Annotated in this window: 52 protein-coding genes and 1 tRNA gene (1 of these 53 only partly in view); 33 read left to right on the top strand and 20 right to left on the bottom strand. The window is 62.8% G+C overall.

Going from position 1 to position 56764, the window contains the following annotated elements:
* Nucleotides 1-323 precede the first annotated feature (323 nt).
* Nucleotides 324-782, bottom strand: coding sequence for a protein YgfX (locus CRP40_RS10715; RefSeq protein WP_027914572.1), 459 nt, complete (start codon nt 780-782; stop codon nt 324-326).
* Entirely contained in the window at nt 766-1020 is a 255-nt protein-coding gene (locus tag CRP40_RS10720; RefSeq protein WP_023534507.1) for a succinate dehydrogenase assembly factor 2, read from the bottom strand. Before CRP40_RS10720 ends, CRP40_RS10715 begins: the two co-directional genes overlap by 17 nt.
* A 135-nt stretch (nt 1021-1155) precedes the next feature.
* Between CRP40_RS10720 and CRP40_RS10725 the strand changes: the two genes are divergently transcribed.
* Together CRP40_RS10725 and CRP40_RS10730 are read left to right on the top strand one after the other, a co-directional pair.
* Nucleotides 1156-2097: a folate-binding protein YgfZ gene (locus tag CRP40_RS10725; protein ID WP_027914571.1), complete on the top strand. Its 942-nt coding sequence runs from the start codon at nt 1156-1158 to the stop codon at nt 2095-2097.
* A 56-nt stretch (nt 2098-2153) separates the two neighbouring features.
* Nucleotides 2154-2960, top strand: coding sequence for an HDOD domain-containing protein (locus tag CRP40_RS10730; RefSeq protein ID WP_023534337.1), 807 nt, complete (start codon nt 2154-2156; stop codon nt 2958-2960).
* A gap of 45 nt (nt 2961-3005) precedes the next feature.
* On the opposite strand, the gene CRP40_RS10735 is transcribed toward CRP40_RS10730, so the two are convergent.
* Together CRP40_RS10735 and CRP40_RS10740 are read right to left on the bottom strand one after the other, a co-directional pair.
* Nucleotides 3006-4385: a sensor histidine kinase gene (locus CRP40_RS10735; RefSeq protein WP_027914570.1), complete on the bottom strand. Its 1380-nt coding sequence runs from the start codon at nt 4383-4385 to the stop codon at nt 3006-3008.
* Complete coding sequence (locus tag CRP40_RS10740) at nt 4378-5049, bottom strand: response regulator (protein ID WP_027914569.1); 672 nt, start codon at nt 5047-5049, stop codon at nt 4378-4380. Before CRP40_RS10740 ends, CRP40_RS10735 begins: the two co-directional genes overlap by 8 nt.
* A 198-nt stretch (nt 5050-5247) precedes the next feature.
* Here CRP40_RS10740 and CRP40_RS10745 point away from each other — a divergent pair, with 198 nt between their 5' ends.
* The 5 genes from CRP40_RS10745 (at nt 5248) to CRP40_RS10765 (ending at nt 10669) form a co-directional block, all read left to right on the top strand.
* The gene (locus tag CRP40_RS10745; protein WP_027914568.1) at nt 5248-6537 is read left to right on the top strand and encodes an OprD family porin; all 1290 of its coding nucleotides are present in this window, start codon (nt 5248-5250) and stop codon (nt 6535-6537) included.
* 32 nt (nt 6538-6569) lie between these two features.
* Nucleotides 6570-7550 carry a tripartite tricarboxylate transporter substrate binding protein gene (locus CRP40_RS10750; RefSeq protein WP_027914567.1) on the top strand — a complete coding sequence of 327 codons (981 nt, stop codon included), beginning with the start codon at nt 6570-6572 and terminating at the stop codon, nt 7548-7550.
* A gap of 115 nt (nt 7551-7665) precedes the next feature.
* On the top strand, nt 7666-8124 hold the full coding sequence (locus CRP40_RS10755) for a tripartite tricarboxylate transporter TctB family protein (protein WP_027914566.1): 459 nt from the start codon (nt 7666-7668) through the stop codon (nt 8122-8124).
* Nucleotides 8125-8127: 3 nt separating this feature from the next.
* A complete protein-coding gene (locus CRP40_RS10760) occupies nt 8128-9642 on the top strand; it encodes a tripartite tricarboxylate transporter permease (RefSeq protein WP_023534356.1) in 1515 nt (504 codons plus the stop codon).
* Nucleotides 9635-10669 (top strand): AbrB family transcriptional regulator, encoded by a 1035-nt coding sequence (locus CRP40_RS10765; RefSeq protein ID WP_027914565.1) that lies wholly within the window; start codon nt 9635-9637, stop codon nt 10667-10669. Before CRP40_RS10760 ends, CRP40_RS10765 begins: the two co-directional genes overlap by 8 nt.
* Before the next feature lie 28 nt (nt 10670-10697).
* Here the strand turns inward: CRP40_RS10765 and ung are convergent, their stop codons facing one another.
* Nucleotides 10698-11390, bottom strand: a complete 693-nt coding sequence (gene ung, locus CRP40_RS10770; RefSeq protein WP_027914564.1) for a uracil-DNA glycosylase — start codon at nt 11388-11390, stop codon at nt 10698-10700.
* Nucleotides 11391-11516: 126 nt separating this feature from the next.
* Between ung and CRP40_RS10775 the strand changes: the two genes are divergently transcribed.
* Nucleotides 11517-12623, top strand: a complete 1107-nt coding sequence (locus tag CRP40_RS10775; RefSeq protein ID WP_027914563.1) for an enoyl-CoA hydratase/isomerase family protein — start codon at nt 11517-11519, stop codon at nt 12621-12623.
* Nucleotides 12624-12656: 33 nt separating this feature from the next.
* Here the strand turns inward: CRP40_RS10775 and CRP40_RS10780 are convergent, their stop codons facing one another.
* Nucleotides 12657-13067: a hypothetical protein gene (locus CRP40_RS10780; protein WP_027914562.1), complete on the bottom strand. Its 411-nt coding sequence runs from the start codon at nt 13065-13067 to the stop codon at nt 12657-12659.
* Nucleotides 13068-13282: 215 nt separating this feature from the next.
* Here CRP40_RS10780 and CRP40_RS10785 point away from each other — a divergent pair, with 215 nt between their 5' ends.
* The 4 genes from CRP40_RS10785 (at nt 13283) to CRP40_RS10800 (ending at nt 15848) form a co-directional block, all read left to right on the top strand.
* Nucleotides 13283-14755, top strand: a complete 1473-nt coding sequence (locus CRP40_RS10785; protein WP_027914561.1) for a diguanylate cyclase — start codon at nt 13283-13285, stop codon at nt 14753-14755.
* Nucleotide 14756: 1 nt separating this feature from the next.
* Nucleotides 14757-14981, top strand: a complete 225-nt coding sequence (locus CRP40_RS10790; protein ID WP_027914560.1) for a cysteine-rich CWC family protein — start codon at nt 14757-14759, stop codon at nt 14979-14981.
* Complete coding sequence (locus tag CRP40_RS10795; RefSeq protein ID WP_027914559.1) at nt 14971-15663, top strand: pseudouridine synthase; 693 nt, start codon at nt 14971-14973, stop codon at nt 15661-15663. Before CRP40_RS10790 ends, CRP40_RS10795 begins: the two co-directional genes overlap by 11 nt.
* 111 nt (nt 15664-15774) lie before the next feature.
* Nucleotides 15775-15848, top strand: a tRNA-Gly gene (locus CRP40_RS10800).
* 48 nt (nt 15849-15896) lie between these two features.
* Here CRP40_RS10800 and CRP40_RS10805 read toward each other — a convergent pair.
* Together CRP40_RS10805 and CRP40_RS10810 are read right to left on the bottom strand one after the other, a co-directional pair.
* Entirely contained in the window at nt 15897-16331 is a 435-nt protein-coding gene (locus CRP40_RS10805; RefSeq protein ID WP_173645883.1) for a DNA methylase, read from the bottom strand.
* Nucleotides 16328-16552, bottom strand: coding sequence for a DUF2188 domain-containing protein (locus CRP40_RS10810; RefSeq protein WP_027914557.1), 225 nt, complete (start codon nt 16550-16552; stop codon nt 16328-16330). The genes CRP40_RS10805 and CRP40_RS10810 overlap by 4 nt, the downstream gene beginning before the upstream one ends.
* Nucleotides 16553-16803: 251 nt before the next feature.
* Here CRP40_RS10810 and CRP40_RS10815 point away from each other — a divergent pair, with 251 nt between their 5' ends.
* On the top strand, nt 16804-17814 hold the full coding sequence (locus tag CRP40_RS10815; protein WP_027914556.1) for a DUF4917 family protein: 1011 nt from the start codon (nt 16804-16806) through the stop codon (nt 17812-17814).
* An 81-nt stretch (nt 17815-17895) separates the two neighbouring features.
* Here the strand turns inward: CRP40_RS10815 and CRP40_RS10820 are convergent, their stop codons facing one another.
* Entirely contained in the window at nt 17896-19101 is a 1206-nt protein-coding gene (locus CRP40_RS10820) for an SAM-dependent methyltransferase (protein WP_027914555.1), read from the bottom strand.
* Between the two features lie 66 nt (nt 19102-19167).
* Entirely contained in the window at nt 19168-19785 is a 618-nt protein-coding gene (locus CRP40_RS10825) for a membrane protein (RefSeq protein ID WP_027914554.1), read from the bottom strand.
* A 185-nt stretch (nt 19786-19970) separates the two neighbouring features.
* On the opposite strand from CRP40_RS10825, the gene bglX reads away from it, so the two are divergent.
* The 6 genes from bglX (at nt 19971) to CRP40_RS10860 (ending at nt 28487) form a co-directional block, all read left to right on the top strand.
* Nucleotides 19971-22262 (top strand): beta-glucosidase BglX, encoded by a 2292-nt coding sequence (bglX, locus tag CRP40_RS10830; protein ID WP_027914553.1) that lies wholly within the window; start codon nt 19971-19973, stop codon nt 22260-22262.
* 103 nt (nt 22263-22365) lie between these two features.
* Nucleotides 22366-24123 (top strand): ATP-binding protein, encoded by a 1758-nt coding sequence (locus tag CRP40_RS10835; protein WP_027914552.1) that lies wholly within the window; start codon nt 22366-22368, stop codon nt 24121-24123.
* A complete protein-coding gene (locus CRP40_RS10840) occupies nt 24117-25451 on the top strand; it encodes a sigma-54 dependent transcriptional regulator (RefSeq protein ID WP_027914551.1) in 1335 nt (444 codons plus the stop codon). Before CRP40_RS10835 ends, CRP40_RS10840 begins: the two co-directional genes overlap by 7 nt.
* A 242-nt stretch (nt 25452-25693) precedes the next feature.
* Entirely contained in the window at nt 25694-27013 is a 1320-nt protein-coding gene (locus CRP40_RS10850; RefSeq protein WP_023534430.1) for an MFS transporter, read from the top strand.
* Between the two features lie 385 nt (nt 27014-27398).
* The gene (locus CRP40_RS10855) at nt 27399-27764 is read left to right on the top strand and encodes a hypothetical protein (protein WP_027914550.1); all 366 of its coding nucleotides are present in this window, start codon (nt 27399-27401) and stop codon (nt 27762-27764) included.
* Between the two features lie 117 nt (nt 27765-27881).
* Nucleotides 27882-28487, top strand: a complete 606-nt coding sequence (locus tag CRP40_RS10860; RefSeq protein WP_027914549.1) for a flavin reductase family protein — start codon at nt 27882-27884, stop codon at nt 28485-28487.
* Here the strand turns inward: CRP40_RS10860 and CRP40_RS10865 are convergent, their stop codons facing one another.
* Together CRP40_RS10865 and CRP40_RS10870 are read right to left on the bottom strand one after the other, a co-directional pair.
* Nucleotides 28488-28721: a hypothetical protein gene (locus CRP40_RS10865; RefSeq protein ID WP_023534288.1), complete on the bottom strand. Its 234-nt coding sequence runs from the start codon at nt 28719-28721 to the stop codon at nt 28488-28490. It abuts the gene before it with no gap.
* Between the two features lie 90 nt (nt 28722-28811).
* Nucleotides 28812-29105, bottom strand: a complete 294-nt coding sequence (locus tag CRP40_RS10870; protein ID WP_027914548.1) for an antibiotic biosynthesis monooxygenase family protein — start codon at nt 29103-29105, stop codon at nt 28812-28814.
* A gap of 198 nt (nt 29106-29303) precedes the next feature.
* Here CRP40_RS10870 and CRP40_RS10875 point away from each other — a divergent pair, with 198 nt between their 5' ends.
* Nucleotides 29304-30224: an AraC family transcriptional regulator gene (locus tag CRP40_RS10875; protein ID WP_027914547.1), complete on the top strand. Its 921-nt coding sequence runs from the start codon at nt 29304-29306 to the stop codon at nt 30222-30224.
* Nucleotides 30225-30269: 45 nt separating this feature from the next.
* Here CRP40_RS10875 and CRP40_RS10880 read toward each other — a convergent pair whose 3' ends face one another.
* Nucleotides 30270-31154 carry an MBL fold metallo-hydrolase gene (locus CRP40_RS10880; RefSeq protein WP_027914546.1) on the bottom strand — a complete coding sequence of 295 codons (885 nt, stop codon included), beginning with the start codon at nt 31152-31154 and terminating at the stop codon, nt 30270-30272.
* A 102-nt stretch (nt 31155-31256) separates the two neighbouring features.
* Here CRP40_RS10880 and CRP40_RS10885 point away from each other — a divergent pair, with 102 nt between their 5' ends.
* Nucleotides 31257-32162: a LysR family transcriptional regulator gene (locus CRP40_RS10885; RefSeq protein ID WP_027914545.1), complete on the top strand. Its 906-nt coding sequence runs from the start codon at nt 31257-31259 to the stop codon at nt 32160-32162.
* Nucleotides 32163-32170: 8 nt separating this feature from the next.
* Here the strand turns inward: CRP40_RS10885 and CRP40_RS10890 are convergent, their stop codons facing one another.
* On the bottom strand, nt 32171-33040 hold the full coding sequence (locus CRP40_RS10890) for an oxaloacetate decarboxylase (protein ID WP_027914544.1): 870 nt from the start codon (nt 33038-33040) through the stop codon (nt 32171-32173).
* A gap of 417 nt (nt 33041-33457) precedes the next feature.
* On the opposite strand from CRP40_RS10890, the gene CRP40_RS10895 reads away from it, so the two are divergent.
* A complete protein-coding gene (locus CRP40_RS10895; protein ID WP_027914543.1) occupies nt 33458-34909 on the top strand; it encodes an MDR family MFS transporter in 1452 nt (483 codons plus the stop codon).
* Nucleotides 34910-34986: 77 nt separating this feature from the next.
* Here the strand turns inward: CRP40_RS10895 and ttgR are convergent, their stop codons facing one another.
* A complete protein-coding gene (gene ttgR, locus CRP40_RS10900) occupies nt 34987-35619 on the bottom strand; it encodes an efflux transport transcriptional regulator TtgR (protein ID WP_023534320.1) in 633 nt (210 codons plus the stop codon).
* Nucleotides 35620-35874: 255 nt separating this feature from the next.
* On the opposite strand from ttgR, the gene CRP40_RS10905 reads away from it, so the two are divergent.
* The 4 genes from CRP40_RS10905 to CRP40_RS10920 all read left to right on the top strand — a co-directional run bounded on the left by CRP40_RS10905 (nt 35875) and on the right by CRP40_RS10920 (nt 42328).
* Nucleotides 35875-37041 carry an efflux RND transporter periplasmic adaptor subunit gene (locus CRP40_RS10905; RefSeq protein WP_027914542.1) on the top strand — a complete coding sequence of 389 codons (1167 nt, stop codon included), beginning with the start codon at nt 35875-35877 and terminating at the stop codon, nt 37039-37041.
* A gap of 3 nt (nt 37042-37044) precedes the next feature.
* Nucleotides 37045-40197: a multidrug efflux RND transporter permease subunit TtgB gene (gene ttgB, locus CRP40_RS10910; RefSeq protein WP_027914541.1), complete on the top strand. Its 3153-nt coding sequence runs from the start codon at nt 37045-37047 to the stop codon at nt 40195-40197.
* Nucleotides 40194-41648 carry an AdeC/AdeK/OprM family multidrug efflux complex outer membrane factor gene (locus CRP40_RS10915; RefSeq protein ID WP_027914540.1) on the top strand — a complete coding sequence of 485 codons (1455 nt, stop codon included), beginning with the start codon at nt 40194-40196 and terminating at the stop codon, nt 41646-41648. Before ttgB ends, CRP40_RS10915 begins: the two co-directional genes overlap by 4 nt.
* A gap of 158 nt (nt 41649-41806) precedes the next feature.
* Nucleotides 41807-42328: an Mpo1-like protein gene (locus CRP40_RS10920; RefSeq protein WP_027914539.1), complete on the top strand. Its 522-nt coding sequence runs from the start codon at nt 41807-41809 to the stop codon at nt 42326-42328.
* A gap of 66 nt (nt 42329-42394) precedes the next feature.
* On the opposite strand, the gene CRP40_RS10925 is transcribed toward CRP40_RS10920, so the two are convergent.
* From CRP40_RS10925 to pcaR, 3 genes are all read right to left on the bottom strand, one after another.
* The gene (locus CRP40_RS10925; RefSeq protein ID WP_023534482.1) at nt 42395-43684 is read right to left on the bottom strand and encodes an MFS family transporter; all 1290 of its coding nucleotides are present in this window, start codon (nt 43682-43684) and stop codon (nt 42395-42397) included.
* 137 nt (nt 43685-43821) lie between these two features.
* Entirely contained in the window at nt 43822-45024 is a 1203-nt protein-coding gene (gene pcaF, locus CRP40_RS10930; RefSeq protein ID WP_027914538.1) for a 3-oxoadipyl-CoA thiolase, read from the bottom strand.
* Nucleotides 45025-45208: 184 nt separating this feature from the next.
* Entirely contained in the window at nt 45209-46084 is an 876-nt protein-coding gene (gene pcaR / locus CRP40_RS10935; RefSeq protein WP_225806671.1) for a pca regulon transcriptional regulator PcaR, read from the bottom strand.
* Between the two features lie 431 nt (nt 46085-46515).
* Between pcaR and CRP40_RS10945 the strand changes: the two genes are divergently transcribed.
* The gene (locus CRP40_RS10945; protein WP_027914536.1) at nt 46516-46716 is read left to right on the top strand and encodes a hypothetical protein; all 201 of its coding nucleotides are present in this window, start codon (nt 46516-46518) and stop codon (nt 46714-46716) included.
* 304 nt (nt 46717-47020) lie between these two features.
* Complete coding sequence (locus tag CRP40_RS10950; RefSeq protein WP_023534437.1) at nt 47021-48493, top strand: inorganic phosphate transporter; 1473 nt, start codon at nt 47021-47023, stop codon at nt 48491-48493.
* Nucleotides 48494-48559: 66 nt separating this feature from the next.
* Here CRP40_RS10950 and CRP40_RS10955 read toward each other — a convergent pair whose 3' ends face one another.
* Nucleotides 48560-50035, bottom strand: a complete 1476-nt coding sequence (locus CRP40_RS10955) for a helicase HerA-like domain-containing protein (protein ID WP_027914535.1) — start codon at nt 50033-50035, stop codon at nt 48560-48562.
* Between the two features lie 167 nt (nt 50036-50202).
* Here CRP40_RS10955 and CRP40_RS10960 point away from each other — a divergent pair, with 167 nt between their 5' ends.
* From CRP40_RS10960 to CRP40_RS10975, 4 genes are all read left to right on the top strand, one after another.
* Nucleotides 50203-52077: a methyl-accepting chemotaxis protein gene (locus tag CRP40_RS10960; protein ID WP_027914534.1), complete on the top strand. Its 1875-nt coding sequence runs from the start codon at nt 50203-50205 to the stop codon at nt 52075-52077.
* A 165-nt stretch (nt 52078-52242) separates the two neighbouring features.
* Nucleotides 52243-53364 carry a glycosyltransferase family 1 protein gene (locus CRP40_RS10965; protein ID WP_027914533.1) on the top strand — a complete coding sequence of 374 codons (1122 nt, stop codon included), beginning with the start codon at nt 52243-52245 and terminating at the stop codon, nt 53362-53364.
* Nucleotides 53357-54121 carry a polysaccharide deacetylase family protein gene (locus CRP40_RS10970; RefSeq protein WP_027914532.1) on the top strand — a complete coding sequence of 255 codons (765 nt, stop codon included), beginning with the start codon at nt 53357-53359 and terminating at the stop codon, nt 54119-54121. Before CRP40_RS10965 ends, CRP40_RS10970 begins: the two co-directional genes overlap by 8 nt.
* A complete protein-coding gene (locus CRP40_RS10975) occupies nt 54118-55110 on the top strand; it encodes a lysylphosphatidylglycerol synthase transmembrane domain-containing protein (protein WP_027914531.1) in 993 nt (330 codons plus the stop codon). Before CRP40_RS10970 ends, CRP40_RS10975 begins: the two co-directional genes overlap by 4 nt.
* 182 nt (nt 55111-55292) lie before the next feature.
* Here CRP40_RS10975 and purU read toward each other — a convergent pair whose 3' ends face one another.
* Nucleotides 55293-56144 (bottom strand): formyltetrahydrofolate deformylase, encoded by an 852-nt coding sequence (purU, locus tag CRP40_RS10985; RefSeq protein ID WP_027914530.1) that lies wholly within the window; start codon nt 56142-56144, stop codon nt 55293-55295.
* Between the two features lie 280 nt (nt 56145-56424).
* Between purU and mvaT the strand changes: the two genes are divergently transcribed.
* Nucleotides 56425-56764, top strand: partial view of a histone-like nucleoid-structuring protein MvaT gene (gene mvaT / locus CRP40_RS10990; RefSeq protein ID WP_023534419.1) — the 5' portion only. The gene runs 38 nt beyond the window's last position; 340 of the gene's 378 nt are visible here — the first part of the coding sequence; it begins with the start codon at nt 56425-56427; its stop codon lies beyond the right edge, outside the window.

Consider the following 56764-nt stretch of genomic DNA (forward strand, 5'->3'; position numbering starts at 1 on the left):
CGCTCCGGGGTTCCCTCGCTCCGGGCTTGCTCCCGGGAGGACCGCGCTGCAGGCCCCATCCTGGGGCCCAGCGCTTGACAGGCATCCATGCCTGTCACCTCCCTCCGCAAGCCCTGCGCTCGGCCTCCTGAAGTCGCGATCTGCAGTGCCTGAACTACCGCGCGCTTAGGAGCCAAAGCAAGAGCAAGAGCAAGAGCAAGAGCAAGAGCAAGAGCAAGAGCAAGAGCAAGAGCAAGAGCAAGAGCAATGGCAAGGGCAAGGGCAAGGGCAAGGGCAAGGGCAAGGGCAAGGGCAAGGGCAGACGCGGCGCCAGCCTGCATAGTTTAGTGCTGCATGGGCGCCACCCAGCGCCTGCGGCTGAACTTCAACCTCACCCGCAAACGCCGATGCTCATCGATCCCAAGCGCATCCCAGGGCACACATTGGCTGCGCCCCCACCCTGCCCCAACCGGTACGAATCTCAGCACTACGAGCGCGGGCAACGCGATGCTGTCACGACACAGCCGCACAGGCTGCCACCCCCGGGCCCGTGAAAACACCCACCAGCCGGCTCCGTCACGACGAAGCCCGGTGACAGCCTGAACATGCGTCAACAGAATACGACGCGGAATAGCCCACGCCGCATGAACACTACATGCAGCGATCACCAGCAGCCCCAACCAGAACGGTAACGGGCTGACAAGCACGGCGAACCAGGCGAGCGCCTGGCTGATCAGGTAGGCCACCAGCAACAGGCGTGAGCCCTGCCAGCGGCATTCGAACCACTCACTTGGGTTGGACACGGTCCAGGATGATGCGAACCATGCGCTGCAACTCCGGGTCCTCGGACTCGGTACGCTCCATGAACCAGCCGAACATGTCCTGGTCCTCACAGCTCAGCAGCCGAACATACAACTGACGATCGGTTTCGTTGAGGCTGGGGTAGACCTCCTGGGTGAAAGGCACTAGCAGGACGTCCAGTTCCAGCATACCGCGGCGGCTATGCCAGAAAAGCCGGTTGAGTTCAGTTTGTTCGACCATGGGGCCCTCCTCGAGTGGCCCGCCAGTATACAGTCAGCCGCGCGAAGCGACAGCCAACTGTTGGTCTAAGTCACCTACCTATTTTGTTACCAGCGTTCTATGATGGCCCCAGACTTTAAGCCACCGCGATGACCCATGGCCGATACCGCTTTCTTCTGCCCTCTGTCCCACGAAGGCATTCTCGCTGTCCGCGGCTCCGATGCAGGCAAGTTCCTGCAGGGCCAGCTGACCTGCAACATCAACTACCTCAGCCCCGAATACGCCAGCTTTGGCGCACGTTGCATGGTCAAGGGGCGCATGCAGTCCAGCTTCAGAATCTTGCCTGAAGGCAACGGTTACCTCCTGGCCATGGCCAGTGAATTGCTGGAGCCTCAGCTGGCCGACCTGAAGAAATACGCTGTGTTTTCCAAGGCCACCCTGACCGACGAAAGCGCCGCCTGGGTGCGTTTCGGCCTGCACGACGGCCAGGCAGCGCTTGTGGCACTGGGGCTGGAACTGGCGCCCGAAGCCGGCAGCACGGCGCGGCAGGAAGGGCTGATCGCTGTAACGGTCAGCACCGGCCGCACCGAGCTCTGGGTACCGGCAGATCAGGCAGGCGAGGTTCGCAAGACCCTGGCCGACACACTACCCGAAGCCGGCCTCAACCCATGGCTGCTGGGGCAGATCCGCGCCGGGATCGGTCAGGTGCTGGGGCCTACCCGCGAGCAGTTCATTCCGCAAATGATCAACCTGCAAGCCGTCGATGGCGTCAGCTTCAAGAAAGGGTGCTACACCGGCCAGGAAATCGTTGCACGCATGCAGTACCTGGGCAAGCTCAAGCGTCGCATGTACCGCCTGGCAATCGATCAGCAAACCCTGCCGGCACCTGGGGAGCAGCTCTTCTCCCCCGTGCATGGCTCCTCGGTAGGTGATGTGGTGATGGCGGCCAGCACCGGCAGTGGCTGTGAGCTGCTCGCGGTGATCGCAGCCGATGCCGTGGAGGATGGCAACCTGCACTTGGGTCATCTCGAAGGCCCGCCCCTGCAGGTACTGCCCCTGCCCTACGAACTGGACCGCGACAGGGAAATCCAACGCTGACCAGCCCCGCCCCGCTTTGACAGCGGGGCCGCTTCACCACTGCGGTAGACACGTCCATGAACAAGCTGGCCGAAATGGTCCAGGCGCAACTGCTGGATGCCATTGAAAAGGATGACCTGGTACTTCCGACTTTGCCTGAGGTTGCCTTGAGCATCCGCGAGGCCGCCGAAGACAGCGAGATCAGCGTGGCGGCCTTGAGCCGGGTGATCGGCCGCGATGCCGCCTTGTCGGCACGCCTGATCAAGGTGGTCAACAGCCCGCTGCTGCGGGCCACGGTCGAGGTGACCGAGCTGCACACGGCGATCACTCGCCTGGGCATCAACTACAGCTGCAACCTGGCCATCGGCCTGGTCATCGAGCAGATCTTCCACGCGCGTTCGCCTGCAGTTGAGCAAAAACTGCGCGAAATCTGGGCCAACAGCCTTGAGGTCGCCGGCATGAGTTACGAGTTGGCCCGGCGCTACACGCGGCTCAAGCCTGATCAGGCGGCACTGGGCGGCCTGGTCAACCAGATCGGCGCGCTGCCAGTTCTGATCTACGCCGAAGAGCACAACGAGCTGCTGTCCGATCCGGTCTGCCTGCACCATGTCATCGAACTGATCCAGCCCGTACTGGGCGACAAGATACTCAAGGCCTGGGAGTTTCCCGAACAGCTGGTCAAGCTGCCCGGCCTGGTTCAGGACCTGGATCGACAGACCGACCGCATCGACTACATCGATGTGGTCCAGATCGCCCGCTGCATCAGCCAGCGTGGGCGAGAGAGGCCGCTGGCGGCCTTGCCAGCCTACCGGCACCTGGGCTTGCCCATGGGGAGCGAGCTGCACGCCGAGGATCTGCTCGAAGCCCGCAGCTTGTTGCGCTGAGGGCTTCGCTCTGCCTGGCGGCCGGATTGATCCGAGCGCCCACGCTTAGTCAGCGATGAAACTCACCCGCACGCGCAGCCCGCCGTTGTCGCCATCATGCAGGCTGATCTGCGCCAGGTGAGCCCGGCAGATCTCCCCCACGATCGCGAGGCCCAACCCGCTGCCCTGGGCGCTACGGCGATAGAAGCGCTCGAACACCCGCTCGCGCTCGGCTTCTGGAATGCCGGGGCCGTCGTCCTCCACCTCGAGCACCGCAGGCGCGAGCACGCGCAGGATGACGTTGCCGCCCTTTGGGGTGTGGGCCAGGGCATTGTCGACCAGGTTGCTCAACAGCTCGTTGAGCAACGTCGGCTCGCCTTTGAGCCATACCGGTGCCTGCGCCTCGAGGGCCAGTGCAACGCCACGTTTGTGCGCCAACGGCGCCATGGCCATGCCCAGCTCGCGCGCCAGTTGGCTGAGGTCCAGGCGCTGGGCGCCCCCCTCGGCGATCGCACGCGCGCCGTTTTCCACACGCGCCAGTGAAAGCAACTGGTTGGCCAGGTGCGTCAATTTGTCGGTGCCCTGCGCCGCCGCTTCCAGCGTCTGGTGCCACTGTTGCGGCTCATTGGCGCGCAAACCCAGTTCCACCCGCGCTTTGAGCGCCGCCAGGGGCGTACGCAGCTCGTGGGCAGCATCGGCGATGAACTGCGCCTGGCGCTCGAACTGTGCACGCAAACGCTCGGTGAAGTGGTTGAGCGCCCCCACCAGTGGCCGCAATTCAGGCTGCACTTGTACCACCGGCAATGGGCGCAGATCGTCCGGCTGGCGCTCCTCGACCGCCGTGCGCAGGCGCTCGAGCGGTCGCAGCGCCGCACTGACGGCGAACCACACCATCACCAAAGCGCCCAGGGCCAACATGCCCAGACGCAGCAAGGTATCCCCCATCAGGCCCCGGGCCATGCTCACCCGCGCCTCATCGGTTTCAGCCACGCGAATTTCCGCCATGCCGTTCATGTTCGGCTCGCTCACCGCTTTGAGCAGGCTGACCACTCGCACGTTCTGCCCCAGATACGTCGCGTCATAGAATCGCGCCAAGGCGGGATAGTCGTCTGTACGCGGTGTACCAGACGGCGGGGGCGGCAGTTTTTCATACCCTGAAATCAGCCGTTGGTTGATGTCCAGGACCTGGTAGTAGATACGTCCTGCGCTGTCGTAGGCAAAGGTGTCGAGTGCCACATAGGGCACATCGGCGCTCAACGACCCGTCGCGTTGCGACAGGCCCGCAGCGATGGTACGGGCGGACGCCAGCAGTGTCCGGTCGTAGGCGGTGTCCGCCGCCTCGCGGCCGTTCCAGTAGGCACTGAGCCCACTGGCCAGCATCAGGACCACCAGCAGCAGCGCCAGATTACCCAGCAGGCGCCCACGCAGGCTGACATTCTCACGCATCGCGATGCTCGAGCAGGTAACCCAGGCCGCGGAAGGTGACGATGGCCACCGAATGGCCATCAAGCTTCTTGCGCAGGCGATGAACGTAGATCTCGATGGCATCGGGGCTGGCGTCCTCGTCCAGGCCGAACACCTGGGCCGCCAACTGCTCCTTGCTCATCACCCGGCCCGGCCGGGCGATCAAGGCTTCGAGCACACCCTGCTCGCGGGAAGTCAGGGACAACGGGGCCTCATCCAAGGTGAACCGTCGGGTATCGAGGTCGTACACCAGCGGCCCGCAGCGCTGCTGGCGTTCGCCCCCGAGCACACTACGGCGCAACAGCGCCTTGACCCGCGCCTCAAGCTCGGTCAGCTCGAACGGCTTGGCCAGGTAATCGTCAGCCCCCAGGTTCAGGCCATGGACCCGATCCTTGACGTCGCTGCGGGCGGTGAGCATCAGCACCGGTACGGTCTTGCCACGTCCGCGCAGACGGGCCAGCACCTCGAAGCCGTCCATGCGCGGCAAGCCCACGTCGAGCACGGCCACGGCGTAGTCCTCACTGCCAAGGGCCAGGTCGGCAGCCACCCCGTCATGCAGCACATCCACAGTCAGGCCCAGACTTTTCAAGGCCTGGGCCACACTGTCGGCCAATTGCAGATGATCTTCTACCAGCAGCACACGCATCGGATTGTCCCTGTTAGGTGGGGCGATGGCGCGGAGTGTACCCCGCCGCCGCGGCCTGTGAAGCCGGCGCGACAAACCTTTCACGCTGAAAGGTTAGCGAAAGGTTCGTTACCTAGCATCGCACCACGGTCGCCCCGAGCGCCGAATAAAGCACCAGCAAGGTGCAATCGAATAAGAACAAGAAACGGAGCCACAACGATGCTGTCATTGCAGCCGCAGGCGTTCGCACCTGCTCGTTCCCTCGCCGCACGCCCCAGCGCCATCGCCAGCGCCCTCGCGCTCGCCGGCGTCGCCCCGCTCAGCCAGGCCGCCTTCTTCGAAGACAGCACGGCCACCTTCGAAACCCGCAACATGTACTTCAATCGCGACTTTCGCGATGGCACCAGTGCGCAACAATCCAAGCGCGACGAATGGGCCCAGGGGTTCATGCTCAACCTCGAATCCGGTTACACCGAAGGTACCGTAGGCTTCGGCGTGGATGCGCTGGGCATGATGGGCATCAAGCTCGATTCAAGCCCTGACCGTACCGGCAGTGGCCTGCTGCCCACCCATGACAATGGCAAGGCTGCCGACGAGTACTCAAAGCTCGGCCTGACCGCCAAGGCCAAGATTTCCAAGACCGAACTGAAGATCGGCACCCTGATCCCTTCCCTGCCCACCCTGCGCCCCAACGATGGCCGCATTCTGCCGCAAACCTTCGAAGGCGGTTTGCTTACCTCCAAGGAAATCAAGGGCCTGACCTTCACTGGTGGGCGCCTGGACAAGGCAAAGGACCGTGACGACACCAACTGGGAAGACCTGGCACTGAACAACAAGAACGGCCGCTTCGGTGGCTCGTTCAGCGCAGACAACCTGTCGCTGGCGGGGCTGGACTATCAGTTCAGCGACCGGTTGACCGGCAGCTATCACTTCGCCCAACTGGATGACATCTACCGCCAGCACTTCATCGGCCTGCTCGCCACCCAAGCGGTAGGCCCAGGCGCACTGGCCTTCGACCTGCGCCTGGCGCTGAGCGATGACGCAGGGGCTGCCAGGGCCGGCAGCATCGACAACACCACCTTCAACGGCATGGTCAGTTATGCCCTGGGTGGGCACAAGTTCAGCGCCGGCTGGCAGCAGCTGACCGGCGACAGCGCGTTCCCCTATGTCGATGGCGCCGACCCCTACCTGGTCAACTTCGTCCAGATCAACGACTTCGCCAATGCCGACGAGCGCTCCTGGCAGGCCCGCTACGACTACAACTTTGCCGCACTCGGCGTGCCTGGTCTGACGTTCCTGACCCGCTATATCAGCGGCGACAACGTCAGCCGTGCCAGCGGTGGCGAGGGCAAGGAATGGGAGCGTGATACCGAGCTGAAATACGTGGTGCAGAACGGCCCGCTCAAAAACGTGGCGGTGCGCCTGCGAAACGCGACCTTCCGCTCCAATTTCGCCCGTGACGCCGACGAAGTGCGGCTGCTGGTGAGCTACAGCGTCGCCCTGTGGTAACCCGATAACAACAACGCCTACGGAGATAGACCATGACCTTTTCACTGCGCCGTATCGTACTGGCAACCGGCTGCCTGCTGCTGGCAGGCAATGCCCTGGCCGCCGAACCCAAACGCCCCGAATGCATCGCCCCGGCCTCGCCTGGCGGCGGCTTCGACCTGACCTGCAAGCTGGTGCAAAGCGCCTTGGTGCAGGAGAAGATCCTGAGCAAGCCCATGCGCGTGACCTACATGCCTGGCGGTGTCGGCGCTGTGGCCTACAACGCGGTAGTAGCCCAACGCCCAGCCGATGCCGGGACCCTGGTGGCCTGGTCGAGCGGTTCGCTGCTGAACCTGGCCCAGGGCAAGTTCGGTCGCTTCGATGAAAATGCAGTGAAATGGCTGGCTGCCGTCGGTACCAGCTACGGCGCGATCGCAGTCAAGAGCGACTCGCCCTACAAAACCCTCGACGACCTGGTCGCGGCGCTGAAGAAAGATCCGAGCAAGGTGGTGATCGGCTCCGGCGGCACCGTAGGCAGCCAGGACTGGATGCAAACCGCCCTGATCGCCAAGGCTGCCGGCATCAACCCACGCGACCTGCGCTACGTGGCACTTGAAGGCGGCGGCGAAATCGCCACGGCATTGCTCGGCGGCCATATCCAGGTAGGCTCCACCGACATCTCCGACTCCATGCCGCACATCGAGAGCGGCAACATGCGCCTGCTGGCCGTGTTCTCGGAAAAACGCCTGGACGACCCGGCCATGAAGGACATCCCCACTGCCAAGGAACAGGGCTATGACATCGTCTGGCCTGTGGTGCGCGGCTTCTACCTCGGCCCGAAAGTGAGCGACGAAGACTACGCCTGGTGGAAAGCCTCGTTCGACAAGATACTGGCCTCCGAAGACTTCGCCAAATTGCGTGACCAGCGTGAGCTGTTCCCCTTCGCCATGACGGGTGAAGAGCTCGATGGCTACGTCAAGAAGCAAGTCGCTGACTACAAGATGCTGGCCAAGGAATTCGGCCTGGTGCAGTAACCCAGGCTGCCGGTTTTTCCTGGCAGGAGCAGGCAGACGCTGCCGTGCATGGCCTGGGCCTTGGCCCAGGTTCACGGGTGTGCCGCTCCCATCGCTACTTACCGAGGATTCCTCCATGATCCTGCAACGCATCTTCGCCCTGATTCTGCTGGCCGTGTGCGCCGCCCTGGCCGTGATGGCCTGGCCGTATCAGGCGGCGTTTTCCTATGAGCCGGTAGGCCCACGTGCCTACCCGCTGCTGATGCTCGGCCTGATGAGCCTGGGCTTGCTGTACATGGCGATCCGCCCCACGCCGATCGTGCACAAGGACGACGAGCCGGCGTTGGACAAGGCGACCCTGACCAAGATCGCTGCCTGCATCGGCCTGCTGCTGATTTTCGCGGCCACCTTCGAGTCCCTTGGCTTCATCCTCAGCGCCATCCTGGCCGGTGTGCCCATGGCGCGCCTGTATGGCGGTCGCTGGCTGCACAGCGTCATCGTCGTGGTGGGCATGAGCCTTTTCCTCTACTGGCTGTTCGACCGCGTCATGGACGTGCCCCTGCCCCTTGGCCTGCTGAGCGTACTGGAGAACTGACACATGGATACCTTGAGCTACCTGGGCCAGGGCTTCGGCGTCGCCCTGTCCCCTTACAACCTGGTCACTGCCCTGTCCGGCACGCTGATCGGTACCGTCGTCGGCCTGCTGCCGGGCCTGGGCCCGATCAATGGCGTGGCCCTGCTGATTCCCATCGCCTTCGCCCTGGGCCTGCCTCCGGAGTCGGCGCTGATCCTGCTGGCTGCGGTGTACCTGGGCTGCGAGTACGGTGGCCGGATCAGCTCGATCCTGCTAAACATCCCGGGCGAAGCGTCGACCGTGATGACCACCCTGGACGGCTACCCAATGGCCCGCCAGGGCTTGGCGGGCGTGGCCCTGTCCCTGTCGGCCTGGAGCTCGTTCATCGGCGCTTTCATCGCCACCTGCGGCATGGTGCTGTTCGCCCCGCTGCTGGCCAAGTGGGCAATCGCCTTCGGCCCGGCCGAGTATTTCGTGCTGATGGTGTTCGCCATTGTCGCCCTGGGCGGTATGGCCGGCGACAAGCCGCTCAAGACCTTCATCGCCGCCTTGATCGGCCTGTTTTTGTCGGCGGTGGGCATCGACGCCAACAGTGGCGTGTACCGCTTCACCGGTGACAGCGTGCACTTGGCCGACGGCATTCAGTTCGTCGTGCTGGTGCTGGGCCTGTTCTCGATCAGCGAAATTCTGTTGCTGCTGGAAAAGACCCACCACGGCCACCAGGCAGTCAAGGCCACCGGGCGCATGCTGTTCAACTTCAAGGAAGCGGCGTCGGTGTTCGCGGTGAACATTCGCTGCGGCCTGCTGGGCTTCGTGATGGGCGTGTTACCAGGCGCAGGTGCCACGCTGGCCAGTGCGGTGGCCTACATGACCGAAAAACGCATGGCCGGTGCCAGCGGCAAGTTCGGCAAGGGTGACGCCCGTGGCCTGGCTGCACCGGAAACGGCCATCGGCGCCTCCTGCTGTGGCGCCCTGGTGCCCATGCTGACCCTTGGCGTACCGGGTTCGGGAACCACGGCGGTGATGATCGGCGCGCTGACCCTCTACAACATCACCCCTGGCCCGCTGCTGTTCGAACAGCAACCTGACATCGTCTGGGGCCTGATCGCGTCGCTGTTCATCGCCAACATCATGCTGGTGATCCTGAACATCCCGATGATCCGCATCTTCACCCGCATCCTGGCCGTACCGAACTGGGCCCTGGTGCCGGTGATCGCCATCATCACCGGGATCGGCGTCTACGCCGTGCATGCCACCACCTTCGACCTGTTCCTGATGGTCGGCATCGGCATCATGGGCTACATCCTGCGCAAGCTGGACTTCCCGCTTTCGCCGATTCTGCTGGGCTTCATTCTGGGTGGCCTGATGGAGCAGAACCTGCGCCGTGCATTGTCGATCTCCAATGGCGAGCTGGGCATTCTCTGGTCGAGCCCGATCAGCATGGGTGTCTGGGCACTGGTAGCGCTCATGCTCGCGCTGCCCATGGTGCGCATCTGGCGCAAACGCAGCCTTCAGCGCCGGGCCATGGCCGATGCCTGATCGCGCGTTGCCGCTGTACTGGGCAACTGGGCTGGTCGGCCTTGCTGGCGGTTTCGCCGCCAGCAAGGTCGGCTGGCCTTTGCCGTGGATGGTCGGCTCGCTGCTGGCGATCATCGCGGTACGTTGCCTGAGCCCTTGGCAGTTGCCAGAGATACCCAATGGCCGGCGCTGCGGGCAATGCATCATCGGCCTGGGCATCGGCCTGCACTTCACGCCCCAGGTCATCGAGCAAGTGGGCAGCCATTTCGCCCTGATCTTCTTCGGCGCCTTGTTCACCACGGTCTCAAGCGTGCTTGGCGTGTGGTTGTTGCGCCGCTCGGGTGAGGACCGCGCCACCGCGTTCTTTGCCAGCATGCCAGGCGGCTCCGGTGAAATGGTCAACCTCGGTGCGCGCAATGGCGCGGTACTGAGCCAGGTAGCCGCAGCCCAGAGCCTGCGCGTGCTGGCCGTGGTGCTGTGCGTGCCGGCGCTGTTCAAGCTGCTGCTGGGCGATGGCGTAGCGCTCAACCACACCGGCAGCGTCAGCTGGGCCTGGCTGGCCCTCATCGCACCGCTGGGGGTGGCCGCCGGGTGGCTCTGGCAGCGGCTGCAACAGCCCAACCCATGGCTGTTCGGGCCGCTGCTGGTGGCAGCCACCTTCAGCCTGGCCGCCGACTTGCAGATTGCCCTGCCCAATGGCGCCAGTCAGATCGGCCAATGGCTGATCGGCAGCGGCCTGGCCTGCCACTTCAACCGTGCGTTCTTCCGCCGAGCCCCGGCATTTCTGGGGCGCACGCTGGTGGCGACTGCCTTGAGCATGGCCCTGGCTGGCGCTGCCGCCTGGGGCTTGAGCCTGCTGACAGCCTTGGACCTGCGCTCACTGACGCTGGGCATGATGCCCGGGGGCATCGCTGAAATGAGCCTGACCGCCGAAACGCTGCAACTGTCGGTGCCCCTGGTGACCGCTTTGCAAGTGATGCGCCTGCTCTTCGTGCTGTTCCTGGCCGAGCCCCTGTTCCGTTACTGGATGAGCACGCGGCCCTCATGACCTGTGGGGCCTGACGGCCCCGCCTGGCTCACAGCGGTGGCAACGCCCAGTTGATGGGCGCTAGCCCGCGCTGCTCGAGAAAACCGTTGGCACGGCTGAAATGTCCACAGCCAAGAAAACCGCGGTACGCCGACAACGGCGAGGGGTGCACAGACTTGAGCACCAGGTGCTTGGTGCCGTCGATCAGCTTCTGCTTGCTCTGCGCATGGGAGCCCCACAGCAGAAACACCACGTGCTCGCACTGTTCGCTGACCACCTCGATGATACGGTCGGTGAAGAACTCCCAGCCTTTCTTGGCATGGGATGCCGCGTTGCCCCGCTCCACGGTCATGGTGGTATTGAGCAGCAACACACCCTGCTCGGCCCAGCTTTGCAGGTAGCCATGGTTGGGGATGGGAATATTCAGATCGCGATGCAGCTCCTTGTAGATGTTCACCAGCGACGGCGGCGTCGGCACGCCAGGCTGCACCGAGAAGCACAGGCCATGGGCCTGCCCTGGGCCGTGGTACGGGTCCTGGCCGAGGATCACCACCTTGACCTGATCCAGGGGGGTGGAGTTGAGTGCATTGAAGATCAGCGGGCCAGGCGGGTAGATCTGCTTGCCGGCGGCATATTCACCACGCAGGAACTCGCGCAACTGCTGCATGTAAGGCTGCTCGAACTCGGCACGCAAGGCGGCTTTCCAACTGGGCTCGAGTTTGATGCGATCGTCGTCAGTCATGTGGGCTTCCGTAAACAATGGGGCGACACTAGGGGTGACACCGACGCTTGTCAAACGATCCGACCAGTGCCCGGCGGGATCGACCAGGCAGGCCATACTTGAGCGGTGACCTGAATGAGGTAAGCCATGAGCATTCACTGCCAAGTCCTGACAGGCGCCGACGGCGCTCGCCTGGGCATCGTCACCCTCGATGCGCCAAGGGCGCTCAATGCCCTCGACCTGCCAATGATAGAGACGCTGGCCGAGCAGTTGCACAGCTGGGCGCAAGACCCGGGCATCGCCTGTGTGCTGCTGCGTGGCAATGGCGCCAAGGCCTTCTGCGCCGGTGGCGACGTGCGGGCGCTGGCCCAGGCGTGCCGCGAGCAGCCTGGCAGCGTGCCACCGCTGGCCGCGTCGTTCTTCGCCGCCGAATATCGCCTGGACCATGCCCTGCACACTTATCCCAAGCCGCTGCTGTGCTGGGGCCATGGCCATGTGCTGGGCGGCGGCATGGGTTTGCTTCAGGGCGCCAACGTACGCATCGTGACCCCCAGCAGCGTATTGGCCATGCCAGAGATCAGCATTGGTCTGTACCCCGATGTCGGGGCCAGTTGGTACCTGGCCCGCTTGCCGGGCAAGCTGGGGTTGTTCCTGGGGCTCACCGGTGCGCCTGTCAATGCGCGCGATGCGCTGGACCTGGGGCTGGCCGACCGCTTCATGGGCGAAGACCGACAAGCGGCGTTGATCGATGAACTGCTGCAGGTGAACTGGCAGGAGCAGACCGCGCTCCAGCTCAACAGCCTGTTCAGGGCTGAGGAGCATTGTGCCCGCCAAACGCTACCCACAGCCCAGTGGTTGCCGCGCCGCGCGCTCATCGACGCATTGCTCGATGTCACCTGCGCAGGCGCTGCCTGGCGGGCCGTGGCGGGCCTGCGCCAGCACGAGGACCCACTGCTCTCGGCAGCCGCCGAGCGCATGCTGGCGGGCTGCCCGCTGACGGCTCATCTGGTGTGGGAGCAGATCCGTCGGGCCCGGTACTTGTCACTGGCGCAGGTGCTGCAGATGGAGTACGCCATGAGCCTGAACTGCTGTCGCCACCCTGAGTTCAGCGAAGGGGTGCGCGCACGCCTGCTGGACAAGGATCACCAGCCACGCTGGCACTGGCCGGATGTGGACCATGTGCCCGCAGCCGTGGTACAGGCACACTTCCAAGCACCCTGGGAAGGCCATCACCCACTGTCGGACCTGCACTAGCGGCGCGTAAGTGCCAGGGTGCTTGTCACCTGATCAGTGTCCTCGTCCACGCCTGTCACCCCAGCCGCCTTGATGTCGACCTCCATCCTGATAGCGCGGGCCATCGTTGCGGTAGTCGTGCCGGTCACGGTCACGCCTGTAGTCCCAGCGCTGGCGATGACCATAATCGTAGCGCGGGTTGCCGTGCCAGCGGCGCACGTCGGGCGGCGGCAACGGTCGGTAGCCGGGCGGCGCATGGTAACGAGGCACCGGTTGGTAGTAGTAGCGCGGTTGTGGCGCCACCGGATAACGACCGTAGCGGTAATAGCCGGGCGCGTAGCCAGGCGAGACATACCGGTCCGTGACGTAATAGTCGGAGCGGTAGTAGGTCGACCGTCCAGCGTACGGCGCACAGGCGCCAAGCGTCAGCCCGAGCAGGGCCACAAGCAGAATTCGATAGGACATAGGCGGCCTCCCGGACCGCTGAGGTGCCCGCACAGCGAACGCTGCCGAGCGTCGATGCACAACACGTTGATCGACATGGAATCAGACAAGCGCCAACTCGTGCAGTGCCATACTGGTAATAATTTGATACAGCTGCAGCTTCCAAACAAAATCTTGCAGTTATTTAGTGCCCAGAACACTAGAATGTGCGGCCCGGCACACATCATGGGAAGATCATGCCTTCACGCTCCGCTCCGTCATCGCAGCGTTCGTTAATCGCCGCCCTGCTGATGCTGCTGGCCTGCGGTTTCCTCGCCACGTCGCTGCTGAGTTATTTCTCCTCGCGCAGCGCCATACGTGACGGCATCATCAATACCGAACTGCCCCTGACTTCCGACACGGTTTATTCGGAAATCCAGAAAGACCTGATCCGCCCTGTTCTGATCGCATCGATGATGGCCCAGGACACCTTCCTGCGTGACTGGGTGCTGGCCGGTGAGCAGGATGCCCAGCGCATGACCCGCTACCTGGGCGAGGTGACGGGCAAGCAGGACATCTTCACGTCCTTTTTCGTCTCCGAACGCACGCTGACCTACTACCAGGCCAAGGGCGTGCTTAAGCAGGTCCAGCCCCAGGCCTGGCGTGATGCCTGGTACTTCCGCCTGCGCGACCAGGCAGCGCCTTACGAGATCAATGTAGACCTGGACATGGCCAACCAGGACAACCTCACCGTGTTCATCAACTACAAGGTGCACGACTATCAGCAGCGCTTCATCGGCGCTGCGGGGGTAGGGCTGAGCGTTTCGACCGTGGTCAGGATGATCGACCAGTACCAACATCGCTATCAGCGATCCGTGGTCTTCGTCGACGCCCAGGGCAAGGTGTTGATGACAGGCTCGGGTGGTGGCCCGCAGGGCCTGCGCGTCGGCCAGTCGCTGGTCGACAGCCCAGACCTGGGCGGCGTGCTCGCACACCAGCCGGTGCCTGGCGAGGGCAGTCATGAATACCGTGACCTTGCAGGCCACAGCCATTTTCTGAACGTACGCCACTTGCCGGAACTGGACTGGTACCTGCTGGTGGACAAGCGCGAGACCGGGGCGCTGGACCGGATTCGTCATTCGCTGTACCTGAACCTGGCGATCTGCGCCATGATCACCCTCGTGGTGGTGGCCCTGGTGCATGCGATGGTGCGCCGCCACCAGGCCAGCACCGAAGCCCTGGCCACGCTCGACAGCCTGACCGGGCTGCCCAACCGACGCAGCTTCGACCTGCTGGCCGCCCAGGCGCTGCGCGAGGCCCAGCGTGACAACAGTCCGCTGGTGGCGTTGCTGATCGACCTGGACCACTTCAAAGTGCTCAACGACACCTATGGTCACCTGGCAGGCGACGAAGTGCTGCGCCAATTTGCCAATGTCCTGCAAGGCAGCATTCGCCAGTCCGATATACTCTGCCGCTGGGGAGGCGAGGAGTTCATCGTGCTGCTGCGTGAGGCCGATGCTTGCCAGGCGAACGAGGCTGCCGAAAAGATCCGGCGCCGCGCCGAGCAACTGACCTTCAGTTACGAAGACCAGCCGCTGCGCCTGACCACCAGCATCGGGGTCAGCCACCTGAAGTCAGGCGACACGTTGCATACCCTCCTGACCCGCGCCGACGGCGCCCTCTATCGTGCCAAACAGGCTGGCCGCAACCGTGTCTGCACTGAAACCTGATATGAACGACGATCAACACTGCCCCGCCTGCGGTGCCCTTAACCAGTGCACCCTGGCCGACCCTGCCCAGGCCACCCAGGCCTGCTGGTGCTTCAGTGTGCGCATCGACCCGGCCGTGCTGCAGGCCCTGCCTGCCGAACTGCGCGACCGTGCCTGCCTGTGCCCAAGCTGCGCGGGCGTCGAGGCCCAATTGGCATCGCCTGCTGGTTTCACCCATGCGCCTTGATCGTTTTCTTGCCAACCTGCCGACCTGCAACCGCCAGCATGCGCGCCTGATGCTGGCTCAACGTCGCGTGCGCGTCGATGGCCAGGTAACCAGCGACCCGCTGACGGAAGTGCGGGCGTTCAGCCGGGTCGAGCTGGACGATGAGGTGCTGCAGGCGGGCCACCCGCCACGCTACCTGATGCTGCACAAGCCGGCCGGTTGCGTCAGCGCCACCCACGACCCCCAGCATCCGACCGTCATGGATTTGCTGCCCGACGCGCTTGCGCAGGGTCTGCATATTGCCGGGCGCCTGGACTTCAATACCACCGGGCTGATGATCCTGACCAACGATGGCCAGTGGTCCCGGCGGCTGACCCAACCCACCACCAAGCTGCCCAAGCATTACCTGGTCGAAACCCAGGACGAGATCGGCGAGCACTACGTGGCCCGGTTTCAGGAGGGTTTCCACTTTGCTTTCGAAAACCTGACGACCCAACCGGCCGACCTGCAGATCCTCGGGCCGCGCCTGGCCCGGCTCGCCATCGTCGAAGGGCGCTACCATCAGGTCAAACGCATGTTCGGGTTCTACGACAATAAGGTGGTCAAGCTGCACCGGGAGCGCATGGGCGCCATCGCGCTGGACCTGGACCTGCCGCCAGGGGCATACCGTGAACTCACGCGCGAGGAAATCGCTGCCGTGTAGGCGAGCCTTAGGCGCATGGAGGGGAGCACGGGAAAACGGAGGGAAATGACGTTTTTTTATAACGCGGGCTTCTAATTTGCCGAACGTTCTGGTAAAAAGTGCAGCTCAGATGCGGGTATAGTTTAGTGGCAAAACGAAAGCTTCCCAAGCTTTAGTTGAGGGTTCGATTCCCTCTACCCGCTCCACCTTCAAGCCAGCGTTCACATGGCTTACGCTTCCTCTACCGCCCATCCTCATTGCGCACGTTGATGCTGCAGTACCGGCGCCGCTTCCCGCATGAAAATCTCGAGCGTCTTGGGCCCCACGCCTTCAAACCTCAGCAGCCAAGCGTTTACGTGCGCCATGTCCACTGCGTCGTCCAGCAGCACGTGGTCCATTTCCGCTTCAAGCCCTTTGCCCAACCGATGCAGCCGCCGGGCCGTGGATTCGTCGTAGCGTGCGTAACCGGCCTGACCCAGCAGCTTCACCAACGTGTGATGCGGGCACCTCGCCAGCTTGCCCGGTGTGTCCAGGCCGTGGGTATCGACCAGTACCTGATAGGCCTGGACCGCGACACTGGCGCGAATGCGCTTGCCGATCAGAAAGCTTGCAAGCAACCACTTGTAGAGGCCGCGCCCATGGCACTGGTGCATGTCGATGCCAAGCAGCGCGGCGCTGATCGGTATCAACCCTTGGTGCGCCGCGGGTCAGCGGCACGTGGGTAGGTGCGCTCTTCCTCGAGGGTGCCATCGGCCTTGTGGATCTTCACCGAGGCGGTCTTGCCCTCAAAGAAGGTGGCCAGCGACCCCACCAGTTCTTGCTTGGTCGCGCTGTGTTTCGAGGCACGCGCAGCACCTGCCTTCTTCAGTTCCCACCCGTCGTTGGCAGGGCTTACATGATAGGTGTCCATGAGGGATCTCCTGTTCAGGTAAAGACATGACGATCTATGTGTCGGTGTGGCCGGTGCTGGCTAGGCACTGCACCGTGACCACTCAATACCTTGGAGGGAATGAAGTCCGCTCGTGTTCACTTTCAATCCTCTGCAGATGCCCTCACCCTCACCAATGCACCCTACACGGCGCTGCCAGCTCTGGCACGGCGCACTCATGACCTGGGCTTGGCGTGGTAAAGTCTGCCGGATCCCGCTTTACGGACTTCAGCATGCCCGCACTCGACGCCACTCTCCCCGCCTGGTCAGACCTTGCCGACCAGTACCCCTGCGAAACCCTACTGGTCGGCAACGGCGCAAGCCGGGCCTTCTGGAAGCCGTTCGGGTACTTCTCGCTGTATGAGGAGGCGCAACGGGCCGGGCGCAAAAAGGGCTTGGCCATCAGCGATCAGGCCTTGTTCAAGTCGTTGGGCACTGAGCTGTTCGAACCGGTGCTGACCGCCCTCAACACTACGGTGCGCACCAACGCTGCGCTGGCCATCAACTCGACAGCGCCGCTTAACCGCTATTACTCCATCAAGGAGGCGCTGATCCACGCCGTGCGCACCGTGCACATGCCCTGGTCGGCCATGCCCGAAGCCGCCCTGACCACCCTCAACCAGGCCCTGCGCGGCTACCGCAACGTCTATACCAGCAACTATGACCTGCTGCTGGTCTGGGCCGTGCAGCACGACCCGAAGGGCTTCGCCGAATTGTTCGACGAGCAGGGTTTTTTCGACGTGCGCCGAACGACGGATAAAGGCACTCGGGTGCTGCACCTGCACGGTGGCATGCACCTGCTCAAGCTGCCTGACGGCACCACCCGGCAACGCAGTGCAAGCAGCGCTGAAATGCTCGAAGGGTTCGCCGTGAATGTGCCAGGTGAAGTGCCGCTGTTCGTCAACGAAGAGCGCAGCGACGAAAAACTGCGTGCCATCCGGCATTCGGACTACCTCAGCTGGAGCCTCGGCCAGTTGGCCGGTGAACACCAAGGCATGTGCCTGTTCGGCCAGCATCTGGACAGCAACGACCGGCACCTGCTCGAAGCCATTCGCTCAGCCCGGCCCAGCCACCTGGCCATTGCCATACGCCCATTGGGAGAGGCATCGGTCATCAATCAGAAGCGTCATTTCACCAGCCGCTTCGAAGACATGCCGGACACGGCCCTGCACTTCTTCGACGCCCAGACGCATCCGCTGGGGCTGGCAAGCACGACTGTGCAATTGATTGCTCAAGCTGAGTGATCAAGCATGCCTGCAGCATCAGAACGCGCTCATGAGCAGCGAAGCAAGGATGAGCATATCCAAGGCTGGAGCGCATCAGGTTCAAAGCAAACCATCCGCCCGCAGCAACGTTTCAAGGCAATGCGCCTTCACGCCATAGAACGCCTTGAGCTGTTCTATCTTTTCCAGCAAGGCTGACTGATCCGCTGGCTGGCGCCGCTTGACGGCCAGGATCATCTTGTTCTTGTTGGTGTGCTCCAACGATATGAACTCGAACACCTTGGTCTCGTAGCCGCAGGCCTCCAGGTACAGTGCGCGCAGACTGTCGGTGAGCATTTCGGCCTGCTGGCCCAGGTGCAGGCCATATTGCAGCATCGGCTGCAACAGACCTGGGCTGTGCAACTGCGGGCGGATCTGCTTGTGGCAGCACGGTGAGCACATGATGATCGCCGCGTTGCAGCGGATGCCGGTATGGATGGAGTAGTCGGTCGCCACGTCGCAGGCGTGCAGGGCGATCATCACCTCGATGGCATCGGGCACCACGCTGCGCACATCCCCGCATTGAAACTCGAGCCCTGGGTGTTCGAGCCGCGCGGCGGCAGCGTTGCACAGCTCGACCATGTCCTGGCGCAGCTCCACCCCCGTTACCTGGGCATCGCGGCCCAGCGTATTGCGCAGGTAATCGTGCATGGCGAAGGTCAGATAGCCCTTGCCCGAGCCGAAGTCGGCCACCCGCAAGCGCTGCTCGCTCGACAAGGGCGCAGTGGCCAGGGCGTGGTCGAAGACCTCGATGAATTTGTTGATCTGCTTCCACTTGCGCGACATCGACGGGATCAGTGCGCCTTGGCCATCCGTTACGCCAAGGTCACGCAAAAACGGTCGGGCAATGTCCAGGTAGCGCTTTTTCTCGCGGTCATGCCCGTTGCTGCCAACGGTTTCCCGGGGCGCCTGGGCGCCATGACGCTGCAGCATGGGCTTGCCCTTCTTGCTGAAGGTCAATTGCAGCTCACCCTCTGCATCGAACAGGTGAGCGTTGCGAAAATGTTCTGGCAGCAGCTCGGCGATGCATTGCAGAGCATCGTCGAGCGGCAGGTTGCGGGTGATATCGCGGGTCTGGTGACGGTAGACCAGGGACAGGTTCGCCTGACCCTTGACCAGCAAGGGCTTGGCGATGATGCGTTGCAGGGTCGGGTCGGTGCCCACAGGCCGCGCCAGGACCAGCTTGACCACAGTGTTGCCCTGCAAGCCGGTGCGAAGCAGGTCGAGAAACTGGACGCGCGCATCCGGTGGAGTAGAAAGGGCAGACATGGGCAAACGGTACCTCCAATAGCGGGGGCCGTATTCTACACCCCCGCGCAGTCGGCCAGGGTTGCGTTAGTCGAGGATTACCAGCGGCTGGGGCAAACGCCTGCACGCAAGCGCGCGTGGCGCCTGCTGGCCAAGGAGAAGGCCGCACGCCTCGACGCACTCGATCATGCCCTGCATGGTTTGCCCTTGGCGAACCTGGCTGGCTAGACGGTCAGTGAGCGCGACCCGCACCGCGTCATCAAGGCAAAGCGCGACCTGCTTGTCCATCAGCAACCGTGCGTACTGCTCGGCCTCGCTGACGAAAATCATGACGCATCCGGCACCTGTAAAGGCCTGAGCGCCAAGGTCGAGAAATTGACGAGTGGCCAGACGCGACGCTCGCCAGCGGCGCCAGGCCCGCGGTACGGTCAAGCGTTCAATGCGCGGGCTGCGCAACAGCACGCACAGGCCGACGAACAGCAGCACGTTGGCGACGATCAGGCCGCGCACGCTGGGCCAGCCCAGCACCCCATGCAGCAAGCCAGGCAGCGCCAGCGCCAGCACGGCTGACCAGAATAGTGGGAAATACGCGTAATCATCGGCGCGGCGGGCGAGCACTGCCAGCAACGCGACATCCGTGCGCCGGCCAACACCGGCCATGGCTTCAGCGAGCTGACGCTGGTAGTAGGGTTCAAGCGGGGTCATGCCGTGTTCTCGTGAGCGTTCTTATAGTTGTTTTCCCGGTGTACGGGGCTTCGTCAGCACGCGACGGATTCAGGCATAATCCGCCGCAGGAAGATCTGCGTGCAAATCGTACAACAACAGCCGCCCGAAAACTTCGCCCGTGCGTGTGTCACCGTTGACCGTGCATCGGCCCCCTTACGGAATTCATGATGAAACTGTCTCTGCTGGGCCTGGCCATGGGCCTCGTCAGCCAGGCGGCTGTCGCCGCCACTTCCGCGCCGCCGCTCGAGAACAAACAGGCCTTCATCGACCATCTGATCAGCCAGATGACCGAGGCCGAAAAAATCGGGCAGTTGCGCCTGATCAGCATCAGCCCCGAAATGCCCCGGGAGAAGATCCGCGAGGAGATCGCCGCCGGACGCATCGGAGGCACGTTCAACTCGCGCACGGCACCGGAAAACCGGCCGATGCAGGACGCGGCCATGCGCAGCCGGTTGAAGATCCCGATGTTCTTCGCCTACGACACGGTACATGGCGAGCGCACCATCTTCCCCATCGGCCTGGGCATGGCCGCCACCTGGGACATGGACGCCGTCGCCAAGGTCGGTCGCACGGCGGCCATCGAAGCGGCTGCCGACGCACTGGACATGACCTTCGCGCCGATGGTCGACATCGCCCGGGATCCTCGCTGGGGTCGCACCAGCGAGGGCTTTGGCGAAGACACGTACCTGACGGCGAAGATCGGCCAGGTGATGGTCCGCGCGTTCCAGGGCAGCAGCCCGGCCAACCCGGACAGCATCATGGCCATCGTCAAGCATTTCGCCCTTTACGGCGCGGTGGAAGGCGGGCGTGACTACAACACGGTCGATATGAGCCTGCCGAAGATGTACAACGATTACCTGCCGCCCTACCGCGCTGCGATCGATGCAGGCGCCGGTGGGGTGATGGTTGCGCTGAACTCGATCAACGGCGTGCCGGCCACCTCCAACACCTGGCTGATGAACGACGTGCTGCGCAAGGAGTGGGGGTTCAAGGGCGTTACCATCAGCGATCATGGCGCCATCCAGGAGCTGATCCGCCATGGCGTGGCGCGCGACGGTCGCGAGGCTGCCAAACTCGCGATCAAGGCGGGCATCGACATGAGCATGAACGACACCTTGTACGGCGAAGAGCTACCAGGGTTGCTCAAGGCGGGCGACGTGAGCCAGGCGGAGCTGGATCAGGCCGTACGCGAAGTGCTGGGCGCCAAGTACGACATGGGCCTGCTCAAGAACCCCTACGTGCGCATCGGCGCGGCGCAGAACGACCTCAAGGACTACTACGGCGAGGACCGCCTGCACCGCGACGCCGCGCGCGACGTGGCGCGCCGCAGCCTGGTGCTGCTGGAAAACCGCAAGCAGACACTGCCGCTGAGCAAAGACGCCACCATCGCCCTGGTCGGTCCCCTTGCCGACGCTCCGATCGACATGATGGGCAGCTGGGCGGCCGACGGGCGGCCCAACCACTCGGTCACGGTGCGCGAAGGGCTGCGCCGCGCCATCGAGGGCAAGGGCAAGCTGGTCTACGCCAAGGGCTCTAACGTCACCGGTGACAAGGCCATTCTCGACTACCTGAACTTCCTCAACTTCGATGCGCCGGAAATCGTCGACGACCCTCGACCACCTGCAGTGCTCATCGACGAAGCGGTCAAGGCCGCGCAGCAGGCGGATGTGGTCGTGGCCGTGGTCGGCGAATCGCGCGGCATGTCCCATGAATCTTCCAGCCGCACCACGCTGCAGGTGCCGGCCAACCAGCGCGCGTTGATCGAGGCCTTGAAGGCCACCGGTAAACCGCTGGTACTGGTACTGATGAATGGCCGGCCGCTGTCCATCGGCTGGGAGCGCGAGCAGGCCGACGCCCTGCTCGAAACCTGGTTCGCCGGTACCGAAGGCGGTAACGCCATCGCCGACGTGCTGTTCGGCGACTACAACCCCTCCGGCAAGCTACCGATCACGCTCCCACGTTCGGTCGGGCAGATTCCTATGTACTACAACCACACCCGTATCGGTCGTCCGTTCACGCCTGGCAAACCCGGCAACTACACCTCGCAGTACTTCGAAGAACCCAATGGGCCGCTGTATCCTTTCGGCTACGGCCTGAGCTACAGCACGTTCGAACTGTCGGGGCTCGCGCTTTCAGGCAACAAGCTCAAGCGCGGGGACACGTTGCAAGCCAGCGTCGTGGTGCGCAATACCGGCAAGGTGGCCGGCGAGACGGTGGTTCAGCTGTACGTGCAGGATGTGTCCGCCTCGATGAGTCGCCCGGTCAAGGAGTTGAAGAACTTCCAGAAGCTCATGCTCAAGCCCGGCGAAACACGGACCGTGACCTTCAGCATCAGCGAAGAAGACTTGAAGTTCTACAATGGCCAGCTGCAGCGCGTTGCCGAGCCCGGGACCTTCAACGTCCAGGTGGGCCTGGATTCCGAGGCGGTGCAACAGCAGGGCTTTGAACTGCTGTAAGTGTCGACCCTTGACGGCCATTTCGCGGACAACCGGAGCGGCGGTGCAGCGCTCCGGTTCCGCCAAAGCGGGCCCCTTCCCCACCCATGCGGATCTGCTCCCAATGCCTTTTTCCTTTCGCGCCCTGCGTCTGGGCCTGATCACCCTGGTGATCGTGCTGGGTACCGTGCTTTGTGCCAGTTGGGCCATGCACCAGGCCAAACGCCAGGCCATGGAGGCGGACGCCCGCCGGGCCAGCCAGCAACTGGGGCTGTACGCCAATGCCTTGCACACCCTCATCGACCGCTATCGGGCCCTGCCAGCGGTGCTGGCCCTGGACCCGGAACTGATCGACGCGTTGCGCGGCCCGGTCCAGGAGCAAACGCAGGCTGCCCTGAACCGCAAACTCGAGCGCATCAACGGTGCAGCCAACTCCTCCACCCTCGAACTGCTCGACCGCAACGGGCTGGCCGTGGCGGCCAGCAACTGGCGGCTGCCAACCAGTTACGTGGGCTCCAACTACGGCTTTCGCCCTTATTTCAAGCAAACCCGTAGCCTGGGTAACGGCCGCTTCTATGCCGTTGGCGTGACCAGCGGGGTGCCTGGCTACTTTCTGTCCAGCGCGGTGAATGACGAACAGGGCCGTTTTCTCGGCGCCATGGTGGTCAAGCTGGAATTTCCCGAGCTCGAGCGAGAATGGCGCCAGGGCAGCGACATCCTGCTGGTCAGCGATGCCCGTGGCATTACCTTCATTGCCAACCAGGACGGCTGGCGCTACCGGGAATTGCGCCCGCTGGACGGCGCCGACCGGGCCGAACTGGCGCAGACCCGCCAGTACGACAAACACCCGCTGATACCGCTGATGCACCAGGTGCTGACGCGTTTCGCTGAAAACAGCACACTCAGCCGGGTGCAGGCACCGCAAGGCGAGACCGAGTTCCTGTGGGAAAGCCTGCCGCTGGAAAGCGAGCAATGGACCCTGCACCTGCTGCGCAGGCCCCAGGTCGGTACCGACGCGCGCAATGCTGGCCTGGGTGCTGCAGCGGTATGGTTGAGCCTCGTATTCGCTGCTTTGCTGGTCAGCCAGCGCCTGCGCCTGTCGCGTCTGCGCCAACGCAGCCGCGAGGAGCTCAAGCGCCAGGTCGAGGAGCGCACCCGCGAGCTGCGCACGGCTCAGGAAGGCCTGGTGCAAACGGCCAAGCTGGCTGCCCTGGGGCAGATGTCCGCTGCCATGGCGCACGAAATCAACCAGCCCCTCACGACCCAGCGCATGCAGCTTGAAACCCTGAAACTGCTGCTGGACCACGGGCGTTACGACGAGGCTCGCCAGGCCCTGGAGCCGCTGGAGCAGATGTTGACGCGCATGGCGTCGCTGACCGGGCACTTGAAGACGTTTGCCCGTAACAGCCCCGGTGGCTTGCGCGAGCGCCTGGACTTGGCCGGCGTTGTCGACCAGGCGCTGGATTTGTTGCAGGCACGCCTGCATGCCCTGGACGTGCAGTTGGCCCTGTACCTGGCTCGTCCGGCGTGGGTGCGCGGCGACGCCATCCGCTTGGAACAGGTGCTGATCAACCTGCTGAGCAACGCGTTGGACGCCATGGCAGACAAGCGCTACCGGCGCCTGGAAATCCGCATCGAGCCCGATGCGCAGCACTGGCGCTTGAGCGTGCTCGATTCGGGGGGCGGCATCGCGGCCGAGGACCTGCCCAGGATCTTCGACCCCTTCTTCACCACCAAGCCCGTAGGGGACGGCCTGGGCTTGGGCCTGGCGATCTCCTATGGCATCGTGCACGACGCCGGTGGGCAGCTGCTGGCCGAAAACGTACCGGGCGGCGCGCGCCTGAGCATCACCTTGCCTCGCGATCAGGAGCCTGCATGTTGAACTCAGTGATGGTCATAGACGATGAAGCCAGTATCCGTACGGCAGTCGAGCAATGGCTGAGCCTGTCGGGCTTCGAGGTCCAGGTCTTTGCCCGTGCCGAGGACGGCCTGGTGCACATTGGCCGGGACTATCCAGGCGTGATCATCAGCGACGTGCGCATGCCTGGCATGGACGGCCTGCAACTGCTCGAACGGCTGCAGGCTGACGATCCGGACCTGCCTGTGATCCTGCTCACCGGTCACGGTGACGTGCCCATGGCGGTCGAGGCCATGCGCAGCGGCGCCTACGATTTCCTGGAAAAGCCCTTCACCCCCCAGCACCTGCTCGGCAGCCTTCGCCGGGCGTTGGAAAAACGCCAATTGGTGCTGGAAAATCGACGCCTGCATCAGCAGGCCGACCTCAGGACGCGCCTTGAAACCACGCTGCTTGGGGTATCACCGGGCATGCAGCAGTTGCGCCGCCAGGTACTGGATTTGGCCGCGTTGCCGGTGAACGTGCTGATTCGCGGCGAAACCGGCAGCGGCAAGGAGCAGGTCGCCCGCTGCCTGCACGACTTTGGCCCACGCGCCAGCAAACCTTTCGTTGCGCTCAACTGCGCGGCCATTCCCGAAGCCTTGTTCGAGGCCGAGCTGTTCGGCCATGAAAGCGGCGCCTTCACCGGCGCCCAGGGCAAACGCATCGGCAGGCTGGAATATGCCGATGGTGGCACGGTCTTTCTCGATGAAATCGAAAGCATGCCCCTGGCGCAACAGGCCAAGTTGCTGCGGGTGATCCAGGACCAGAAGATCGAGCGCCTGGGTGCGAATCAGAGCATCCGCGTAGACCTGCGCATCATTGCCGCCACCAAGCCCGACCTGTTCGACGAAGCCCGGGCCGGACGTTTTCGCGAGGACCTGGCCTACCGCCTGAACGTTGCAGAGCTGCGCCTGCCGCCCCTGCGGGAACGGCGGGAAGACATCGTCCTGTTGTTCGAGCATTTCGCACAGGCAGCCGCGTCCCGGATTGGCCGCACGGCCCTGCCGCAGTCGGGCCTGCAGTTGGCTCAACTGCTGACCCATGATTGGCCAGGCAATGTGCGTGAACTGGCCAACGCGGCGGAGCGCCACGTGCTGGGACTTGGTTCGCCCATGCCAGAACAGGCGCCTGCCGGGCAGTCGTTGGCTGAGCGCGTGGAAGCATTCGAGGCGCAGTGCCTGCGTGCTTCACTGCGCCAACATGCCGGTGAGATCAAGGCGGTGATGCAGGACCTGCAAATGCCCCGCCGTACCTTGAACGAGAAAATGCAGCGTCATGGGCTGGTTCGGGACGAATTCGTCAACGCACCGTAAGCGGAAACTCGCCGACGTCTACGCCCTAATGAGCGGGATCTTGCCTATGCAGGTGAACTGGCCTGCCGCGGATCTCTCCCTCAGTGCGTCGCGCGTTCGGCGCAACGCCATGATTCATACGGGTTTCACCCAAGCGCGCACCCAAACGAAGCAATCGCGCCTCTTTTTGGCACACCTTCTGCAAAAGCTACTGCAAGCTGCGCCCTGCGCGCTTTCACAACAACAATGAGAAGGTGTCCCTGATGGATAACGCTACCTCCCTGCCTACCGGGGCGGCCGCAACGCCTGCCGCGCCAAGAACCACTGCCAGTCGCCTCAAGTCGATCTTCAGCGGTTCGATCGGCAACATGGTCGAATGGTACGACTGGTACGTCTATGCAGCGTTCTCGCTGTATTTCGCCAAGGCTTTCTTCCCGGCCGGCGATTCCACCGCTCAACTGCTCAACACCGCCGCCATCTTTGCGGTGGGCTTTTTGATGCGCCCGATCGGTGGCTGGCTGATGGGCATGTACGCCGACCGCAAGGGCCGCAAGGCTGCACTGATGGCCTCGGTGCTGCTGATGTGCGCAGGCTCGCTGGTGATCGCCCTCACACCCGGCTATGAAACCATCGGTGTGGCAGCGCCGGTCCTGCTGGTGGTCGCTCGCTTGATGCAAGGGTTGTCGGTGGGCGGTGAGTACGGCACCTCGGCCACCTACCTGAGCGAAATGGCCAGCAAGGAGCGTCGAGGCTTCTTCTCCAGCTTCCAGTACGTGACGCTGATTTCGGGCCAGCTCATCGCCCTGGCGGTACTGATCGTTCTGCAACAGACCCTGACCACCGAGCAGTTGTACGCCTGGGGCTGGCGTGTGCCGTTCGTGATCGGTGCCCTGTGTGCGGTGGTGGCCCTCTACCTGCGACGGGGCATGGAAGAAACCGCGTCGTTCACCAAGAAGGAGAAAGCCAAGGAAAGCCTGATGCGCACCTTGATGCGCCACCCCAAGGAACTGCTGACCGTGGTCGGCCTGACCATGGGCGGTACCCTGGCCTTCTACACCTACACCACCTACATGCAGAAATACCTGGTCAACACAGTCGGGATGAGCATCAGCGATTCGACCACCATCTCGGCCGCGACGCTGTTCCTGTTCATGTGCCTGCAACCCCTGGTGGGTGGGCTGTCGGACAAGATCGGCCGGCGCCCTATCCTGATTGCCTTCGGGGTGCTCGGTACGCTGTTCACGGTGCCGATCCTCAGCACCCTGCACACCATCCAGACCTGGTGGGGCGCGTTCTTTCTGATCATGGCCGCGTTGATCATCGTCAGTGGCTACACCTCGATCAACGCGGTGGTGAAGGCTGAGCTGTTCCCCACCGAAATCCGCGCCCTGGGCGTTGGCCTGCCCTACGCGCTTACCGTGTCCATCTTCGGCGGTACTGCCGAATACGTCGCCTTGTGGTTCAAGAGCGCCGGCATGGAAAGCGGCTTCTACTGGTACGTCACAGGCTGCATCGCCTGCTCGCTGTTGGTGTACGCCACCATGAAGGACACCAAGCAGCATTCGCGGATCACCACCGACTAAGCCCATCCCACGCTTAGCACTGCTTCGGGCGCCTACTAGAGGGCGCCCGATTTCGTTTGGCCACGCCGGGCCTCGTCGGATCATCCAGGCGCCAGCCCTCCTCTGCAGGCCCAGCTTGCACCTTCCCTTCCCGCACTGGCACGACGTTCGTCCGACGCGCTTGGCTTAATGGCCCATTAATCACACTCCGGCACATTACCCCCATCAGCAAAAGCGCCAGTACCTGCGCCTCGAAACTCCCCGGCTGCCTGCGTTCCAGCCCAGGTGCGCGCTCCAATCAATCGGATAAATAGATTATTAAGCACGATTTTTAGCACTTTTTAATCGCATTAATCGGCGTAGCATTCAGTTTATCGAAACGACACACCTACTCTGGAGCATCCCCATGAAAAGCAAATTCATCCTGACCCTCGCCCTTTTCGCATTTGCCGCAGGCGCATCCGCCGAAGATGGATTCGATCGCACCCATGCGCATACCTTCGCAGCGGCGCCTGCTCAGGCCACCGGCTATGCCGAGGACGGCTTTGACCGCACAGGCGGTCAGCGCTTCGCTGAAGATGGTTTCGACCGCACCGGTGGCCAGCGCTTCGCCGAAGATGGTTTCGACCGCACCGGTGGCCAGCGCTTCGCCGAAGATGGTTTCGACCGCACCGGTGCCCAGCGCTTCGCCGAAGATGGTTTCGAGCGCACCGGTGGCCAGCGCTTCGCCGAAGACGGTTTCGACCGCACCAACGCCCATCGCATTAGCTGATAGTAGCCATGCGCATTCAGCCCGGCTTTCGCCGGGCTCCAGCATTCCCAGTTGGCCTCAGGCTTGGCACACTGGTCGCCTCTCAAACCAGGAGGTGGGCCGGCAAGCCCAGCGCAGATGTATTACTACGAACCCGCCAAAGGCCATGGCCTGCCCCATGATCCGTTCAACGCCATCGTCGGCCCTCGTCCGATCGGCTGGATATCCTCGCAGGACCAGCAAGGCCATTTGAATCTCGCGCCTTACAGCTTCTTCAACGCCTTCAACTACATTCCACCGATCATCGGTTTCTGCAGCGTCGGGCGCAAAGACAGCCTGAACAATATCGAGCAAACCGGTGAATTCGTCTGGAACCTGGCCACCCGCCCCCTGGCCGAGCAGATGAACCTGAGCTGCTCGGCGGTATCGCCTGAGGTGAACGAGTTCGAACTCAGCGGCCTGACGGCCACGCCGTCGAGCGTGGTAAAGGTGCCACGGGTAGGGGAAACCCCTGTGGCGTTCGAATGCAAGGTGACGCAGATCGTGCAACTGCAGCGCGCCGACCAGGCGTTGGTACCCAGCTGGTTGATCCTGGGCGAAGTGGTGGCGGTGCACATCGCCGAGCGCCTGCTCAAGGACGGCATCTACGATACCGCAGCGGCCGAGCCTATCCTGCGTGGCGGTGGCCCGGCGGACTATTTCGAGCTGGGCAACCTGTTCAAGATGCCCAGGCCCAAAGCCTGATCACCAGATCAGCTCACCCGCTTCGCTGACACCTTGCAGGCGTTGCAATTCGCCCGTGGCCGCCTCGTCGGCAGCCACGGCGCCCTTGAACACTTGCCCATCGAGCACCTTGTGAAAGCGCGGTGCACCGCCCATGCCCATGGCCTTGACGGCAATGGCTGCGTGGTAGCCACCGCCTTCGGCCGGCACCATTGCCGACACGGCTTCGAACTGGGGAAACTCTCTACGTGCCATCTTTGCCATACGCCTTGTGGGTGAAACCTGGATGGTACCCACTGGCTTGATGATGCGGCAATCATTGGCCTGGGCGCCCGTTGAACAGGCTCAACCAAACGTGTGCAGATCCAGACTGCTCACCACTTGGGACTGTACCAACTCGCCGAACACATTCAGCGTTGGCGAAGCGAAGTAACCATTCATCGCCTGCTGATCCTGCCAGCTACCGCTCAATAACCACAGGTCGTCATCAGCCTGCGAGCGTTGCACCGAAAAACTCAGGCAACCCGGGATGTCCAGCGATGGCACCAACAGGTCGCGCAAGCGTGCGCCCAGTTCGGCCGAGCGCCCGCTGCTGGCGCGAATCAAGGCAAGGTGGGTGACCGGTTGTTGTAGCCTCATTGCACACTCTCCCTGAAGCAGCAGTCGAATACCTGGCTTGCAAGGCTAGGGCCTGGGCGCGTTTGCGCGTTAGGCCATTACTGCACACCGATTGCCTGATTCTGCATCGCGGCAGGATCAGGCAATCGATCTGCAGTATTCGACTAGCTTCGGCGGTTGCCCAAACCTATTCTGCGTCGGTCAGCAGAGGAAAGCCCCATGTCCATCGCCCCGTCCCTTGATCCGCACCTGGAGGTCCAGCGCCAGGAGTTGGCCGACTTGATCGCTCGCCATGCAGGCGACCCTTATGGGCCGGCCTCGGCCATCGACAACCTGTTCCTGGTGCGCTACACCGAGAACATTCGCTCGGTACCTACCCTGGCGCAACCTGCGCTGTGCATTCTGGCCCAGGGCAGCAAAAGCCTGTTCCTCGGGGACGAACAGTACGCCTACGACCCGCTGCACTACATGGTGGTTTCGGTCACCTTGCCGCTGAGCGCGGTCAAGCTCGACGCCAGCCCGCAGCGCCCGAGCCTGGGGTTGCGCATGGACCTGGACCCTGCCGAGATCAGCCAGCTGATCGCCGACAGCGGTCCGATGCTGGTACCCAATCGCCCGTATGGGCGCGGCCTGTACGTGGAAAAAACTGACAGCGCGCTGCTCGATGCCTTGCTGCGCCTGCTCCGCCTGCTCGACACGCCACGCGACATCGCCATGCTGGCACCGCTGGTGCGCAGGGAGATTCTCTACCGCCTGCTGCGCGGCCCGCAGGGCTACCGGCTGTACGAAATTGCCTTGGCCAACAGCCAGACCCACCGCGTGTGCCAGGCCATCAGCTGGCTCAACGACAACTATCAGCGGCCACTGCGCATCGAGGACCTGGCCCGCGAGGTCAACCTCAGCGTTTCCACCCTGCACCATCGCTTCAAGGCGGTGACTTCGATGAGCCCGCTGCAGTACCAGAAGCAACTGCGCTTGCAAGAAGCCCGGCGGCTGATGCTCAACGATGGCCTTGAGGCCGCCGTGGCGGCCTATCGAGTGGGCTACGAGAGCCCTTCGCAATTCAGCCGTGAGTACAGCCGGCTCTACGGCGCACCGCCTATTCGTGACATGGCCCGGCTGCGGTCCAGCGCGGTGTAGCAAGACCAAGGTCACCGCAGCGCTGCATTGCGTACGCGCGCACCGTCACTGGAGGGGCCACTGCATCTCGCCCTTGGCCACCTTGGCGCTGAGCGCCAGCGCACTCTCATCGCCCAACCCCGGATAGCGTCGTTTCATGGCCTCGACCAGCGCAGCCGAATCGTTTGCTGCGCGCGCCTGCGCCTCGAAGGTGCGGATGTAATCGACGGTAAAGCCAACGGACTGCGGTGAGTAATCACTGGCACCGACGAAGTGCCCGGGCACCACGGTTTGCGGCGCAAGCGCCTGGATGTCCGCCAGGGTTTGCAGCCAATGGGCACGCGAGGACGCCGATTGTGTGTCGGCCATCCACACATGAATGTTCTGCGAAACCACGACCCCGCCAACCACTGCCTTGATCGAAGGTATCCAGACAAAGCTGCGGTCCGGCTGCGGTCCTTCAAGGCCACGCACCTCCAGCACCTGGTCCTCGAGCAGCAGGCGGTTGCCTGTCAACACCTTGGGCAGCACCAGCCGCTCAGGTTTTTGCGCCCCCATTTCAGGCCCCCAGTACGCCAGTTTAGCCTCCATGGTGTTGCGGATGTGTTCGACCGTGGCGACCGAAGCCAACACCTCGGCGTCAGGGAACGCCTGGGTCAAGGTTGCCAGGCCGAAGTAATAATCGGGGTCACCCTGGCTGATGTAGATCGTCGTCAAGCGCTTGCCACTCGCACGGATACGCTGCACCAGTTGCCGGGCGTGATCAGTGCCAAATTGTGCATCGATCAACACGGCGTCACGCGGGCCGCTCACGATCACCGAGCTGACCGCAAACGGCGCATCGGCGCCAGGGTTGTACACGTCCAATTGCAAGGGAGCGGCGGCCAGCAGTGGGGCGGCACAGGCCAGGCATCCGAGCACCAGGCCACGCAAGGGAGAAAGGAGTGTCATCGCAGGCATCCGTCAGAGTGGAAATGCCTGCAGCTTAAGGGGCGACACCCTGCAGAAAAATGCCATGCTTGCACATGGTTTGTTTCTGAAATCGGGCAAATGATGGATCGTTTAACAGCTATGCGCGTTTTCGTCACGGTAGTGGACCTTGGCAGTCAGTCGGCGGCGGCCGAGCACCTGCAGCTCTCGCGCCCCGTGGTCTCTCGGTACCTGGCACAGCTCGAAGCGTGGGTGGGCGCGCGGCTGATGCAGCGCACCACGCGCCGGCTCAGCCTGACTGCCGCAGGCCAGGACCTCCTGCCGCGCTGCAGGCAATTGCTGGAGTTGGCCAGCGAACTGCAAGGAGCCGTACAACAGCAAGACCAGACACCACGGGGGACATTGCGTATCAGCGTCAGTACGTCATTTGGACAGGCGCAGCTGGCCGATGCCGTGGCCGCCTATGTGCGTCAGTACCCATTGGTAAAAGTCGACCTGCAGATGCTCGATCGCACCGTGAACCTGGTGGACGAACGCATCGACCTGGCCATCCGCAACAGCAACGACCTGGACCCTAGCCTGGTTGCCCGCCGCCTGAGCGTATGCCGCTCGGTGATCTGCGCCGCGCCCGCCTACCTGGCCGAGCACGGCACACCCGAGCGGGTCGAGGACCTGTCACACCACAATTGCCTGACGCACAGCTATTACGGCAATGGGGTGTGGCAGTTCGAGGTCAACGGCCAGCAGGTCGCGGTGCCGGTTCAGGGCAACATCAGCGCCAACGAGTCCCTGACATTGCAAAAGGCGGTAGCAGCAGGCGCCGGCATCGCCCTGCTCCCCACCTATCAGGCGGCTGCCGCCCTGCGCAGCGCGGAACTGGTGCGCCTGCTTCCCGAGGCCAGGCCGCAGACCCTGGACCTGACGGCGGTCTATACCTCACGCAAGCACATGCCCGCGACCTTGCGCACCCTGCTGGACTTTCTCGTCCAGCGCTTCGAGGAGGAGCCGGCCTGGGACTGGGACCTGTAAGCGCCTGCTTACTCCTCGACGCTCATGTATTCCTTGGCCCAGCGGATGTAGTCCTCGGGCTGGGTGTAGGTATGCGAAAGCTCGGTGGCGCTCAAGTTATCGGACTTGTGCTGCTGGCCACGCTGCTGGCGCAGGCAGTCGTACGTCGCCTTGATGGCGGCGAAGTAAGCCGCGTGACCGTCGACGGCGATGCGCACGCCCAGGCTTGCCAGACGCGCGTCATCATGCAGGTTGGGGTTGCCGTAGGTCACCAGCATCAAGGGTACGGTCAGGTGGCTGGCGATCTGTTCGAGCTGGTCGAAGTCCTTCACCCCTACCATGCAGATGCCATCGGCACCCGCTTTCTGGTAGCTCTGGGTCCGCACGATCACTTCCTCGGTGCTGAGCACGCCGGCGTTGGTACGGGCGATGATCGACAGGGACGAATCGACGCGCGCCTCGAGCGCCGCGCGGATCTTGCCCACGCCTTCTTCTACCGATATGAGATCGGTGGACTTGCGCCCGAACTGGGCCGGCAACAGCGTATCCTCGATCGTCAACGCCGCCACGCCGGCACGCTCCAGCTCCGTGACAGTGCGCATCACGTTCAGCGCATTGCCGTATCCGTGGTCGGCGTCTGCCAGCACCGGCAACTGGGCCACGCGACCAATTCGCGTGGCTTGCTCGACGAATTCGCTGAGTGTGATCAGGGCAAAATCCGGCGCAGCCAGTACCTGCAGCGATGCCACCGAACCTCCGAGGATGCCGACCTCAAAACCCAGGTCCGCGGCAATGCGCGCAGACATGGGGTCGAACACCGAGGCGGTGTGGTAGCACGAACCTGAAGCGAGCAGCTCGCGGAAGGCAATACGCAGATCTTGGTGGGAAGCCTTGGGCATGATCACTCCGCAATTGTAGAAATTTCTGAACGGTAACTACCGGCCTCTGTATCGGGCGTACCTGCACAATTCATGGACCACTCAAGTCGCGGTCATGCTCCACATGCAGGCAGAGGAATAAAGGTGTAGGAGCCAGGGGAATCCGATTAACCCCCGAGAGGTCGCACCAAGCTAGTGCAAACAGGGGCTTAGCGCGGGATTGGCATACCAAAGATATCACGGGGCCAGCCTCTGCTGGATGAATGCGTTGATGCCGATCGTGCATAGGCGATGCTCAGAGTACATAGGAAGCTACGTAACTCAGGTTACACTGCCATGCTTTCACTGCCCCTGTGCAGGCGTGCCCTGGTCTTGATGGCGCGTAGCTGTAGCCTGCGGGATCGTTCGGATGAAGCCCACTCAAACCAAGGAACTGCCGTGCCCCCTGCCCTGCCTGCGATTGCCCTGCGCCAGATCCTGACCGCCTTGATGCTGGCCATCTTTCTCGGCGCACTGGATCAAACCATCGTGGCAGTGTCATTGCCTGCGATCTCCGCGCAGTTCAATGATGTCGGTCTGCTGGCCTGGGTCATTTCCGGCTATATGGTGGCCATGACAGTGGCCGTCCCGATCTACGGCAAGCTGGGCGATCTCTATGGGCGGCGTCGCATGATCCTGACCGGGATCGGCGTGTTCACTGTCGCCTCGATCGGCTGTGCGCTGGCTCAGGACATGCCGCAACTGGTGCTGGCCAGAGTGCTGCAAGGCATCGGCGCAGGCGGCATGGTATCGGTGAGCCAGGCGATCATCGGCGACTTCGTGCCCCCGCGCGAACGAGGCCGTTATCAGGGCTATTTCAGCAGCATGTATGCCCTGGCCAGCGTGGCGGGGCCGGTACTGGGCGGCTGGCTGACCGAGTACCTGTCCTGGCGCTGGGTGTTCTGGATCAACGTGCCGCTGGGCATCGCCGCGCTCTGGGCTATCCACCGCGCCCTGGCCGGTCTGCCCGTGCAGCATCGGCCCGCACAAGTGGATTATCCGGGCGCGCTGCTGCTGATCGTGGGCTTGGGCAGCCTGCTGCTCGGGATCACCCTGGTCGGCCAGGGGCAGGCCTGGACGGCGCCCGCCGTGCTAGGCCTGTTCACCTGCGCCGTGATCGCCATGATCCTGTTCATCCTCCAGGAGCGCCGCTGCGTCGAGCCACTTCTGCCGTTGACGCTATTCGGCAATCGCGCCGCGGTGCTGTGCTGGGGCGTGATTTTCTTCGCCAGCTTCCAGGCCATTTCCCTGACCATGCTGATGCCCTTGCGCTACCAGGGCCTCACCGGTGCCGGTGCCGACAGCGCCGCCTTGCATCTGCTGCCGTTGGCCATGGGGCTACCCATCGGTGCTTTTACCGCAGGACGTCTGACAACGCGGCTTGGCCGCTACAAGCCGCAGATCCTTACTGGCGCCCTGCTGATGCCGGTGTCTATCTTCGCCTTGGCGATCACGCCGCCGCAGGCCGGGCTGGCCAGTGCACTGTTCATGCTGCTGACAGGGATCGCGTGCGGGATGCAGTTCCCAACGTCACTGGTAGGCACGCAGAATGCCGTGCAGGCCCAGGACATGGGGGTCGCCACCAGCACCACCAACCTGTTTCGGTCCCTCGGTGGCGCCATGGGCGTGGCCTGCATGTCGAGCCTGCTGCTGGCCTTGCTGCACCAAGGCGGGTTCGCGTTGCTGGACAATCCGTTGCTGGGTACCTTCAAGGCCAACCAAGTGAGCCCTGAACTGCAGGCACACTTGGCGATCACTTTCCGGCATCTGTTGATGGCCAGTGCAGGGGTCGGCGTCATTGCACTGGTGGTGGCGGTGCTGCTGCCGGATCGGCCACTGCGCGGGCATTGAGGTGGCCCGCAGGGAAGCTCAGGTGCTGATCACTGGCACGTCCCTGGGGACTAGCCCTCACAAACCTTCACAAAGTCTCATTTGCGCATCGCCGGGCTCAAGCGCAGCATATCCAACCCGGCGTCGACCCATTTCTCGGCGTTGCCCAGCAGGTCCACGCTGTCGGGCAGCAACAGCCAGCGCCTGATCAACCCGTCAACGTAAGAAAACATGGCCACCGCTGCCCGCTCCACATCCAGCTCCACCGGCAGTTGGCCACGGCGCACTGCATTGGCCAGGGCCAGGGTAATGCCTGTGTGGCAGTCCACTACTGCCACCTGGCGCTGCTGGCGGATTTCGCACATGTCATCGGTGAACTCGCACTTGTGATGCAGAATCTCATTGATACGGCGTGTCCTGGCGTCGCGCACCAGGTCGTTGAACACTTGCAGCAGCAATTTGCGCATGCAGTCGAGCGGGTCGAGTTCGTCCTCGCTTTCGCTGGCGCGCGCGAGATGGTCATGGGTTTCATGCAAGCTGTCGAGCAGTGCCTGCACCAGCTCGGCCTTGTTATTGAAGTGCCAGTAGATTGCACCTCGCGTGACGCCCGCCTGTTCGGCGATGTCCGCAAGGGTGGTTCGCGCAACCCCGCGCTTGTAGAAAGCCCTCTCTGCCGCCTGGATGATCTGGGCGCGAGTTTCCTGGGCTTCCTCTTTGGTTCGACGGACCATGGCAGTACAACCTCATCTGGCCCGAACGCGGCGACGCGTGCGGGAAGGCTCCGGGGCGCCTCTAGGGGCACCTGGCGGATCAAGCTAATCAAGGGCTGTGGCGGTAGCCATGGACAACCCGGCGGTATTTACAAACAACCATGAATGTAAGTATATTCCTTAGCAAGCTATTTATCCACCGGATAGCCATTTATCCAGATCAAGACATTCCATTACTCTTGAGCGTCTCCCTGCTCCTGCGATCCGAGGATTCTCATGCAATTCAAGCCAGCCGTTACCGCCCTGGTTTCAGCCGTAGCCCTCGCAACCCTGCTCAGTGGCTGCAATAAAGAAGACCAAGCCGCGCAGCAGCAACAGCAGCAGCAGGCGCCTCAAGTCGGCGTAGTGACCCTACAGCCGCAGGCCTTCACCTTGACCACCGAGCTGCCAGGCCGCACCAATGCCTACCGGATCGCCGAAGTTCGTCCACAGGTAAACGGGATCATCCTCAAGCGCCTGTTCAAGGAAGGCAGCGAGGTCAAGCAGGGCCAACAGCTGTATCAGATCGACCCGGCCGTCTACGAAGCCAACCTGAGCAAGGCCCAGGCAGACCTGCAGGCTACCCGCTCTCTGGCTGATCGCTACAAGCAGCTGATCGAGGAACAGGCGGTTTCCCGGCAGGAATACGACGACGCCAATGCCAAGCGCCTGCAAGCCGAGGCCTCGCTCAAGAGTGCGCAGATCGACCTGCGCTACACCAAGGTCCTGGCCCCCATCAGCGGCCGCATCGGTCGTTCGGCGGTAACCGAAGGCGCGCTGGTCAACAGCGGCCAGACCAATGCCATGGCCACCATCCAGCAACTGGACCCGATCTACGTCGACGTGACCCAGTCCACTGCCGAGCTGCTCAAGCTGCGGCGCGAGCTGGAAAGCGGCCAACTGCAGCGCGCTGGCGACAACGCAGCGTCGGTGCAACTGGTGCTCGAAGACGGCACCTTGTACAAGCAGGAAGGGCGCCTGGAGTTCTCCGAAGTGGCCGTGGACGAAACCACCGGCTCGGTCACCCTGCGTGCCATCTTCCCCAACCCTGACCACACCCTGTTGCCTGGCATGTTCGTGCATGCACGGCTCAAGGCGGGCGTGAACGCCAATGCCATCCTGGCACCGCAGCAGGGCGTGACGCGCGACCTCAAGGGCGCCCCTACCGCGCTGGTGGTGAACAAGGACAACAAGGTCGAACTGCGCCAGCTCAAGGCCAGCCGTACCGTGGGCAGCGACTGGCTGATCGAGGAAGGCCTGAACCCAGGCGACCGCCTGATCACCGAAGGCTTGCAGTACGTGCGCCCAGGTGCCGAGGTCAAGGTCAGCGAAGCCACCAACGTCAAGAAGCCGGACAGCCCCAACCAGGGCAACGCAGCGAAAGCAGACGCCAAAGCGGAGTAAACCATGTCGAAGTTCTTTATTGATCGCCCGATCTTCGCCTGGGTGATCGCCTTGGTGATCATGCTGGTCGGCGCCTTGTCGATCCTGAAGTTGCCGATCAACCAGTACCCCAGCATCGCCCCACCGGCCATCGCCATTGCCGTGACCTACCCGGGCGCTTCGGCGCAAACCGTGCAGGATACGGTGGTGCAGGTGATCGAACAGCAGCTCAACGGTATCGACAACCTGCGTTATGTGTCGTCGGAAAGTAACTCCGACGGCAGCATGACCATTACTGCCACCTTCGAGCAGGGTACCAACCCCGACACCGCCCAGGTGCAGGTGCAGAACAAGCTCAACCTGGCCACCCCCCTGCTGCCGCAGGAAGTGCAGCAACAGGGTATCCGCGTCACCAAGGCCGTGAAGAACTTCCTGATGGTGATCGGTCTGGTGTCCGAAGACGGCAGCATGACCAAGGACGACCTGGCCAACTACATCGTCTCCAACATGCAGGACCCGATCTCGCGTACGGCCGGTGTGGGTGACTTCCAGGTGTTCGGCGCCCAGTACGCCATGCGCATCTGGCTCGATCCGGCCAAATTGAACAAGTTCCAGCTGACCCCGGTGGACGTCAAGACCGCCGTGGCTGCCCAGAACGTTCAGGTCTCCTCCGGCCAGCTCGGCGGCCTGCCAGCCGTGCCTGGGACGCAGCTCAACGCCACCATCATCGGCAAGACCCGCCTGCAGACTGCCGAGCAGTTCGAGAAGATCCTGCTCAAGGTCAACAACGACGGCTCCCAGGTACGCCTGGGCGATGTGGCCCAGGTCAGCCTTGGCGGCGAGAACTATGCCGTCAGCGCCCAGTTCAACGGCAAGCCCGCCTCGGGCCTGGCCGTCAAGCTGGCCACGGGCGCCAACGCACTGGATACGGCCAAGGCCCTGCGCCAGACCATCGCCGACCTGGAGCCGTTCTTCCCGCCAGGGGTCAAGGCGGTATTCCCGTATGACACCACGCCGGTGGTCACCGAATCGATCAGCGGGGTCATCCATACCCTGATCGAAGCCGTCGTGCTGGTGTTCCTGGTGATGTACCTGTTCCTGCAGAACTTCCGCGCCACCATCATCACCACCATGACCGTACCGGTGGTTTTGCTGGGCACCTTCGGCATCCTTGCCGCCGCAGGCTTCAGCATCAACACCCTGACCATGTTCGCCATGGTGCTGGCCATCGGCCTGCTGGTGGACGATGCCATCGTGGTGGTGGAAAACGTCGAGCGTGTGATGTCCGAAGAAGGGCTGCCGCCCAAGGAGGCGACCAAGCGCTCCATGGAACAGATCCAGGGCGCGCTGGTGGGTATCGCCCTGGTATTGTCGGCCGTACTGCTGCCCATGGCGTTCTTCGGGGGCTCCACTGGTGTGATCTACCGCCAGTTCTCCATCACCATCGTCTCGGCCATGGGCCTGTCGGTGCTGGTGGCGCTGGTCTTCACCCCGGCGCTGTGCGCCACCATGCTCAAGCCTTTGAAAAAGGGCCAGCACCATGAGGCCAAGGGTGGGTTCTTCGGCTGGTTCAACCGCAGCTTCGATCGCAGCGTCAACGGCTACGAGCGCAGCGTGGGGACCATCCTGCGCAACAAGATTCCGTTCCTGTTGGGCTATGCCCTGATCGTGGCCGGCATGATTTTCCTGTTCACCCGCATTCCAACCGCGTTCCTGCCCGAGGAAGACCAGGGTGTACTGTTTGCCCAGGTGCAGACGCCGGCCGGCTCCAGTGCCGAGCGTACCCAGGCAGTGGTCGACCAGATGCGCGAATACCTGCTCAAGGACGAAGCCGACACGGTATCCTCGGTGTTCACCGTCAACGGCTTCAACTTCGCAGGCCGCGGCCAGAGCTCGGGCATGGCGTTCATCATGCTCAAGCCCTGGGGTGAGCGTACGGCGGAAAACAGCGTGTTCGGTCTTGCCCAGCGGGCGCAGCAGCACTTCTTCAGCTTCCGCGACGCCATGGTCTTCGCGTTCGCACCACCAGCGGTGCTCGAGCTGGGTAACGCCACAGGCTTCGACGTGTTCCTGCAGGACCGCGGCGGTGTCGGCCATGCCAAGCTGATGGAGGCCCGCAACCAGTTCCTGGCCAAGGCTTCGCAAAGCAAGATCCTCAGCGGTGTACGCCCCAATGGCCTGAACGACGAACCGCAGTACCAGCTGACCATCGATGACGAGCGTGCCAGCGCCCTGGGCGTGACCATCTCGGACATCAACAACACCCTGTCGATTGCCTTCGGTGCCAGCTACGTCAACGACTTCATCGACCGCGGCCGGGTCAAGAAGGTCTACATCCAGGGCGAAGCCAATGCCCGGATGAGCCCGGAAGACCTGCAGAAGTGGTATGTGCGCAACGCCGATGGCGAAATGGTGCCGTTCTCTTCGTTCGCCAAAGGTGAATGGACCTACGGCTCGCCCAAGCTCTCGCGCTACAACGGCGTAGAAGCCATGGAAATCCTCGGTGCGCCTGCCCCTGGCTACAGTACCGGTGAGGCCATGGCCGAGGTCGAGCGCATCGCCGGCGAACTGCCAAGCGGCGTAGGTTTCTCCTGGACGGGCATGTCCTACGAGGAGAAGCTGTCTGGTTCGCAAATGCCGGCCCTGTTCGCCCTGTCGCTGCTGTTCGTGTTCCTGTGCCTGGCAGCGCTGTACGAAAGCTGGTCGATTCCGATCGCCGTGGTGCTGGTGGTGCCACTGGGCATCATCGGTGCGTTGATCGCTACCAGCCTGCGCGGGCTGTCCAATGACGTGTACTTCCTGGTCGGCCTCTTGACCACCATCGGCCTGGCGGCCAAGAACGCCATTCTGATCGTCGAGTTCGCCAAGGAATTGCACGAGCAGGGCCGCAGCCTGTACGACGCGGCGATCGAGGCGTGCCGCATGCGTTTGCGCCCGATCATCATGACCTCGCTGGCCTTCATCCTCGGCGTGGTACCTTTGACCATCGCCAGCGGCGCTGGCGCCGGCAGCCAGCACGCCATTGGTACCGGCGTGATCGGCGGCATGATCAGTGCGACCGTGCTGGCCATCTTCTGGGTACCGTTGTTCTTCGTCGCAGTGTCGTCGCTGTTCGGCAGCAAAGAGCCGAAAAAAGATGACACCCCTGAAACTCCACGTTATGAGGCTGGGCAATGACCAAGTCTTTGTTGTCCCTGGCAGTCACCGCTTTCATCCTCGGCGGCTGCTCGCTGATTCCCGACTACCAGACCCCGGAAGCACCGGTGGCTGAGCAGTGGCCGCAAGGCCCGGCCTACTCGCCCACCCAGTCGGCGGACGTCGCTGCCGCTGAACAGGGCTGGCGGCAGTTCTTCAACGACCCGGCGCTGCAGCAACTGATCCAGACCGCGCTGGTCAACAACCGGGACCTGCGCGTCGCGGCGCTGAACATCGACGCCTACCGCGCCCAGTACCGCATCCAGCGTGCGGACCTGTTCCCGGCGGTGTCGGCCAACGGCAGTGGCAGCCGTCAACGCATCCCGGCGAACATGTCGCAGACTGGCCAGTCGGGCATCACCAGCCAGTATTCGGCAACCCTGGGCGTCAGTGCCTATGAACTCGACCTGTTCGGCCGCGTGCGCAGCCTTTCGGAACAGGCGCTGGAGACCTACCTGTCCAGCGAGCAGGCGCGTCGCTCCACCCAGATCAGCCTGGTGGCGAGCGTGGCGAACGCCTATTACACCTGGCAGGCCGACCAGGCGCTGTTCAAGCTGACCGAGGAAACCCTGAAGAACTACCAGGAAAGCTACAACCTCACCCGGCGCAGCAACGAGGTGGGCGTGGCGTCGGCGCTGGACCTGAGCCAGGCCCGCACGGCTGTCGAAGGCGCCCGGGTCAAGTACTCGCAGTACCAGCGCCTGGTCGCCCAGGACGTGAACAGCCTGACTGTCCTGCTGGGGACCGGCATCCCCACAAACCTGCCTGAACCACTGCGCCTGGACGCCGATCAACTGGCCGAAGTACCGGCAGGCCTGCCGTCGGACCTGTTGCAGCGCCGCCCTGACATCCAGGAGGCCGAGCACCTGCTCAAGGCGGCCAACGCCAACATCGGCGCTGCCCGCGCGGCCTTCTTCCCCAGCATCAGCCTGACGGCCAATGCGGGCACCTTGAGCACCGACATGGGCGGGCTGTTCAAGGGTGGGTCGGGCACCTGGCTGTTCCAGCCGCAGATCAACCTGCCGATCTTCACCGCCGGCAGCCTGAAAGCGAGCCTTGACTACGCCAAGATCCAGAAGGACATCAACGTCGCCCGCTACGAGAAGTCCATCCAGACTGCGTTCCAGGAAGTATCCGATGGGCTGGCTGCGCGCAAGACCTTCGAGGAGCAGTTGCAAGCCCAGCGGGACCTGGTGCAAGCCAACCAGGACTACTACCGCCTGGCCGAGCGTCGGTACCGTATCGGCATCGACAGCAACCTGACGTTCCTCGACGCCCAGCGCAACCTGTTCAGTGCGCAGCAGGCGCTGATCGGTGACCGCCTTTCGCAGCTGACCAGCGAAGTCAACCTGTACAAGGCACTCGGTGGCGGCTGGTACGAGCGCACCGGGCAGGCCAACCAGCAGGCCTCGGTACAGACGCCCCGCGGCTGATACCCGCCCGCTTGCTCACCACCCGCCAGGCCTCGACAGACGCGGTGGGTGATGAGCAAGGCGCGGCCCTGGCATTCGCCAGGCTGATGATGATGGTGACCACAGCTATCCTGAGCTATATCGGGCACACCCCGGCAAGCCCACCAGGAGGCAGCACCATGAGCACCCTCGCCGAGCACCTGATCCGCTACGCGGGCTATCACCGCGACCCACGCAACATCGTCACTCATTTCGTCGGCATACCTCTGATTGTCCTGTCCGTGACCATTCTGTTGTCTCGGCCAGGCGGGTCGCTGGGCGGCATTTGGCTGTCTCCTGCCCTGCTTGTCTCGGCGGCGGCCACCTGGTTCTACCTGCGCCTGGAGCTTCGCTTCGGCCTGGTGATGGGCGCCCTGTTGGGCCTGTGCCTGTGGTTAGGTCACCTGCTGGCGGTGCAGACCACGGCGCTGTGGCTGTCGGTGGGCGTGGGTGCATTCGTGGTGGGCTGGATCATCCAGTTCGTCGGTCATCATTACGAGGGGCGCAAGCCAGCGTTCGTCGATGACATCAGCGGCTTGATCATCGGGCCGCTGTTCGTGGTGGCCGAAGCGGCCTTCATGATGGGCCTGTGCCCTGCCCTCAAGCGTCAGATCGAGCGCGCCGCCGGCCCGGTGGCGGTGCGTAAGGCCGTGCGGCAGTGACAACCTCGACAGGCCGTCCCGATACCGCGGACGGCCCGCCGCGCTTCATGCTCTGTGTCGAGCTCGTCAATGATCGTGGTGCAGGTACTTGGCTTGTTTTGGCAAGCGCAGGCTGAACAGGAAAGCGATGGCCATCATGGCGGTCACGTACCAGTAGAACGTGTTTTCCATGCCCAAGGTCTTGAGCCCCAGGGCCACGTACTCCGCCGACCCGCCAAACACGGCGTTGGCCACCGCGTAGGCAAGCCCCACGCCCAAGGCCCGCACCTGGGGCGGGAACATTTCGGCTTTCACCAGACCACTGATGGAGGTGTAGAAGCTGACGATGCACAACGCCAGGCTCACCAGCACGAACGCCATGAAGGGGCTGCTGACCGTCTTGAGCGCCATGAGCAATGGCACCGTGAACACCGTGCCCAGCGCGCCGAACAACAGCATGGAGTTACGCCGGCCGATGCGGTCGGACAGCATACCGAAGAACGGCTGCATCACCATGAACAGGAACAGCGCCCCGGTCATTGCGTAGCTGGCGTGCTTGGCGGTCATGCCAGCCGTGTTGACCAGGTACTTCTGCATGTAGGTGGTAAAGGTGTAGAAGATCAGCGAGCCGCCAGCGGTGTAGCCCAGCACCGTGATGAAGGCCGCCAGGTGATTGCCGAACAAACCGCGGATACTGCCGGCGTCCTTGTCCTGGCGCGTTTCTGCGCTGCTGGTTTCGTGCAGGGAGCGGCGCAGCATCAAGGAGATGACGGCAGCGATCGCACCGACCACGAAGGGAATTCGCCAGCCCCAGGCGCGCAGCTCGTCTTCGGTCAGCAACTGCTGCAGGATCACCACCACCAATACTGCCAGCAACTGGCCGCCAATCAGGGTCACGTACTGGAACGATGCAAAGAAGCCCCGCTGGCCACGCAGCGCCACTTCGCTCATGTAGGTCGCCGTGGTGCCGTATTCACCCCCCACCGACAGGCCCTGAATCAAGCGCGCCAGCAGCAGCAATGCCGGCGCCCATGTGCCAATACTGGCGTAAGTGGGCAGGCAGGCGATGGCCAAGGACCCGAAACACATCATCAGTACCGAGATCATCAGCGAGTTCTTGCGACCGTGGCGGTCGGCCAGACGGCCGAAGATCCAGCCGCCGATAGGCCGCATCAGAAAGCCCGCGGCAAACACACCGGCGGTATTGAGCAGTTGCACGGTCGGGTCATCTGAGGGAAAGAACGCCGGAGCAAAATAAATGGCGCAGAAGGCGTAGACATAGAAGTCGAACCATTCCACCAGGTTGCCTGAAGAGGCGCCGACGATGGCGAAGATGCGTTTGCTACGCTCCTCGCCAGTGTAGTGAGGGGTGGTCATGTCAGTCGTGCTCCTGGAGGAATACAAGGTAAGTCTAGACATACCTGGTTACACAGTCGTTCCGCGTGGTGTGCAATCAAGTGCAGCGAGGCGCTGCCGGCTGCCCTCATCTCTGAGGCACCCGGGCGCAGGCTCCCTCAAAGCCGTTCAATGGCCAGCGCCAGCCCTTGACCGACACCTACGCACATCGTGGCCAAGCCTTTGCGCCCTCCTGTGCGCTCAAGGTGGTGCAGCGCCGTCAGTACCAGGCGCGCACCACTCATGCCCAGCGGGTGGCCCAGTGCGATGGCACCGCCGTTGGGGTTGACCTGGGGCGCATCGTCCGCCACCCCTAGCCCGCGAAGAACGGCCAGCCCCTGGCTGGCGAAGGCCTCGTTGAGTTCAATGACATCGAATGCGCTGATGTCGATGCCCAGTCGCTCGATCAGCTTGCGTACCGCAGGCACCGGCCCGATGCCCATGACCCGCGGGGCCACCCCCGCACTGGCCATGCCCAGTACCTTGGCGCGAGCGGTCAGGCCATGGGTGTGCACGGCCTCGGCAGACGCCAGGATCATCGCTGCCGCGCCATCGTTGACCCCCGATGCATTGCCCGCCGTCACCGTTTTGCCCACGCCATTGACGGGGTTGAGCCTGGCCAAGGCCTCAAGGGTGGTATCGGGTCGCACGTGCTCATCGTGCTCTACCCAGGTCTCACCCTTCTTGTGCGCGACGCACACCGGCACGATTTCCTCGGCGAAAAACCCGGCAGCTTGCGCCGCTGCGGCCTTGTGCTGACTGCGCAAGGCAAATGCATCCTGGTCGGCGCGGGAAATGCCATGGTCGTCAGCTACGTTGTCCGCCGTCTGCGGCATGGCATCCACGCCGTATTGCGCTTTCATGAGCGGGTTGACGAAACGCCAGCCGATGGTGGTGTCTTCCAGTTGCATGGTGCGTGAATAAGCGCTTTGCGCTTTGCCCATGACAAACGGCGCTCGCGACATCGACTCCACGCCGCCCGCGATGGCCAGCTCCATTTCGCCACAGGCGATGGCGCGGAACGCCGCGCCGACGGCCTCCATGCCCGAAGCGCACAACCGGTTGAGGGTGACACCCGGCACGCATTCAGGCAGCCCGGCCAGCAGCAACGCCATGCGTGCCACGTTACGGTTGTCTTCGCCCGCCTGATTGGCACAACCGAAAAACACCTCGTCCAGGTGCGCCCAGTGCACACCCGGGTTGCGCGCGATCAATGCCTTGAGCGGTACCGCCGCCAAGTCGTCAGCCCGGATGCTGGCAAGGGCGCCACCAAACCGGCCAATGGGCGTGCGAACGGCATCACAAATATAGACCTCGCGCATCTTGCGTCTCCTGCAGTGACCATGGGCGCCGGCGATACAGGCACAATCGGGTCACTGCAACCTGTCCGCCGGGTGGGCATCAGGTTAGGGACAAAGGCGGGGCCGTCACAATTAGCTCAAGGCTGAACTGGGCGATTATCGAACGCTTTGTCAGCAGGCTGTAATGATCCTAAAGCCTTCGCGCTTATCCAAACAGCTGATGGCTGAGCTCTTGGCTGGCTTCCAGCAGTACGGGAAGAAACCGCTGCTCCAGTTCACTGCGCGGTACACGCCCGACGTGGGTACTGACGTTCAGCGCTGCCAATACCTGGCCTGAGGCGTCGTAGACGGGCACGGCCACCGAGCGCAGGCCTTGTTCGAGTTCCTGGTCGACCACGCACCATCCCTGGCTACGCACTTGCTCGATGCAGGCGAACAGCGACGGGGCGTCGTGCAGGGTACGGCTGGTGCGGGCCTTGAGGTCGGCACGATCGAAGTATTCGCGCAAGCTGGTGTCGTCCATGGCCGCCAGGAGGATGCGGCCCATGGACGTGCAGTACGCCGGGAGCCGTCCACCGACCGACAGGTCTACCGAGATCAGACGCTCTACCGTCGCCGAGCGGGCGATGTACAGAATGTCGTCCCCTTCGAGGGTCGCCATGTTGGCCGCCTCGTGCAACTGGTCGCTGATACGGTCCAGGTAAGGCTGCGCGGAAATGGCCAGGGGTGTCGATGACAGGTACGCATGGCCGAGCGTCAGCACTTTGGGCAGCAAGGAGTAGGTACGCCCGTCGGTGGTCGCGTAGCCCAGCTTCATCAGCGTATGCAGGCATCGGCGCACTGCCGCCCGAGGTATTTCGGTGCGATGGCTGATTTGCGCGATGGTCAGGTGCCGCTTGCGTTCCTGAAATGCCTGTATGACGGCAAGCCCACGCGCCAGGGAGGTCATGAAGTCAGGATCGCCGGTGAACGCCTGAATGCGTTTGGCCGGCGATGCCACGATTGGCGGGGCCAGGGCGGGTGCCGGACTGCGTGTTGGTTCGGGCAGAGCACTGTCACGGGCTGTTTTATCGTCATTCATCGCACACCTCAACAAAATCGCCGACTTGTGCGATTATCGAACAACCGGCCGATAATCGCAATTGACCGGCGACACGTTTGCTTATACCTTTCCAGTGCCACTTGTGGCTTCTTTGGAGAGACTGGTCAGGTACCCACCGTAGAAGTCCCAGGCAACGGCCCTGCCAATTGGTGGGGCCGTTTTGTTTTTGCGGTGTGCATCGCGTGCGATATCGAACTTTCACACGTTGTGGTTTTCTTAATATCGACATGTCTTTGATTGCCCGTCGGGCCAATCCCATCACACTGGCCTTATTCGAGTGTTGATATACTCCGGTCGTCTAGTTGGACGACGCGTCGATCCAGGTCCCGCCGGCAAGTTAAGTGTCGATATCGTCTAACGGTTTACGCCGACAGGGCGGTCCTCTTTTCAATTCAATTCAGGTACTGCATGTGACAAAAGAAGAACTGCGCGCAGAACTCGAGCGCCAGGCTGAGCGTTTCAAGGATGTATATGGCGGCGAAGTGACCACCTATGCGGCACAGCCGGAACCGGAACGCAAACCCTGGCGCAAACGCGCCAACATGCGCGACCAGGCGTTCAGCCAGGAGCTGGAACGCATGGAGAAGGAATTGCGCAGCGCTAACCCCTAGCCCTTTGCCCAATCGTCAAAGCGCTAGGGGTGCCCAGAGCGCGTAATTGCTCTGGCGCAATGGTTGTAATGGAATTTCACAAATTTCATACGGGCGTTTAAAACGATTAACCGCCTCACCTTCCGCGCATTTTGCTGATTTTTCGCTGACGTTGAACACATTTGGCTTCGATAATGTTGACCGACCTGCAGTGGCAGACGGCAATTTCTGACCTGGGCGACATGATCAGCGGCTGCCGCGGGTGCATCGATTGCCAACGTTTTCTGGCATAATCCGGCCCCCCTACGACCGCCAGACAACCTTCATGATCGATTTATTCAGCGGACTGGATGCCTGGGTATTGGTGAGCTTGCTGCTCGCCTTGACCTTCGTGCTCGCCTTCGAGTTCATCAATGGCTTTCATGACACCGCCAACGCGGTAGCCACCGTCATCTACACCAAAGCCATGCCACCACACCTGGCCGTGTTCTTCTCCGGCGTGTTCAACTTCCTTGGCGTTCTGCTGGGTGGGGTCGGGGTGGCTTATGCCATCGTGCACCTGCTTCCGGTAGAGCTGCTGATCAATGTGAACACCGGGCACGGCCTGGCCATGGTCTTCTCGCTGCTGGCCGCAGCCATTACCTGGAACCTGGGCACCTGGTACTTCGGTATTCCTGCGTCCAGTTCGCATACCCTGATCGGCTCGATCCTGGGCGTGGGCCTGGCCAACGCGCTCATCAACGACATTCCGCTGGGTGACGGCGTCAATTGGCAGAAAGCCATCGATATCGCCATGTCCCTGGTGGTTTCGCCGATCGCCGGGTTTGCCGTGGCCGCGCTGGTCCTGCTTGGCCTGAAATGGTGGCGCCCGCTGTCGAAGATGCACAAGACGCCTGAGCAACGCCGCAAACTGGACGACAAGAAGCACCCGCCTTTCTGGAATCGTCTGGTGCTGGTGATTTCGGCCATGGGCGTGAGCTTCGTGCACGGCTCCAATGACGGTCAGAAAGGCATTGGCCTGATCATGCTGGTATTGATCGGCATCGTACCGGCCAAGTTCGTGCTCGACCTGAACAGCACCACCTACCAGATCGAACGCACCCGTGATGCCACGTTGCACATGAGCCAGTTCTACGAGCGCAACGCTGCCACGCTGGGCGAATTCCTGGCGCTGGGCAAGGCCAAGGCCAGTGACCTGCCTGAACAGTTCAGCTGCAATCCCCAGCAGACCGAGCCGACCATCGCCGCGCTGCAGTCCTCGCTGCAGGGCGTGACCGACTACCGGGCCCTGGACGCGGACAAGCGTGTAGAAGTACGCCGTTACCTGCTGTGCCTGGACGACACCGCGAAAAAGGTTGGCAAGTTGCCGGGCCTGGATGCGCGTGAAAAGTCCGACCTGGAAAAGCTGCGCAAGGACCTGACCGCCACCACTGAGTACGCTCCGTTCTGGGTGATCGTGGCCGTTGCCCTGGCCCTGGGCCTGGGCACCATGGTTGGCTGGCGCCGCGTGGTGTTGACCGTCGGCGAGAAGATTGGCAAACAGGGCATGACCTATGCCCAGGGCATGTCGGCGCAGATCACCGCGGCCTGCGCCATTGGCATGGCCAACGTGTTCGCGCTGCCGGTTTCAACCACGCATGTGCTGTCTTCCGGCGTTGCTGGCACCATGGTCGCCAACAAAAGCGGCCTGCAGGGCGGTACGGTGAAGACCATCCTGATGGCGTGGGTGCTGACCCTGCCCGCCTCGATGGGGCTTGCCGCCGGCCTGTTCTGGTTGGCGTCCAAGGCAATCGGCTGACCTCAGCCCATAGAAAAAGGCGCCGTCGGGCGCCTTTTTTATGGGCGATGGTTTCACACCGCGCAGCTACTTCTTTTTCCCGCCCAGCAACGAGCCCATCAGCCCGCGCACCAGCTGCCGCCCCAGTTGATTGGCAGCCTGACGCATCGCCGACTTGATCGCCTGCCCGGCCGCGCCTTGCAGAAATTCGCCCGCCTTTTCAGCGAAACTGCTGTCATCAGCCTTGGGTTGCGGCGCGGGCTCCACCGCTTCGCCCTTGCGTTGGTTGAGCCTTTCGTAAGCCGACTCCCGGTCTATGGGTTTGTCATAACGGCCAACCAAGGGGGACCGCGCAATCAGTGCACTGCGCTCGGCCTCACTCAACGGGCCGATGCGCGATTGCGGTGGGGCGACCAGCACTCGCTGCACACTGGCAGGTGTTCCCTTGTCCTCGAGCGTGCCGACCAGTGCCTCGCCGATGCCCAGCTCGGTCAGCGAGGACAACGCATCGAATGAAGGGTTGGGGCGAAAGCCCTCGGCTACGGCGCGTAGCGCCTTCTGCTCCTTGGCCGTATACGCCCGCAAGCCATGCTGGATTCGCAGGCCCAACTGGGCAAGGACTGCATCGGGCAGGTCGGCTGGGGACTGGGTGACGAAATACACCCCGACCCCTTTTGAGCGAATCAGCCGCACCACCTGCTCCAGGCGGTCTTGCAAGGCCTTGGGCGTGTCCTTGAACAGCAGGTGCGCTTCATCGAAGAACAGCGCCAGCACCGGTTTTTCGGCATCACCACGCTCGGGCAGTTGCTCGAACAGTTCGGCCAGCAGCCACAGTAGAAACGTGGCGTAGACCTTGGGTGCCTCATGCACCAGGCGGCTGGCGTCGAGCAAATGGATGCGCCCTCGCCCATCCGGGTCGGGCCGCAGAATGTCTTCGAGCTGCAATGCCGGCTCACCAAACAACGCCTCTGCCCCCTGCTGCTCCAGGGTGGCCAGCCGGCGCAGCAACGCCTGCACGGACGCGCCGGTAACCAGCGCACTGTCTTCGCCCAGCACCTGCGGGTTGTCCTTCAGGTGGCCAAGCAGCGCTTTGAGGTCCTTGAGGTCCAGCAACAGCAAGCCTTCGCGATCGGCCACCTTGAAACTGGCATACAGCGCCGCCTGTTGGCTATCGGTGAGCTCAAGCAAGTTGCCTAGCAGCAAAGGCCCCATTTCGCTGATCGTGGTACGCAACGGATGCCCCGACTGGCCCGCGATGTCCCACACGCTGACTGGGTAGGCCTGTGGCTGGTGGTGCAACCAAGGCATCCCTGCGATGCGCTCGGCCACCTTGCCCTCAGGCGCGCCTTTGGCGCCTAGCCCACACAGGTCGCCTTTGACGTCGGCCGCGAACACCGCCACGCCGGCATCGCTGAAAGCCTCGGCCAAGTGTTGCAGGGTCACGGTCTTGCCGGTACCGGTGGCCCCCGCCACCAACCCGTGCCGGTTGGCAAGCCGCATCGCTTGCCCTACGGGCTGGCCATCAGGGCTTGATCCTACAACGATAAATGAAGATTCCGACATCTCTTTAATCCTCTGCTCAAGCTTTGTCTTACTTCGGCCGATACCTCTGGGTGATATTCGCCTTACTCAGAGAGAACAACCGAAAAAGGACTTTTCGGGATGTTGCACTGGCTGGGCCCTACAGCTGCGAACGCCTGATACAAAACCTTAGCGGACCCGATGATTTCATGAACAAAAGCCTTCGTTTCAGCCACAAGATTCTGCTGGCAGCATCACTGATCGTGATCCTCGCATTCAGCCTGTTCACCCTCTACAACGATTACCTGCAGCGTAATGCGATTCGCGAGGACCTTCAGGACTACCTGACTGAGATGGGCGCCTCTACGTCGACCAACATCCGCAGTTTGTTCGAGGGACGTATCAAACTGGTCGAGAACCTGGCGCAGAATATCGCCCAGCAACCGGCCAATGCTGAAACCCTGATGGGCCAGCAGGCGCTGATATCGAGTTTCCTTACCGTTTACCTGGGCAGGGTCGATGGCAGCTTCAGCGTGCGCCCGGATGCAAAGATGCCTGACGGGTACGATCCCCGCACACGCCCCTGGTACAAGGATGGCATGAGTGCCAGCGGCACCCTGCTGACCGAACCCTACATCGACATGACCACCAACAAGATGGTGATCGGCATCCTCGACAAGGTGGCCGATTCGGTGGGAGTGGTCGGTGGTGACCTGGCACTGGACGGCCTGGCGCAAATCATCAACTCGCTGAACTTCGGCGGCATGGGGTATGCCTTCCTGGTAAACGACCAAGGCAAGATCCTGGTTCACCCGGATCAAGGCCTGGTGATGAAATCATTGTCAGACCTGTTCCCCGAGCGCACACCGAAGCTCACCCCTGAGCTGACCGAAGTGCAAAGTGACGGCCATGCCCGCCTGCTGACGTTCACACCGGTGACCGGCTTGCCTTCGGCCAACTGGTACATCGGCCTGTCGGTGGACAAGGACAAGGCCTTCGCGATGCTCAGCACGTTCCGCACCTCCGCCGTGATCGCCACCGTGGTGGCCGTGGTGATCATCATCGCCCTGCTGGGGCTGCTGATCCGTGTGCTGATGCAGCCGCTGCACACCATGACACGGGCCATGGAGGATATCGCCGAGGGCGAAGGCGACCTCACCAAGCGCCTGCGCATCCACCATCACGACGAGTTCGGCATCCTGGGCAACGCCTTCAACCGCTTCGTCGAGCGTATCCACGGCTCGATCCGTGAAGTGTCCTCGGCCACCGAGCAGGTGAACGAAGTCGCGTTGCGTGTGATCAGTGCGTCCAATTCGTCGATGACCAATTCCGACGAACAATCCAACCGCACCAACAGCGTGGCGGCCGCCATCAACGAGCTGGGCGCTGCCGCCCAGGAGATCGCCGGCAATGCGGCGCAGGCTTCTCAGCATGCAAGTTCTGCACGGCGTCTGGCTGAAGAAGGCCAGCAAGTGGTCGATCGCAACATCGCCGCCATGAACCGGCTTTCCGACTTGATCGTGACGTCCAGCGCCCACATCGAGACGCTCAACAGTAAAACCGTCAACATCGGCCAGATTCTCGAAGTGATCACCAGCATTTCCCAGCAGACCAACCTGCTGGCGCTCAACGCCGCCATCGAGGCCGCGCGTGCCGGTGAAGCGGGTCGTGGTTTCGCAGTGGTGGCCGACGAAGTGCGTAACCTGGCCCATCGCACCCAGGAATCCGCGCAGCAGGTCCAGGGCATGATCGAGGAGCTGCAAGTGGGCGCCCGCGAGTCGGTCGATACCATGGACCAGAGCCAGCGCCACAGCCTGGACAGTGTGCAGATCGCCAACCAGGCCGGTGAGCGGCTGGACAGTGTCACCGTGCGCATTGGCGAAATCGATGGCATGAACCAGTCCGTGGCCACGGCCACCGAGGAGCAGACGGCCGTGGTCGAAGCCATCAATATGGATATCAACGAAATCAACATGCTCAATCAGGAAGGCGTCGAAAACCTGCAGGCGACGCTGCGTGCCTGTTCCGATTTGGAACAGCAGGCCAGCCGTCTGAAACACCTGGTCGGCACCTTCCGTATCTGAAGCCGGCACCGACCCGCCGAGCGCCTTTGCCTGGCGCTCGGCTGCCGGGCGATCAACCGCACAAGCTGATCGAACAAACTATCCTTCTGAAAGGTCAACTTCATGGCATGTCAACGCCGGTTTCGTTACCGCGCGATGACAGACCCGAAAGACGATCCCGGAGGGATGCAGATCGTGCACATTGCCGACATCACCATGTTCTACGCCCCGGCCAGCGGCGGCGTACGCACTTACCTTGATGCCAAACACCACCGCCTGGATGCCCTACAAGGTGTCCGTCACAGCCTGTTGATCCCCGGCGCCAGCGCTCGGCATGAAGGCGGTGTCTATCATGTGCCTGCACTACCCCTGCCCTTTGGCAAAGGCTACCGCTTTCCGGTACGCCTGGCGCCATGGTGCAACACGCTGCGCACGCTAAAGCCAGACCTGATCGAGGTCGGCGACCCGTACTTGACCGCCTGGGCGGCGCTTGAAGCGCGCCGTCAGCTGGACGTACCGGTCATTGGTTTCTATCACTCCGACCTGCCGCTGTTGGTGAGCAACCGCATGGGTAATTGGTTCACGCCCAACGTCGAGGCCTATGTCAGCAAGTTGTATGGCAATTTCGACCGCGTGCTCGCACCGAGCAAGGTCATGGCAGACAAGCTCCGCCGCCTGGGGGTACGTGATGTTCACGTGCAGCCGCTGGGCGTGGACCTGGAAACCTTCAACCCCGCACGCCGCGATCCACAGGTGCGGGCCGAACTGGGCATCGCCGACACCTGCCGGCTGCTGATCTATGCAGGCCGAGGCTCTCGGGAGAAGAACCTGCCCGTGCTGCTCGACTGCATGCGGCAGCTGGGGCGCGGGTATCACCTGCTGCTGGTGGGGTCCAACATGCCCGCCAATGTGCCCGACAACGTCAGCGTGATCGGCCAGTTCTGCCCACCTGACCAGGTGGCTCGCCTGATGGCCAGCGCCGACCTGTTGGTGCATGCCGGCGACCAGGAAACCTTCGGCCTGGTCATCCTCGAAGCCATGGCCAGTGGCACGCCCGTGGTTGCAGTGCGTGCCGGCGCCTTCGGCGAAATCGTCAACGACCAGTGCGGGCGCTTGTGCCAACCCAATGATGCCCGGGCAATGGCCCTGGCGGTGCGCGAGGCGTTCGAAGCCGGGGCGCGCAAGCTCGGTGCACAGGCCAGGCGACATGTAGAGCAGCATTACTCATGGGACAACGTGGTCAATGGCCTGCTTGAGCATTACCAGGCTGTACTTGGCCATCAACAGCAGGTGCGGGCACATGCTTGAGTCCGGTACCCGTTCCCGTAGCGTGATGCTGGTGCTGCATGATGTGGCCCCGGAGACGTGGCCAGATTACGAGCCGTTCGTGCAGGCGGTCGATGCATTGGGTAACGTGCCCATGACCTGGCTGGTGGTGCCCGACTTTCATCGGCGCAACCTGCTGACTCAGTCTCCCGGCTTCTGCCAGTTGCTCGATCGCCGTCTGGCCGCGGGTGACGAGCTGGCCCTGCACGGTTACGCCCATGCCGATGAGGGCCCCACGCCGCGTACGCCCGTGGACTACTTCATGCGGCGGATCTATACCCATGAAGGCGAGTTCTACGCGCTGGACGAACACCAGGCCATCGCCCGGCTACAAGACGGCCTGGCGTTGTTCGACCGTCAAGGCTGGCCTGTAGCAGGCTTCGTGGCCCCCGCGTGGTTGATGAGCCAGGGCACGCGGCAAGCGCTGCGCCAACTGCCGCTCAAATACACCAGCACCCCGCAGCACCTCTATCGCCTGCCGGACTTTACCGCCATCGATGCACCCGGTTTGGTCTGGAGCGCGCGCAGCGCCTGGCGCCGTGGTGTGTCGCGGGTGCTCAGCGACTGGCAATGTCGACGCTGGCAAGGTGCTAACACCCTGCGCCTGGGGCTGCACCCGGTGGACATGCGCCATCAATACTCACGGGACTACTGGCTGCGCACCCTTGAAAAACTGATCGAAGACGGGCGCGAACCCTTGACCAAGTCAGCCTGGCTGGAGCGGCAGGTGGCAGCATGAACCGCTGGCTGCTGCTGGGCTTGGCGCTGCTGGGCGCAGCGTTGGTGCCGGCACTGTTGGGCGGCAGCGAACTGCTGCCCAAGCTGAGCCGCTTCGACCCGCAGCTGTTGATGACGCTGGTGGGCATGATTCTGCTGTGCTGGGTGATCAACGCCTGCCGGATGCGCCTGCTGCTAGGCGATCAGGCAGTGCGCGTGTCGCGGGTGCGCACCTTGGGTGTGGTCATGGCCACCGAATTCGCCATCTGTACCACTCCAGGTGGTGGCGGCGGTCCCCTGACCCTGATGGCCTTGCTGGCCCGCGAGGGCATCAGCGCAGCCCGCAGCGGCGCGGTGTTCGCGATGGATCAGCTCAATGACTTGGTGTTTTTCTTCTGCGCCATGCTGGCGATCGCCGGCTATGCGTTGTTTCACAGCCTGGGGCGCAGCCAGGAAAGCATGTTGCTGGGCAGTGCGGCACTGCTGTGCGCGGCGCTGGCAGGCGTGGTGGCGTTGCTGCGCTACCGGCGAAAGGTGATGCGGCTGAATGGCAGGCTGCTGCAGCGCCTGGGTACCAGCGCACCGCGCAAACGGCGCTGGGCCCGTAAGCTGTTTCGTTTCGTGCAGGCACTGGCGCAAACCTGGCAGCTACCCAAGCGCACCCTGTTTCTGGTGTTCAGCCTGACGTGCGTCCACTGGGGGCTGCGCTTTAGCGTGCTGTACCTAGTGGTCAAGGGCCTGGGCGTGGAGCTGGCCTGGATCCCCAGTTTCCTGGTCCAGATGCTCTCGCTCAGCGCCGGTCAGTTCAGCATGATGCCCGGCGGCGCAGGCGCTGCCGAGCTGACCTCGGCCAGCCTGCTGACACCCATGGTGGGCAGTTCGACGGCGGCAGCGGCGATCCTGATCTGGCGCGCAATCACTTACTACCTGTATCTGCTCGCCGGAGGGCCTGTGTTCGTGTGCCTGCTGGCACGTCCGCTGCTGGAGCGCTGGCGGCGTCAGGTGGGTTGAGCGCTTGCCAAAGCGCAGCGGCACCGGGGAAGTCGGTGCCGTCGGTGTCCTGCAACGCGTCTGGATCGTAGCGGGCCAGGCAACCCTGGCCCACTACAGGGGGTGGAGAGGCTGTAGGCGTACCGCGCCGTCCCATTGGTCGATCCTCACGTTGCTCAAGAGGCTTGATAGCAGCCCTGCTATCAGTCGAACACCACTGTCTTGTTGCCGTGCACCAGAACCCGGTCTTCCAGGTGATAGCGCAGGCCGCGGGCCAGCACCATTTTCTCCACGTCGCGCCCGAAGCGGACCATGTCCTCGATGCTGTCGGCATGGGTAACCCGCACCACGTCCTGCTCGATGATGGGGCCGGCGTCCAGCTCTTCGGTCACGTAGTGGCAGGTCGCACCGATCAGCTTTACGCCACGCAGCGCCGCCTGATGGTACGGCTTGGCGCCGACGAACGATGGCAGGAAGCTATGGTGGATGTTGATGACCTTCTCAGCATAGTCCTGGCAGAGTTGCGGCGGCAGAATTTGCATGTACCGCGCCAGCACGACCACATCGGCTGCGTGTTCCTGCACCAGGCGTGACACCTCGGCAAACGCCGGGGCTTTATCCTTGGGGTCTACTGGAACGTGGAAGAACGGAATACCGTGCCACTCGACCATGCTGCGCAGGTCGTCGTGGTTGGAAATGACGCAGGGAATGTCGCAATCGAGCTCATCGCTGTGCCAGCGGTGCAGCAGGTCGGCCAGGCAGTGGGATTCGCGGCTGGCCATCAGCACGACGCGCTTTTTCTGGGCAGAATCGGTCACGCGCCAGGTCATGGAGAACTCTTCGGCGATGGGCGCGAACGCTTCGCGGAACGCCTCGATACCGAAGGGCAGCGACTCGGCGCGAATTTCATGACGCATGAAGAACCAGCCAGTCTGCTCGTCGGAGTGATGGCTGGCTTCGGTGATCCAGCCGTTGTACAAGGCCAGGAAATTACTGACTTTCGCCACGATGCCGACACGGTCGGGGCAAGCGATCACCAGACGGTAGGTGCGCATGAATAAGACTCCAGAACTCGCAAAGGCGCTTATTCTAGCGGCACGCTGAGAAAAACGCAGTAATGATTGCGACGTGCTGCATAGGGTCGCTGTGCCTATCAGGCGGGAATCTTCCGACAAGGTTTATGGACGAAACGGCAACCTATGTAAATTTTTGTTCACGTGGAGAATTACTGTCACAGCTAATCAACTGTTAATACATCAATCATATGTTTACTTGCGAGAATTGCCTGTTTACTATTGCTCCACACATTTCCGAACACGCATTAAGGAACACTCCATGTCCCTGATCAACGAGTACCGTGCTACCGAAGAAGCCATCAAGGAACTTCAGGCCCGCCTGGCCAACCTGTCTCAGGATGACAAGCTGAAAAAAGAACTGGAGTTCGAAGGCAAACTGCGCACCCTGATGGGCGAATATTCCAAGTCGCTGCGTGACATCATTGCCCTGCTCGACCCTGATGCCAAGATGAGCAAACTGCCGCGTGGCGCCGTGAAAACCACTGGCACCAAACGCGCGCGCAAGGTCAAGCAATACAAAAACCCGCACAACGGTGAAGTCATCGAAACCAAAGGTGGCAACCACAAAACCCTGAAAGAGTGGAAAGCTCAATGGGGCG

The organism is Pseudomonas sp. URMO17WK12:I9, assembly GCF_900230165.1.
Lineage (GTDB): Bacteria > Pseudomonadota > Gammaproteobacteria > Pseudomonadales > Pseudomonadaceae > Aquipseudomonas > Aquipseudomonas fulva.

Coding starts and splice junctions, on each gene's coding strand:
- CRP40_RS10720 (WP_023534507.1), bottom strand. CDS start 1,020: ATGGTCGAACAAACTGAACTCAACCGGCTTTTCTGGCATAGCCGCCGC.
- CRP40_RS10725 (WP_027914571.1), top strand. CDS start 1,156: ATGGCCGATACCGCTTTCTTCTGCCCTCTGTCCCACGAAGGCATTCTC.
- CRP40_RS10730 (WP_023534337.1), top strand. CDS start 2,154: ATGAACAAGCTGGCCGAAATGGTCCAGGCGCAACTGCTGGATGCCATT.
- CRP40_RS10735 (WP_027914570.1), bottom strand. CDS start 4,385: ATGCGTGAGAATGTCAGCCTGCGTGGGCGCCTGCTGGGTAATCTGGCG.
- CRP40_RS10740 (WP_027914569.1), bottom strand. CDS start 5,049: ATGCGTGTGCTGCTGGTAGAAGATCATCTGCAATTGGCCGACAGTGTG.
- CRP40_RS10745 (WP_027914568.1), top strand. CDS start 5,248: ATGCTGTCATTGCAGCCGCAGGCGTTCGCACCTGCTCGTTCCCTCGCC.
- CRP40_RS10750 (WP_027914567.1), top strand. CDS start 6,570: ATGACCTTTTCACTGCGCCGTATCGTACTGGCAACCGGCTGCCTGCTG.
- CRP40_RS10755 (WP_027914566.1), top strand. CDS start 7,666: ATGATCCTGCAACGCATCTTCGCCCTGATTCTGCTGGCCGTGTGCGCC.
- CRP40_RS10760 (WP_023534356.1), top strand. CDS start 8,128: ATGGATACCTTGAGCTACCTGGGCCAGGGCTTCGGCGTCGCCCTGTCC.
- CRP40_RS10765 (WP_027914565.1), top strand. CDS start 9,635: ATGCCTGATCGCGCGTTGCCGCTGTACTGGGCAACTGGGCTGGTCGGC.
- ung (WP_027914564.1), bottom strand. CDS start 11,390: ATGACTGACGACGATCGCATCAAACTCGAGCCCAGTTGGAAAGCCGCC.
- CRP40_RS10775 (WP_027914563.1), top strand. CDS start 11,517: ATGAGCATTCACTGCCAAGTCCTGACAGGCGCCGACGGCGCTCGCCTG.
- CRP40_RS10780 (WP_027914562.1), bottom strand. CDS start 13,067: ATGTCCTATCGAATTCTGCTTGTGGCCCTGCTCGGGCTGACGCTTGGC.
- CRP40_RS10785 (WP_027914561.1), top strand. CDS start 13,283: ATGCCTTCACGCTCCGCTCCGTCATCGCAGCGTTCGTTAATCGCCGCC.
- CRP40_RS10790 (WP_027914560.1), top strand. CDS start 14,757: ATGAACGACGATCAACACTGCCCCGCCTGCGGTGCCCTTAACCAGTGC.
- CRP40_RS10795 (WP_027914559.1), top strand. CDS start 14,971: ATGCGCCTTGATCGTTTTCTTGCCAACCTGCCGACCTGCAACCGCCAG.
- CRP40_RS10810 (WP_027914557.1), bottom strand. CDS start 16,552: ATGGACACCTATCATGTAAGCCCTGCCAACGACGGGTGGGAACTGAAG.
- CRP40_RS10815 (WP_027914556.1), top strand. CDS start 16,804: ATGCCCGCACTCGACGCCACTCTCCCCGCCTGGTCAGACCTTGCCGAC.
- CRP40_RS10820 (WP_027914555.1), bottom strand. CDS start 19,101: ATGTCTGCCCTTTCTACTCCACCGGATGCGCGCGTCCAGTTTCTCGAC.
- CRP40_RS10825 (WP_027914554.1), bottom strand. CDS start 19,785: ATGACCCCGCTTGAACCCTACTACCAGCGTCAGCTCGCTGAAGCCATG.
- bglX (WP_027914553.1), top strand. CDS start 19,971: ATGATGAAACTGTCTCTGCTGGGCCTGGCCATGGGCCTCGTCAGCCAG.
- CRP40_RS10835 (WP_027914552.1), top strand. CDS start 22,366: ATGCCTTTTTCCTTTCGCGCCCTGCGTCTGGGCCTGATCACCCTGGTG.
- CRP40_RS10840 (WP_027914551.1), top strand. CDS start 24,117: ATGTTGAACTCAGTGATGGTCATAGACGATGAAGCCAGTATCCGTACG.
- CRP40_RS10850 (WP_023534430.1), top strand. CDS start 25,694: ATGGATAACGCTACCTCCCTGCCTACCGGGGCGGCCGCAACGCCTGCC.
- CRP40_RS10855 (WP_027914550.1), top strand. CDS start 27,399: ATGAAAAGCAAATTCATCCTGACCCTCGCCCTTTTCGCATTTGCCGCA.
- CRP40_RS10860 (WP_027914549.1), top strand. CDS start 27,882: ATGTATTACTACGAACCCGCCAAAGGCCATGGCCTGCCCCATGATCCG.
- CRP40_RS10865 (WP_023534288.1), bottom strand. CDS start 28,721: ATGGCACGTAGAGAGTTTCCCCAGTTCGAAGCCGTGTCGGCAATGGTG.
- CRP40_RS10870 (WP_027914548.1), bottom strand. CDS start 29,105: ATGAGGCTACAACAACCGGTCACCCACCTTGCCTTGATTCGCGCCAGC.
- CRP40_RS10875 (WP_027914547.1), top strand. CDS start 29,304: ATGTCCATCGCCCCGTCCCTTGATCCGCACCTGGAGGTCCAGCGCCAG.
- CRP40_RS10880 (WP_027914546.1), bottom strand. CDS start 31,154: ATGACACTCCTTTCTCCCTTGCGTGGCCTGGTGCTCGGATGCCTGGCC.
- CRP40_RS10885 (WP_027914545.1), top strand. CDS start 31,257: ATGGATCGTTTAACAGCTATGCGCGTTTTCGTCACGGTAGTGGACCTT.
- CRP40_RS10890 (WP_027914544.1), bottom strand. CDS start 33,040: ATGCCCAAGGCTTCCCACCAAGATCTGCGTATTGCCTTCCGCGAGCTG.
- ttgR (WP_023534320.1), bottom strand. CDS start 35,619: ATGGTCCGTCGAACCAAAGAGGAAGCCCAGGAAACTCGCGCCCAGATC.
- CRP40_RS10905 (WP_027914542.1), top strand. CDS start 35,875: ATGCAATTCAAGCCAGCCGTTACCGCCCTGGTTTCAGCCGTAGCCCTC.
- ttgB (WP_027914541.1), top strand. CDS start 37,045: ATGTCGAAGTTCTTTATTGATCGCCCGATCTTCGCCTGGGTGATCGCC.
- CRP40_RS10915 (WP_027914540.1), top strand. CDS start 40,194: ATGACCAAGTCTTTGTTGTCCCTGGCAGTCACCGCTTTCATCCTCGGC.
- CRP40_RS10920 (WP_027914539.1), top strand. CDS start 41,807: ATGAGCACCCTCGCCGAGCACCTGATCCGCTACGCGGGCTATCACCGC.
- CRP40_RS10925 (WP_023534482.1), bottom strand. CDS start 43,684: ATGACCACCCCTCACTACACTGGCGAGGAGCGTAGCAAACGCATCTTC.
- pcaF (WP_027914538.1), bottom strand. CDS start 45,024: ATGCGCGAGGTCTATATTTGTGATGCCGTTCGCACGCCCATTGGCCGG.
- pcaR (WP_225806671.1), bottom strand. CDS start 46,084: ATGAATGACGATAAAACAGCCCGTGACAGTGCTCTGCCCGAACCAACA.
- CRP40_RS10950 (WP_023534437.1), top strand. CDS start 47,021: ATGATCGATTTATTCAGCGGACTGGATGCCTGGGTATTGGTGAGCTTG.
- CRP40_RS10955 (WP_027914535.1), bottom strand. CDS start 50,035: ATGTCGGAATCTTCATTTATCGTTGTAGGATCAAGCCCTGATGGCCAG.
- CRP40_RS10960 (WP_027914534.1), top strand. CDS start 50,203: ATGAACAAAAGCCTTCGTTTCAGCCACAAGATTCTGCTGGCAGCATCA.
- CRP40_RS10965 (WP_027914533.1), top strand. CDS start 52,243: ATGCAGATCGTGCACATTGCCGACATCACCATGTTCTACGCCCCGGCC.
- CRP40_RS10970 (WP_027914532.1), top strand. CDS start 53,357: ATGCTTGAGTCCGGTACCCGTTCCCGTAGCGTGATGCTGGTGCTGCAT.
- CRP40_RS10975 (WP_027914531.1), top strand. CDS start 54,118: ATGAACCGCTGGCTGCTGCTGGGCTTGGCGCTGCTGGGCGCAGCGTTG.
- purU (WP_027914530.1), bottom strand. CDS start 56,144: ATGCGCACCTACCGTCTGGTGATCGCTTGCCCCGACCGTGTCGGCATC.